Source organism: Embleya sp. NBC_00888, assembly GCF_045207655.1.
In the GTDB taxonomy this organism is placed as follows: Bacteria; Actinomycetota; Actinomycetes; order Streptomycetales; family Streptomycetaceae; genus Embleya.
This window is the reverse complement of record NZ_CP108785.1, coordinates 1-57,671: the sequence shown is the minus strand read 5'-3', so window position 1 is coordinate 57,671 and position 57,671 is coordinate 1. Positions and strand designations below refer to the sequence as shown.

Here is a 57,671-nt window from a genome sequence, read left to right as displayed (position 1 = left end):
TTCGGTTCGCTGTTGGGCAGCCTCTTGTCGTAGACGGTTTTGCCCGCGGTGGTGAGGCCGTGGCCGTGGTGGTCGGTCTTGCCCACGTCCAGGCCGAGGAAGACCTTGATGTCGCCGGTGTCGAGCACCGCACCCCTCCCAGGGTGTCGTTTTGGTCCCGGCCTCATGCCTTCGCACCGCACGCGCGCATCCACGTTACGCAGACCAACCACCCTTCGTTGGCCGGGCGTTGCGCTCGGCCGGGTGGCGGTCAGGCCTCTCATCAGCGGTCAAACGGTGCTCCGGGCCCGGTGACGCCACCCCCCAGGTCATGCGTTCCAATGCCGTTGCTTTAAGGGCTCGGAGCAGTTGATCCGGTGTGTTGATATCGCGTCTGGAGCGACTGGGTCTGGGTGTCCTGACCCAGTCGTGTCCGCCCGAGTTGGTCGACCGCGTGGTCGGCGAAGCTGGCCGCCAGGAAAAACGCCGCCGCTTGCTGTCGGCCCGGTTCACGGTGTACTTCGTCCTGGCGATGTGCCTGTTCCCGCAGGCCGACTACCTCGAAGTCCTGCGTCTGGTGAAGTCCGGCGACCGCGGACTGCGGTCGTGGCCCGGCGTGAACAAGTCGTCGCTGACCCGGGCGCGCAAACGGCTCGGCTGGAGGGTGATGCAGGAGTTGTTCCGGACCGTGGCCCGGCCGCTGGGCGGCGATGCCGAACTGTTCCACGGGATGCGGGTGTTGGCGTTGGACGGAACCTTGCTGGCGGTGCCCGACTCGGTGTCGAACAACGAGACCTTCGGCAAGTCGGGTTCCCAGCGCAGTCCGATGGGCTACCCCCAGGCCCGGGTGGTGGCCATCGCCGAATGCTCCTCCCACGCCGTACTCGATGCCGTGATCGGCGGGTTCAAGGACTCCGAACGCATCGTCTCCGACGCCCTCGACGCCCACACCGGAACGGGAACGCTGCTGTTGGCCGACCGCGGTCTGTGGGGCCTGGTCCGCTGGCACCGGCTCCGCGAACAGGGAACCCACCTGTTATGGCGCATCGAGCGGCGCAAGGCCCGCCGGGTCCAGGACGTCCTGCCCGACGGCAGCTACCTGGCCCGGATCGAGGCGAACAAGCACAGCAAGGCATCCGGGACCGTCAAGGCACCGCCGGCCCTGGTCCGGGTGATCGAATACCGGGTCGACGGGCAGCCGGACATCGTCCGGCTGATCACCAGCCTCACCGATCATGAGAGGTATCCGGCTGCCGAACTGGCCGTCCTCCATGCCCGGCGCTGGGAGATCGAGTTGGTCTTCGACGAGATCAAGACCCATCAACGTGGCAGGCCCGTGCTGAGATCCCAGACCCCGGACGGGGTACGGCAGGAGATCTACGCGCATCTGGTCGTCCACCACGCCACCCGACATCTGCTGGACGAAGCCGCCCGACTGAACAGCACTACGGCGGAACGGACTTCGTTCACACGCGCCCTGCACCTCGTCCGCCGCACGGTGATCTCACCGGGCGGCTTTTCCCCCCTCGGCCCGCAGACGGGACCGAAGCCTCGGACTTACCGAAATCGGCCGCGGCCTGCTTCCCGGGCGGCGGTCACGGGACTGTCCCCGCAAGATCCGTTCCTGCGTCACCGGCTACGGCAGCAAAGCCCCTGGGGAAGCAGCCAGCCATCCCCGCCAGCCCATCGTAGTCGCGCTGAGCCACCGCTGGCATGACCCTTAAAGCAACGGCATTGGAACGCATGACCTGGGGGGTGGCGTCACCGGGCCCGGAGCACCGTTTGACCGCTGATGAGAGGCCTGACCGCCACCCGGCCGAGCGCAACGCCCGGCCAACGAAGGGTGGTTGGTCTGCGTAACGTGGATGCGCGCGTGCGGTGCGAAGGCATGAGGCCGGGACCAAAACGACACCCTGGGAGGGGTGCGGTGCTCGACACCGGCGACATCAAGGTCTTCCTCGGCCTGGACGTGGGCAAGACCGACCACCACGGCCACGGCCTCACCACCGCGGGCAAAACCGTCTACGACAAGAGGCTGCCCAACAGCGAACCGAAGCTGCGGGCCGTCTTCGACAAGCTCCGGGTGAAGTTCGGCACCGTACTGGTGATCGTCGACCAGCCCGCCTCGATCGGCGCCCTGCCACTGACGGTGGCCCGCGACGCGGGCTGCGAGGTCGCCTACCTGCCGGGCCTGGCGATACGACGGATCGCGGACCTCTACCCGGGCGAGGCGAAGACCGACGCCCGGGACGCCCACGTGATCGCCGACGCCGCCCGCACCATGCCCCACACCCTGCGCGCCCTCGAGGTCGCCGACGAGACCATCGCCCAACTCACGGTACTGACAGGCTTCGACCAGGACCTCGCCGGCGAGGCCACCCGCACCAGCAACCGCATCCGCGGCCTCCTCACCCAGTTCCGCCCCTCCCTCGAACGCGTCCTCGGACCCCGCCTGGACCACCCCGCCGTCACCCACCTCCTGGAGCGACACGGCTCGCCCGCCGCCCTGCGCAAGGCCGGACGCCGCAGACTCGTGGCCCTGATACGCCCGAAGGCCCCGCGCATGGCCGAACGCCTCGTGAACGACATCTTCGACGCACTCGACGAACAGACCGTCGTCGTCCCCGGCACCACCACCCTCGACACGGTCGTGCCCTCCCTGGCCCGCTCGCTCGCCGCCGTCCACGAACAACGACGCGCCGTCGAGACGCAGATCGGCGAGCTCCTGGAGGCCCACCCTCTTTCCCGGGTCCTGATCTCGATGCCCGGAGTCGGCGTCAGGACCGCAGCCACCCTCCTGGTCACCATCGGCGACGGGTCGTCCTTCCCCACCGCCGCCCACCTGGCCTCCTACGCGGGCCTGGCCCCCACGACGAAGTCCTCCGGATCCTCCATCCACGGCGAACACGCCCCCAGGACAGGCAATCGGCTGCTGAAACGGGCGATGTTCCTCTCCGCGTTCGCGGCCCTGCACGACCCCGCCTCCCGCACCTACTACGACCGCTGCAGAACCCGCGGCAAGACCCACACCCAAGCCCTCCTCCGCCTCGCCCGACAACGCATCAGCGTCCTGTTCGCCATGCTCAGAGACGGCACGTTCTACGAATCCCGCCCGACCCAACCGGTCGCAGCATGACCCGCTCACACTTGACGAAAGACATAGAGGCACCCCCGCCGCAACGCGGTCGAGGCCCGCCGTCGGCGCCCGCCCGTACAGTCGCCTGCATGACCATCCAAACACGGACCTTCGTCGGAGCCCCGAACGACGCGCCCCGCCCGCGACGCGTCGCGTCTCCCGTCGTGGACGAGGGCGACGACGACGTGCTGATGGCGAAGTTGACCGCTCGCGCCTGGGATCCGGGGCGGCGTTTCGACACCGTCCGCGTCCCGACCGCCTGGATCCTCGAACACTACGGCCACGACCGCCTCACCCGCTCCGGCGATCGCGTCGTGTCCTGCGCCATGAACGGGACCGACCTCGAACTCCCCTCGCACACCGAGGAGGTGACCGCCTACTACGCCGACGCCCCCCCGAGGACCCCTGTTCCCACCCGCCATCGCGCACCAGGTCGACGAGGCGCAGTCCCTCGTCGGGTGACCCCTGCCCGCACTCCTGCGCCGCCTCTACACCGAGATCGGCGACGGAGGCTTCGGACCCGACTCCGGACTCTCCTCCCTGCGCCGCGGAAACCGCGCCCCGGGACACGTGCACGACTGGCCCCGCGCGATCCGCGACGACGCGGAACACCACCGCCACTGGTCACCACCCCCCTACGCCGACCTCCAACCCCCGGGGCAGCGTTCCGCGGACCTGAGCCGCTACGGGCACCGAAGCCGGGGGAGCGCCGGCTGAGCCCTCGGGGACGTCTCGCGCTGTCGGTCGGGACGTCGGGGTGTTCCGTCGTGCCGGGGCGGCCGGCGCCCCGAGGGGAAGAGGCGGCCGGCCGGTTCGTCGACGAGGGTGTTCGGGCCCACACACGAACGTGTCGCGACACCCGCCACGATGCCGGGGCGGGACGTCGACGCCGGGGATGCCACGCCGCCGCGTGGACGGCATTCGCCCCATGGGCGCATCACCTCCGGGGACGCGGGCCGAGGGGTCTCGCCGTCCGGGTGGCCCCGTCGGCGGGCGGGTCGGGAGTCCGGGGGTGGCGACCGCGAAGCCCTGTGCGTCGGCGAACGCCGGTGTCGGAGGCCCTGGTTACGCTGTCGCCGTTCGCATCCACGGGGGAGTCATGCGTCGGTACCGGAAGCACGTCGTGGTCTACGTCTTCGTCGTCGTGGCGGCGTGGTCGGCGACGCGTGTGCTCGACGAGGGGTCGTCCGCCGCCCCCGCGGAGCGGCCGGCGGTCGCGGACTCCCCGACGTCGCCGCCCCCGAGCGCATCCGACGTCGCGGCGATGTGTGCCCGGCCGAACGTGGTCTGTCTGGTGGCGACCGCCACGTCGGGGAAGTAGGACGGGTCCGACGCCTCGCGCCGAGTCGGTGCGTGGCCGCAAGGTTCGGGGCGGACGGCCGTGCCGGGCGTCGTCGGTGGCATCGACCATGATGGGCCCGTTCCGGATGGACGACGCGAGGAGTACACGATGGCCGTGCCGACGATCAGTCCCGAGGAGCGCAGCGCCGCGCTCGCCAAGGCCGCCGCCGTCCGCAGGGAACGAGCCGCGGTGAAGGCGGCGCTCAAGAGCGGCCGGCTGTCACTGGGCGAGGTGTTGGCCACCGACACCCTCGCCGTGGGCAAGATGCCGGTCCGGGCCCTGCTCGAATCCCTCCCGGCCATCGGGAAGGCACGCGCCGCCGAACTTCTCGTCGAGTTGGGGATCTCCGAGAACCGCCGAGTCCGCGGCCTGGGCGCCCAACAACGCGAGCGCCTCCTGGAACGCTTCGCTCCGCAGGGGTGACGGAGACGGGAGCAGCACCCGCTTCCGCCACCCCGAGGGAAATCGTGACGAGCGTGACGAGGTTGCGTATTCGGGCCTTCCTGTCGATGGTCGGACGTGATGGTCTGACGGCTCCCGGCCGAGTCCAGCGGAACAGATGGGGCGGCCTGTGATCGTCGAGGTCGGTGCTCGGCCGCGCCCGCGGCTGCGTCCGGGACCGAGCACGCCGAAGACTCGCCGACCGACATTGTGCTCACCCGAGGCGATCGGCGCGGCGATGTTGCGCCGCTGCGCGTACTTCGCGTGCGAGGTGGCGGTACGCGATTGCGAACGGGTCGTCGGGCAGGTTCAGGACGCGGTCGCCGACGCGTCGCTCCGGGCGTGCGCGCCAGGTGTGGGGGAGTTCCGCCAGGACCGGGACTCCGCTCGCGGCGATGTCACGGTAGACGGCGTCGTGGAAACCGCGGTTCGTGTCGGGGTCGGCGCCGTCTTCGACGGTCGTCACCAAGCCGACGCAGGGCTGCATGACGATTCGGTTCGCGAACATCTGCCGGAACAGCACGGAGCTCTGCGCGGGGGTCAGGTCCAGACGGTGTCGGCGCGATGTGGGGTCCAGACGGCCGAGTTCGTCGATGGGGATGTCCAGACGCCACCCGTGGATGGGGATGTCTTCGCGGGGGATCGTCATGATCACCGTGTCGTGGGTCGTCGTCGGGACACAGTGGGCGTCGTCGCCGATGCGCACGATGTGGTCGTAGTCGCGTAGGGCGGCTTCGATGGTCCGGGTGAGAGCGGAACCGGGAGCGGAATCCGGGTCCGACGTCGTGCCGAGCCCGGTCGGGGGAAGCGTCGCCGCCAGCACGTCCAGGATGCCGGACCCGGGTACCGCGATCGTTCGCGTCGACCACGTGTCGGCGGGCGTACACACGTCCGCGCGCCGATCCGACGTCGAGGTCACCGCCAGCACACGGTGCCCCTCCAATGCCCAGGCCGACGCGAGGCCCCATGCGATCGCGGGTGCCTCCCTGGGCAACAGTTCCCACGACTGCGTGGCGTGGACCCGGTGGACGAACGCGTGCGCGGCGTCGTCGGATCGCTGGGTACGCAGCCGCCGCGACGCTTCCTGGTATCGGATGCCCTCCCGCGCGGCGAGGCGGCGGGTCTGGTTCTTGCGGGCCTGGTTCGACGACACGATCGTTCTTTCCAGGCGTGCGGTCCCGTGACCCGCACGCCATGGGACCGGAGGGCAGGAGACCGGGAATCCGATGGGTGCGTGACGACGCGGTGCGTCTTCGGCTCCTTCGACACCCACCCGGCCACGGGGCCGGGCGAGCTGGGACCGAGGCGTCGATCGTGCTGCCGAATTCCCCAACGACTCAACGCCCTTCAGGACACGGCCTGCCGTGAACTCGTTGGCCGGCAGCCGCGGTGTCGGCCGGCCCGGACGCGACCGTTCGCTCCATGGTGAACCCGACCGCGGTCGGCATCGGCGCCCGGCCCCTCCTCGATCGAACATGCCGGTGGCTGAAACCGTGGCCTGAAGAAGTTTCGTGTCGGGAGGGGTCAGGGCCACCCGGCTGCACTGCCTGCGTCCGGCGCGGCACGGTGATGGGGGCCGGCCGGCGTCGAAGGAGGGATTCCCCGACCTGGTCAAACCGTGCCCGACGCGGCGATTTTCACCCGGATCTTGCCTCTTGGACGCGGACTCGGACCGCATTCGGCACCGTTCCCGACTCGGGGCTCGCCCCTGGCTGCGCCGGTCCCTCCTTCGGACGACGGAGGGTTGTGCTCGGTGTCGGGGTCGTCGGTGATGATCGTTCCCGTGACCGACATTCCGGTGCCCGACGCCGTTCTCGCCGATCTCGACGCCTACACCCGGGCCGTCGCCGCCGTCTCCGCGGCGGATGACGCCCGCCGTAGGGGGTGGGAGCCTCGGTTGGACGACGACGCGTACGAGGCGTTGGCGTACGCGATCGAGTGTTACGAGCACGAGCACCTCGAGGAGGTCCTCGCCGACCGGCCCCCGCGCCCGCCGATCCCGATGCCGGACGACGCCCCGATCACGAGGCGACGGCAGGTCTGGGGAGCGACCACGGTGCCCGGAACCGGGGCTGCCGAATGGGACGAGTGGTTCTACACGCCGGCCGTCGGCGTCGGACCGCTGCGGTTCGGTATGACGGTCGACGAGGTGGTCGAGGCGGCGGCCGGGATGCTCGGCCGGACGAGGGTCGGTGATTGCGTGTGGCGCCACGCGACGTTCTCGCCGACGTGGTGGATCGAGGTCCGCCGTCGCGAGCCGGCTCCTTCACCGCCCGCGGTCACGGCCTATGTGAGCCGGGACGCGGGGCTGTTCTGCGTGGCCGTCGACGCCGTGCACGGTCCCCGGGTCGCCCACGACGGACTCGCCCTGGCCGGCAGGGACCGAGAGGAACTGGAGAGCGACGCGATCGCGTACGCCGAGGCGAGAGGCGTGTACCTTCGCTACTCGCCCGAGGGTTTCGTGGGACCGGACGATTCCGGGGTCGTGTTGTGCGGGCAAATGGTCGGGCAAGTCCTGCGATCGCGCCCGTTGTTCATGGTGACGCGCGACGGCGCGAACACCGAGTGGGACTCGATACCCTCCGAGGAGTACCCGGGCAGCGGGCATTCCACGGCCCGAACCCTGGGCTGAGACGACCAAGAACCGGCTGGAACACGCCCGCGCCCTCCCAGGCCCGGCCGACCCCGACCGGCGACGGAAACGGCTTCCGATCGCTGCGCCCGCATGCGGGTGTTCAACGCGCTGTGCCTGTGGGATGTCGGTTGTGTATCGCCAGGGCGAGCGGGTGGTCGCGGTCGCGGTACCACGCCTGGTGCCCGACGGCGGTCCTGTCACCGGTCGCGGTGATGGTGGCGGTGAGGCCGAAGTCGTGGACGGTGGGGCGCCCTTGCCCGTCCCACCAGCGCCACGCCATCTCCACCTCGTCCCACAGACGCCGCGGCCCGCTCTGCAGCACGCTCGGGGTGTGCACGACAGCGAACCCGACCGCGGCGACGGAATGCCCCGAGCCGGTGTCGGCGGCGTGCAGCCACAGCGTTCCGCCGCCGTGGTCGTCCGGGACGGGTTGGGCGAGGCAATCGGGCACAGTCCCAGGACGAAGCCGACGGGATCGAACGGCTCGGCGACCACGTCGTCCCAGCCGAGCGAGGTCGTGGACGCAGCAGCCATCTCGGCCCAGTCGTCGGAAAGCGCCGCGGTGCGGCGCCTCTCGGGTTCCTGTCTGCTTTTCCTTACGACTTTCGGGACGGGTTGTCGGTTGGGCGCCCGGGCCTGTCGATGGCGTTGTGTGGTGCTGCCCGGCCCTGGTGGCAGGCATGTGGCGGATCGGGCCGTGAGGGCCACAGGAGGGCGTCCGGGTCGCTTGTGGAGTGGCTGCTGGTGGTCCCTCGTGCGGATTGCGGTTCCTCGAAGCGCGGGTCCGGTGGGCTGTGCCGGTTACGCTCCGGACACGGTGCGCTCGCCCGAGCGTCGTGAGCGAGCGGGGAGTGCGCCATGGCGGTGGGGACTTCGGTGGGCGAGGACGACCTGCGCACGATGTTGGCCCGGCGCAGCGGCCTGGACGAGGCCTCGCTCTGGTATCCCGTGCACGAGGTGCCGCGCGCGTTCGGGGTGTCGTGGCCGTTGACCGGCGACCGGGCCGAGGACGTCCTGTCCGACCTGCTCGACGGTCTGCGACGCACTCTCCCGCCGCCGGACGAGCCGTCGGGTGCCCGCGGCCCCAACGTCTTTCCGCCGCCGGTGTTCAGCTTGACGACCAGATCGCGCTCGTCGCGCCGCTCGAACCAGGCCCCGAGGACCTGCCCCTGCGGATCGCGCAGGAACTCGTAGCTCCCCCCGCAGCAGAGAGCGGAACAGCTCCCGCGGCTCGACCGGTGCCGGAGCCGCACCGGAGCCGAACGTCGAGAAATCGATGACCATGTGTTCCCCCGCGTAGTCCGGCGCGCGTGGCGCCTGACGGGCCCACGAACGATGAGCCTAACCGACCGAAATGACGGACAGGCGATCATTTGTGCGATACGTGGACCCGACCCGGGCGACGACCCGAGCACACAAAAAGCAGGAGCCCGGCCACCGGCCGGACTCCTCAACACTGGTAGCGGGGGCAGGATTCGAACCATGCGACCTCTGGGTTATGAGCCCAGTGAGCTACCGAGCTGCTCCACCCCGCGTCGGTACGACCAGTCTACGGATTCCGAGCGGTGAGCGCGTCCCTTTTTCTCCGTGCCGGGCCGTCGCCCCCGGGCGGGCTCGCCATTCGTGTCCAATCCCCGAACGTGCAGATCGCCTTTCCGTATGAACCGCCGCTGTTGCGGATCTCGGGGATTCGGACTCGTCGAGGCGAGCGAACGCATACCCACCCAACTCCTTCCTGGGCCACGGGGCATCGGATCATGCCGTCTCGGGGAAACCGCGCGACCGTGGTGCCTCATGGCCGTAGGGTGCCCGCGTGGCGGTCATCTTCTTTGATTCGAACATCCTCTACGCGGACATCGACAGCGATCGGTACGACGTGATCCGCGCGATCGCACGAACCGAGCACCGCGTGTGCATCCCCGCAGTGGTACGGGACGAACTGGTCGCCAGGAAGGTGATCGCGTACCGGGCCGCGCACACCACACTCTCGGCCGACGCAGCGAAGTTCGCCAAGAGCGCCCCGTGGATCCAGGCGCCACCGTTGCCGCCGGCCCTCGACGAGTCCGCCGCGCGCAAGTACTGGAAGGGCGTGTACGCCGACGTCTTCGAGATCGTTCCCACGCCCGAGGGAGCCGCGGACGCGGCGCTCGAACGCGAGGCCTACTGTGACAAGCCGGCCAAGCCGGACGAGAACGCCAAGGGCGGCGCGCGGGACGTGGCGATCTGGCTGACGGTGGTCGACTTCCTGCACCAGAACCCGCGCGACGAGGTGTACTTCGTGAGCGCGAACAGGAAGGACTTCGGCGACGGCACGTCGTTCGCACCGGTGCTGGAACAGGATCTGTCCCACCACCGCCACCGCCTCATGCTGTTGACCTCGTTGGAGTCGGCCATCGCGGCGGTGACGAAGGCGACCGAGGCCCCGGACGCGGACACCGCGTTCATGGACCCGCTGGTGTCCGACGAGACCGCGATGAAGGTCGCCGGTGCCGCCCTGCACGACCGCCGCTTCCGCAACGGCTGGCCCGCAGTTGACCTCGACAACCCCGGCGGCACCCGCTACCCCCCGATGCTCGCGCGCGAATGGGTCGGCACGCCCGTGGCGAGACTCATCGACGTGACCAACGGGACCGCGTACCGGATCGGAGAGGACACCTGGTACATCGCGACGGCACGGTGGGCACTGGCCGGCCTCGCCGCACACAACCCGGTCCGCAGCACCGGAGTGCCGTCCGTGACCATGACCGGCGCGGTGTGGCGCACCCGCATGCTCATCGGCACCGTCTCCGGTGAGATCCCCGGCGTCCTCAAGAGCATGGCAATCGAGGACCCGGGCCACGGCGACGGCCCATGCAACAACACCCTCAAGCAGGCCGCCACTCTGTGGCGCGAGTCCCACTCCAGCGGTGAAGTCCTTCTCCGAGACCGGGTGGAGCAGCAACTGCGCTGGCGGCAACTGCGCGCGTTCATCGACACGTTGCCAGGCCAAGCGGCCACGCCCAACGGAGACATCCCGCCGTTCACCACGGACACCGCCCTGGACGCCGCCACGACGGTGGTCAGGTGGCTGTCTCCCCAGATCAACGCGCAGCTGAACGCCGCCCTGACCGCGGACGAGGATTCCTAATGGAGTCGTCAAGCGGCCGGAGTGACGGGCGGTATGGGGTCGTAGTACCGTCCGTCACGCAGGGGGGCCACAGGACGTTGACCCTTCGGCCGGGCGAGTGCGAGTACGGCTTAGACGTGCCGTTTGCCCTCGGTGCGCTTGTGGTCGTAGAAGCGGCGGGACTCGTCGCAGCAGCGGATGCTGATCAACGCCGAGGTGTAGAAGACACGTTGGAGGCGTCGGCTCTAGCGCTTGGGCCGGTGCAGGTTGCCGCCGATCCTTCCGAAGTCGCGGGCGGCGGGAGCGACGCCGGCGAATCCGGCGAGCCGGACGACATGCTCCCGTCGCGGGTGGTGCCCCCGGCCGTCGACCCGGGGGCGGGGTCCGGAAGGGCGATGGCGCGCTGGGGACAAGGTCCTCGTCGATGCGGTCGTTGCTTCGTTCCGGTGGCGGGGTTCAGTCGGAGTTGGACCAGACCAGGATGCCGGGGCCGAACTCCGTGGTCACCGGGACGTGTGCCTCGGTCATCTCCTCCAGGCGCGTCTCGTCGACGACGATCGGGCTCAGGTCGTGGTCGAGCGTGCGCGAGGACCGGCTGCTCGCCGGAATCCGGATCATGGCGACGGCCGCGCGCAAGGCGGGCAGATGTTCGGGAATGGACGCCATCGCCACCGGCGCGCTGTGCAGTCGGTTCACGAACAGGTCGATCAGCGCGGCGTACCCGTCCGGCGACTCGACCGGCACCAGGTAGCCCTCGATCGCGCCCTGGCAACAGGAATGACCTCCGTGCTGGATCTCGTAGACGACCCCCGAGGGCCCCTCGAGAACCACGTGGAGCCAGTCGTGATCGAGATCCTCGACCTGGTCCAGGTCCACATACATGCGACGGTTCACCATGACTGCATCCTGCACGGTCACCCCGTGCGCCACCTCTCCGTTTTCGATGGCGACCGCGGATCACGAAGAAGTGTGCGTCCTCGATGCCCCGTGACGACCTCCGTACCGGCCCGGGTCGAGGGCGGGTGGTGGGTGCCCGGGGGCCGGCGTCGCGGCGGTCCGCGGTTTCGCGGGCTACGGGTGGTTCGGCGACCAACGGTCACGGATCTTCACACACAGGCCCACGGACGGCAGAGGCCGGCCGCGACGGGCTGACCCCCGGGCCGGCCGCGCCGCACCTTGCCACGCCGGCCGACGGCAACGACCATGACGCGGTGGGGTACTTCGCGGTGGTCGAGCGGGATCGGATCCGCATGCCGAATCCGGATCCGCTGGTCGCCGGACTGGTCGAGGACGGGCTGCTCCCCGTGGCCGCCATCCGGGACGCCGACCCGCTACGGCGCCTCCGGAGTTCCGCACCGTGTCCGGGCCCACGGTGCCGGCGGGCGGACGCCGCTTCGACCGCGAGGACTATCGCCGACGCAACGAGGCGGAACCCCTCGCGCACGCTGGTCATCCTCGGGCGGGAGCGGAACGTCAACCACGCCGCGTCCCGGCCCGTTCACCCCGCGCATCACGCAGCGCGGCGGCGACGGCGCCGGTCTTTCCGACCTCCGGCACCCCGGTGACGCACAGCACGGCCGGTGTCGCGACCGCCTCCCGCACCGCTTCCCCGACCTCGAGCAGCCCGACGGTGGCCGCAGTGCCCCACCCGGACACCACATCGACACCGGCCTCGGATTCCACCCACACGTGACGCACCCTCCCGATCGACACCACCCCCGAACCCGACCCAGTCTGACCGCCCGCCCCGGCCCATGACCCGAGAACCGGCGCAGTACCGGCTCCGGGGCACGCCTCGACGCCCCGCGTCACCCCCTGCGCACCGGCGACGACCGGGCATGCCCATCCTCGAGGAGCCCGCTCTGGGGCCGGGAAAGGTGCGCCATGTCGGGTGAATTCGCTTTCGTGCCGGGCCCGACGCGGCCGGTGCCTGCCGCAGGAGTTTCGTGTGTGCTCAGGAGAAGCTGCGCCATTCCTCGTCGGGGATGTGGCTCTCGGATGCGTCCGAGCATCGGGGTGCCCATTCCCGGGCGACGAGGACCGGGCGGGTCAGGACGCGGCCCCCGGCGCGTTGGACGCGCATCACGACACCGAGTTCGGGCGCGCACAGGTTCGCCTCGAGGGAGAACACCGCTTCGAGGCCGTGTGCGGTGAGGTGGTCGAACAACGCGTCCTCCAGGAGGGACGGCACCCGGCCCACCAGCGGGATCCCGTCCAGGTCCACCTGCGGACCGCTCCTGGCGTCGATCGAGATCGCGGCCAGGCCGATGGCCCGGTCGTAGTACAGGCGCACGCCCGCCCCCGTGCCGTGGTGGACGGGCCACATGTCGGCCTGCGCGACCCGCCCGGTGGTGCCGTCCCCCCGCCATCCGATGGTCTTCAGGACCCCCTCGACAGCGGCCGCCGCCCGGTCGTGGGTCATGCCGAACCTCAACGGGCCCACGTGCTCGAACGGTGTGAACGACCACACCGCGCGCTGCGACTCCTCGACCACGTCCCACACACCCGCCATACCGAACCTCCGCCGCTCGTCCGTCGATCCCCCGACGCGCGGCCGACGCGCGTCCGACGTCGGGGAGGCTACGGGCACGGGGCGACAACCGGACGCGGCACGCGAGTTCGACCACTCCACCGCGCGCCCGAACGGGCCGCCGCGGTCCGCAGGCGTCGCGCGGCGCCCGGCCCGGGAATCGCCCACCGCCGTGGCTCGAGGGGCCCGGCCGCGGGTGTTCAGTCGGAGTTTCGGGCGGTGACACGGATGCTCCGGCGCACGTCGTGCTTCGGCGTTTCGCGGACGGCGCGGATCCCCGGGTGTGTCGAAGCCGGTGGGAGGGTGTTGGCGAGGGACGCGCGGACCCGGCGGGCTCGGTCCGTCGCGAGTCGTTGTCCGAGGTCGGGGTCACTGTCGGGGTCGGCTGCCCGCAGGGCGGCGGTCAGGGCTCGCACCCAGTCCTCGGGGTGGGCGGCCAACACGGCCAGGTGCGGCCTTGAGAGTTCGGTGGGCAACCGGACCAGGGCGTGGACCGCCCAGGACAGCTGTAGCGGGTTGGCCATGGCGTTGACCGCGAGCCGGTGGACTTCCGATTGTCGCGCACGGTCACCGCGCGTCAGCGCTGCGGCGGTACACAGGGCCGCGGCGCGCATGGCGTCGGGCGGGTCGAACAGGCCCACGATCCCCGGAATGGTTCGATTGGCAGGGCCGTCCAGTTCGCCGCGGGCGACGCGCAGGGCGAGGTGTTCGATGCGGTCGGCGAGGTCGGGCGTCTCGGTGATGATGCCGTTCGCCAGCGCCGTCAACGCGTCGAGGGTCGACTCGCGGTTCTCGGGAAGATCGTCGATGTCTTCGACGAGGCGGATCAGGTGCTCGACGAACGCCGCGCGAGCGCCGGCGGTGGCGTGGGGAGCGAGTTGCAATTCCTTCGCCCAGGAGGCGGGCCCGCTGAAGTGCCCGGGGAGCCGGGGCGGCGATGCCGCGATCTCCAGGAGATGTTCGGTGCAGGGCGACTCGGCGCCCTGATCACCGATCAGGGCGAGCGCCAGATGCGCGTCCAGCCGTGCGGCGGCGGCCGGAGCCGCACAGTACTCACGGACGAGGTCGGGATGGTCCTCGAGGGCCCGCCGGCCGTAGGCCATCACGGCCGTGGTGAGGACGTAGTCGTCGGCGAGGAGCATGCGCACGAGCAACTCCGCTGCCTCGACCAGGTCGTGCCGCTCGGCGATCGCGGCGACGGCGCGGACGGCTTCCGGATCGCTGTGCAGGCGGCCGGTGTCGAAGCGACGTTTCACATGGTTCAGGACACCTTCCGCATGCCGCCTCGAACGGGTTCCGTCGGCGGCGAGCGCCACGATGGCGGCGGGGACCGCGCTCGGATCTCCGGCGACGGGGTGGCCGGCGGCGTCGACGCCGCCGGAGTCCAGGAGGAAGTCGAGCCAGGAGTCCGCGTTGGCGTCGTCGATCAGGTCGGCCGCGCGCGCCACCAGTCGCAGCAGCGCCGTTACCTGCCCGGGAAGACCCGCGGTCGGGGCCGGCGGCGTGAACGTGCGTTCGGGAAGGGCCGCCACGAGGGCGCGGATCTCGGTGTCCGGGGCGCCGGCGCGGACGAGGTGACCGGCCGCACGGGTGGCGTCTCCCGACGCGAGGAGGACGCGTCCGAGCAGGGCCTCGGCGGCCAGTTCCTCCCGCAGCCGCCCCGCCGCCACCGCCCAGCGTCGATGGCGCACGGCCGCGGCGAACGCGGTCGGCCACTTGTTCCGGCTCAGATGCTCCAAGGCCAGCTCGTAAGCCTCGACGGGCTCCGCAAGCAGCGGGCTCCCGCCGGCCTCGCGCAGGACAGCGGCGTGTTCGTGCAACTGTCGTTCGAACATCCGCCGGTCACGATACTGGGACAACGTGGTGGCCTGACTCGAACACCAGCCGGCGGCGTCGACGAACGCCGTCGCCGTGCACGCCCGTTCCACCGCGTCGTCCCACGCGCTCACCGCCTGCCCACCGCAGCCGGTGAGCGCGAGATGGCGCGCGTGGCGCGCGGCGACGAAGGCGGCAACGTGCGGACCGAAGCCGTACCGCGCCCCTGCGGCCAAGGACGCCCAGTCCTCGATCCCGGCATCCGCCAGACACGCACGGAGCCGAGCGGCCGGCCGTTCCGGGGCGGGCGCAGTCGGACCACCCAGGAGTGCCCTTGCGGCGACCGCGACGCCTTGGAGCAGGTCCGATCGTCGCCCGGCCACGAAATGCTCCGCCGCCAGCACCATCAGGACAAGCCCGTGCGGATGCGCCGGAGTCAGCCGTGCGGTGTGCTCGGCCACGACCTCCAGGCCGACTTCTTCCTCTCGCTCGAACGCGGCGATGGCCTGCGCCGCGTGGATGGCCTCGGCGAGTTCGACCGAGACACCCGCCGTGGTCGCCGCGTGCAGGCGACGTCGGGCCGGTGCGCCTGCCGGCCGGGACTCCAGGGCGCCCACGAAAGCGTCCAGATCCAGGCGGGCGCCGGCCTCCGCGTCCCCGGCAGCGGACAAGGACTCGGCTCGTGCGTTGTCCAGCATGGCGCTGTGCGGCATGAAGCCCGCCGTCCGCAGGCGCGTCGAGAGCTGCCCCAACAGCCGGGCACGTTCGTTCGGGTCGACGGTGGCTCGGGCGGTGTCGTAGTCGTCCTCCAAGCCCAACGCGACGATCGGGCCGCGCATCACCGCGTCCGCCATCGACGGGAGCGACGACGCGACATCGCCGGTCACAGCCGCGGCGGACACACAGAACAGGTCCGCCGTCTGATGCCCGAAAAACCTTCGTACGAGATCATCGTGGGGGCGCAGCGCGTCGGACAACCAGCGCCGGCCCCGCAGCTCCATCTCCTAGTCCGGGAACTCCCGCTTCAGCTCGGCGAACGCGTTCTGAAGCTTGGTGTTCTCGTCGTTGCACGCCAGCACCATGTAGAAGATGGAGGGACTGTGCGGCCGCGGTCCCTTCGCGAATTTCCGCACCGCGGTCTTGAGTTGCCCCACCGTGTACGAGGAGTACCGCTTGGCCTGGTACCCCAGGATCGTGCCATCCGGCAGCCACGCCACGACATCCAGGCCGTGCTGGGACTGTCCTCGCACGCCGTACCCCGTGGCCGAGACGGCTCCGTCGACACGCAACGCCACGGCGCGCACCAACAGCTCGAACGACTCCCAGGACAGGTCTTCGGTGTTGAGGGTCTGCGGCGCGGTCACCGTCAACGGGCGGGGCAGATCAGGAGGCGGGATCACCTCCCCCGTCGCCCACCCGTCGTCGCCCGCCACGCCCGACACCTCGATCACCACCCCAGGATGCTCCGGCACAAACCCTATGTCCGCGAGGGCTGTTCTAGGCTTCGGCGCGTCCAACGAACACCGGGGCAGTCTCCTGGTGATCCCCCGATCCGAGTGGTTTGGAGCGCCGTGCACCTGTCGAGGGGTTGCCGGACGACATTCACGAGCGCGGCCGTACGGCGGGCGTCGGGAACGGGTCGATCTCCAGCGACGCGAAGTTGCGGAAGTTCTCCACTGCGCCTGGTCCTGGACCCGGACCTGCCCGATCGGCGGCGCGCCGGCATCGCATACGACACCTCGATCGCACGACGTATCCCCAGAGGGCCGCTCGCCGACTTCGTCGCCGCGTGTGCCGCCCGCCGCGTCCGAGGACCCCTACCCGATTCTGACCACACCCTCAAGAAGCCCGGAGCGCTCCACACCCTCGGGGAACTCGCGCGCGAATGGAACCGCAAACGCGTCAGAGCCGGCCACATTCTGTCCGAGGAGAACCCACGCGCGACGGCCCGCCTGCTCCTGGAAGTCCTCGACGCCCCGGACCGGGAGGAACCCGACGCCGACGCCGCGCCGTTCTTCGCCTCGCTCGCCGCCGCGATCGGCCTCGAAACCATGGCGAACGACAGTCCCCACGAACTCGACCGTCGGACTCACCATGGCCGAACTGGCCGGTGGACGCATCCCCGGACGCGTCACGTTCACGACCTACCACAGTGCCAAGGGCCGAGAATTCTCCATTGTCATCCTTCCATGCCTCATGGGCGGTGTCGTCCCCAACTACCCCGACACCCAGAGTCCGCGAGCCCTTCAGGCCGCACGCCACATGTTCTACGTCGCGGTCACCCGCGCCCAACACGAGATCGTCCTGCTGACAGGCGGACACCACTTCAACCGCTACGGGCGCAGATTCACCAACGGTCGGACACGCTTCCTCGACGACATGCTCCAGGAACCACCCTCGGGTCCGATCTGAGCGCCGCTCGGGGCGGGCGGGTGTGGCCATTCCGATTCCCGAGCCTGTCGACGACACAGCCGTGGAGCGGGACGCCTGGACCCGCCCGGCCCCGCCTCGAAGCCACCGCCCACTGCCTCGAGGCCCGCCGGTCCCCGCGACCGACCCACCGCAACGGCCGGTCCGCCGACGTGGACGGGACCGCGGGGGCCGCGCCGTTCACATCGGGTGGTGCGACATCGATTCCTTTCCTCGAACCTCGACCTCTGCGCGCAAGGCGGCCAGGGCGACGCGCATCGCGGCGGAGCAGCGCCGGACCGACTCGGGCATCACCTCGGCGAGTTCCTCGTACAGGGCGTCGCTCGTGAAGGCCAGGAGGACGGCCTCCGCCGCCTGGGACCGCGCGTCGGTCTCCGGACGCGTCATGTCGTTCATGTCGTGGCCGGCCATCAGGAATCCGGCGTGCGCCTCGTCGGTGTCGATCGGTGGTCCGCCGTCCCCGCACAGGCCGGCCACATATCCCCAGGCGATGTTGTCGTCCAGGGATTCCTGGATCCGGTACTCGTGCTGGAGGCACTTGGACAGCTGGTCCCGATCGATGCCGTGCCAGTGCAGGTAGACGGTGAGCGGTCCGAACGAGGCAGTCGAGGGAATTGAGCGCGTCGCCCAGGAGGTACGGGGTGGATCGGGCCCACTCGCCCCAATCGTGGGCGGTCTCGCGATTGCTCGTCAGGACGGAGAACAGGGTGTCCATGCACTGTGCGACGCGCATGCGGATGAGATCGGTCAGAACGTCTGGTGCGGGAGGTGTCACGGGCCGACATTAGGGCGGCGGAGCGGAGAGCGGGAAAGGCCCGCCGCCGGATTCACCCCTGCGGGTTGCCTCCGGCGGCGCGGGGGTTCGGGTGCGCCGCGGGCGAGTCGGTGATGGTGCGGCCTCCCGGGCGGGAATCTCCGCGCGCGGCAGGGCCGAGGGTGCCGATGATTCGGGGCGGCGTTCGGTGTCGTCTACTTCGCGGTGCCGAGTCCGTGGAGGGTTCGGGATCGGTCGTCGGTGGTGGGATGGGGTGTCCAGTCGAGCGGAACCTGACGTGGGGTTCGTGTCGGCGTCCGGGTCCACTCACTCGGGGGGTGCCCATCCTTGCTCGGCGAGCCGGGCGCGGATCAGTGCCGCGATGTTCCGTTCCTCGTTCGCCATGACCGCGTGTTCGGGAATACCGAGGCTGTCGCCGACGTCCGCCCACCGGTCCAGGCCGGATACGACCAGTGCCCACTGGGCCGCGTTCAGGACCAGGGTGGAGGTCTGGCCGGGCGCCGGCCAGGTCGCGAAGCCGGCCGCGTCCCGCGGCCAGTCGGGGACTTGGTCCCAGCCCGCCCGGCGAACGCTGTGTGCGAGTTCGGCGCCGTGGTGGTCACCGCGTTCCTGCCTGCTCTGGCTCTCGTTGTCCAGCATCCCGTCGATCGTCAGCCAATGGCGGGTGTCCACCCGCACACGGTGGTTCGCCGTTGCATCGAAGGTATGGCCGCCCATGCCGGTCGATCCTGGCGAGTCCCGGCGCGCCGGGTCAACACGAGCCCGGACTTTGACTACGACATCCGCATGTCCAAGGCGCGCCGCAGGACGCAGACCACGCGGCACGGGTCGCCCACGAATTGATCCGCGTCATGGCCGGCTCGTACACCGAGATTCGTCGTCGGCTGCTCCCGTTCGACGAACAGCGAGCTTCGTCATGCGCGTTGGTCGTTGATCCACGCGCCGAGTCGGACTCGGCCGGGTGTCGGGGTCGGGGCTGGGCGAATCCCCGTTTGCAGAACCAGTCGTCGGCGGCGATGGCCGTGTACGTCGCAGTGCGCCGGCTGTTGCGCTGGTCGTGTTGTCTGCTCTCCGCTTCGGCGGCGAGGTGTTCGCGCACGAGGGCGGCCCCGCCGACGGCGAAGAGTTCCGAGAGCCGGTGGGCGATGCCGCTCAGTTCCGTGCCGGCAAGGGAGGTGTATCGCTTCGCAAGGCCGAGTTCGGTGAAGTGCCCGAACACCTCGCGGGTAAGCACCCCGACGTTCTCCCCGAACGTCTCGATCTCGGGTCGCTCAACGGCGACCTCCAAGCCTTCCCGGCGGAGTTTGGACACGCAACTGCGCGGTACCTCCTGCAGCACGACCGGGGAGTGGGTGGCGATGAGGGCGACCGCGTTGCGGTCGACCAGGGGACTCGGACGTGACCGACTGTGCGACGCATGCCTCCGCCGAGGACGCCGCGCCCACCACAGCGTTGGTGCCGCGCCCGACCGGCGCGCTGTCGACCGCGTTCGTCGACCCGCGCGTGCTGTTGCCGGAGGTGGGCAGCACCGCGATGTCCGTCGTCGTCGAGGACCCCCTGCCGTGCACGGCCGTAGCGGTCAACCTCCAACAACTGCGCACCACCCGCTTCGACGACGCGAAACTCGTCGGCGTCGTCGACCCTGCGGTGATGGAACGCGTCGACCAGGCCCTGCGCGCGGTCTTGGACCTGTAGGACGACACCCGACGTACGCACCTATTCCGTCGTTCGTTGGATCCGCATGGCGCGGGTGTCCTCGTGTTGGGCGAGCGCGTCGAGGATGCGTTCGGGGCGCGCCGCCGCGGTCGTGTCGATGTGAGGTGATGTGCGCATTCGTTCGAGCCAGTCGGGGAGTTCGTGGACCTGGTTCGCGAGTCGTCGGTGGTGGCCGTCGACGAGAGTGTGGATCCATGTCAGGCCGGTTGTGGCCTGCCATGCCGAGGGTGTGGTCTCGATGAACGCGAGGAGCGCCCGGACCGTTGCCGTTTTCCCCCGGGCGAGTGGCAGCCACCGCTCGATGAGGGTGGCGAGCGCGTCGGGGGTGATCCAGTCGGCCCGCGCCGCGGCCAGGGGATCGGGCACGTCGGTGGCGGCGGTCGTCCACATCGTCGGTCGGGGGATGAGGGCGGCGAGCACGTCCGCGCCTTGTCGGTCTCGGTGGGGTGTCGCTCCAGCGGCGATCGCGTCGAGGACGGTGCCCATGACCGGGGGCCACACGCGCGGAAGGTGACGGCGCAGGTGCGGTTCGCGGCTGAACAGGCACATCAGGGTGTGTGCGAGGTGCACCAGGGCCGGGGGTTGCTCGAGGTAGGCCCGTACGTGCTCGAGCAGCGGCCGCAGGTCGCCTTCGGTCGCGGTGGTCAGCAGCACTCGTTCGACGCCTCGGCGTTCCTGGTCCCAGCCTCCCCGGGAGCTGTCGCCGTGATGGGCGACGGCCCGGCGGTGGGCGTCGAGGAGTTCGGGTAGCAGCGCGCGGGCGCGGGCCGCGACGCAGGTCGTTCCTCGCGCCGCGTCGGAGGCGGCGACGATCGGGGCGTTCAGCCGGTGGGGCAGGAGCAACTCGGCGGAGACGGTCGGGAGGATCCCGGTGACGGGGCCGATCAGCGGGTCGGTGTCCCGGCTTTGCGTGTGCCGGTTCCATGCGCCGAGTCTGCAGTCGCGAAGGCCCGCGTCGACCGCGTGCCACGCGATCTCGTGACCGCACGCAGCGCCTTCGCCCCGGCTGCTGCCGCCGTCACAGGCGGTGGACCACACCGGTCCCATCCCTACCGCCAGGACGCGTCGGACCTCTTCGAACGTGCTGGTTGCGCAGGTGACGAGAGCGTCGCGGAGTCTCGCGGTGTCGATCGGCACGGCGGTGAACGCGGGGAGCAGGAGCAGGGGGAGGGCGGCGGCCGCCGAGCGTTCGGGTCCTCGCGAGTCCACGCTCCACTCGCCGACGTACGCGCGCCCGGTCTGTGGCGTGGCCGCGTCGACGAGGATGTCCATCGCCCAGACCAGGTCGTCTTCTCGGACGTGGTGGCCTCTGCTGTGCGCGACGATCGCGGCCGCAGCGACGGCCGCCGGGGCGTCGTTCGCGTTCAGGGTTCCGTGCGAGGGCGGGTCCTGGGCGATGTCGCGTGCGATCACCAGATCTTCCGCGAGTGTGTTCGTCGGCGCCGAGCGGTCCTGTTCCCGACCGTAGGTCAGATGCAGTCGCAACGCCTGCCCGCCGCGGTGGAGGGCCTTGTGGACATCGACGACCTTCGCGGCTTCATCGGCGGGCGGTTGGTAGAGGAACGCGGGGCGGCCGTTCGCTTCGACGACGCTGTAGTTCTTCCGTCGCAGGGTGGCCGCCCACAGTGTTTCGGCCACGAGTTCCTGATCGTCGTGGGGTTCGGCGGACGACGATTGGGCTGCGTGGCGGAGCAGTTCGTCGGCAACCGTGTTCAACGCCGCCAGACGTGGCCCGTCGTCGTTCTCGATGGCCGTGATCACGAGGGCGTGGGCGACGTCGTGGAAGGAGCACCCGCGCAAGTGCCCGCGGGCATCCCGATCGTCTCCCTGGACCTGCCACGTGCCCTGGGTGATCCGGGCCATCTCCAGACGCCACACATGCGGGTTGGAGAGCCAGTGGTCGAGTTCGGTGGTGACCTGATCGATGTGGCGCACCAGCAGGCCGACGACGAGTCCGGGCATGGCCAGGTTGCGGCTGTCCCGGAGCAGAATTTGGACGACGAGAGCAAGCGGCACGCCCAACTCCAAGAGTCGGTCGGCGAACCGTTCGACGGCCAGGAGCGCGCTGATGCACGGCCACGGCCCGGCGGCGGCACCGCGATACCAGGACCACACCGTCGCGTCCCCGCTGTACCGACGCTCCTCGAGGCCGGGAACGCTCAGTGTCAGTCCCGGTGGGGACACCGGCCCGGGCGGGGTAGTACGTGACGCGGACGAGGTGATGCGCTGGGTGACCGCGTGGTCCAGCAGGCGATTGATCATGGTGAGCGTTTGGAGCGGGGCGACGTCCAGGAGGCAGTGGAAGGGCCCCAGTGACCAGTGTGCTCCCAGGCCGCCGAATCGATGGGACCGCACGCCTTGGTCGTGCCATCGTGTGCCGAACGGGGCGGGGATGTTGTCGATGTAGTACGCCTCGGCCAACGCGAGCAGCAGGTCGGGCCGGTGCGCGGCCATCGACTGCGGGACCAGGGGCGCCTCCACCGCGGGGGCCAGGTCGTCCGGGCGATCGCCGGCCAGACGGCGCAACATCGCCTCCACGTGGTCGTCCAGGTCGGCACCGGTCAGCGCGAGGGCCTCGACACGGAACGCGTCTTGAACCTGGGAGCGGTCGTCGTCGAGGAGCGTGTCGCGCGCGAGCACGCGGAGCGCCACCGACGCGGTCCCCTCGACGACCAGGCCGCGCAGCCACGCCAGCACCAGCTTTCGCTCGGCCACCCCCAGCCGCCCTGCGGGAGCTGGGTCGACTCCGCCGAGTCCCCAGGCGAGTTCGACCACCGGCGCCAGGATCACCGCGTCTCCCACACCGTCACGGCCGTGTCCGTGCAACGCCAATCGCACCACCGTTGCGCGTTCTGCCGCCGTCCACGCGGGCCACGCCGCCGCCAGCGCGGAGCGCGCTGTTCCCAAGGTCAGCATCGCCTCGACCGGAACCTCCGCCCACCGCGCGCCATGAGCCACTCCGAGGGAATCGAAGGTCCGTTGCAGCCGGACGCGTTCCGCTTCGACATCCTCGCCGGCTCGCGCGAGCACGGCCTGGCAGGCGACCCGGGCGGCTCGCAACGCCCACCTGGGGTTGTCGGCCTGCTCCAGTACTCCGAAGCCGGTTTCGACGAGGAGCCGCGCCGTCGCCAGATCCCGAACGAGTTCGCTGGCGAACTCCTCACCCCGCCAAGCGTTCACCGCCAACAGGAAGCCGTCCGACCGCAGCGAGGCCAACGCCCGCGCGGGGACCGTTCCCGCCGAGGTGTCGGACAGCAGCGATCGCCGTGCCAACGCGACCAAGGCATCGGCCCGCTCGTCGGGCGAGACGCCGTTCGCGGTGACCTCGTTGCGGCGCACCCCCCGTGACCAGACCGCGTCGAACACGTCCGCCTCGGACAACGCCCCATCGGGCATCGCCTGGGTGGCGTCCGCGCTCACGAGCAGATCGACCAGACCCAGCCGACCGAGCAGCCAACGAGCCCGCGGTTGCTCGATGATCCGACCCAGCGCGGGATAAGCGCCCACCACCTCCTCGACCTCGGATGCGTCGAGCCGCGACACCTCGTGCTCCACGACCTTGGACGGCATCTCCACCCTGCCCAGCGCATTCTTCAACGTGTTCGACACCTCGGGCGCGGCATCCGTGCGGGTCACCACGCACACCCCGAACCCGACCCGCAGCGCGGCAGCGGCGAATTGGGCCAGCATGTCCGAACGGCCATGCAGCACGGCCTCGCCGCCGTCCACCACCAACAGCCTGGGCCGGCCGCTGTCACCGCAGGCGAGGACCTCCGCCAGAGAGCCACCCAATCGTGACTCGAACCCGGACACCGTCTCGGCCAGATCCCCCAAGCCCACGACCGTGACGGCAACGCCCTCGGCCACCAGGTCGTCCACGGCCCGCATCGCAAGCGCGGACTTCCCCACATCCGGCTCGCCGCAGATCACCATCGCGGAAGACACCCGAGCCACATCGGACAACTTCGTGATCAAATCCGCCCGCGCCCCCGCACGAGCCAACTCCAGAGGGCCGCCGCCCACATCAGGAAGGTCGACACCCGTGCGCGCCCGCACCGACGCGCCAAGTCCGTCCAGAACACCCCACGCCGTCACCCACCTGGACGACCTGCCCAAGGGGATATCGGCAAGGTCACCACGAAGCGTCTGCTCCGTTCGTGTGGATCCCGAGGGCGCGTAGGTACCCGAGAGCACCACCAGGCGGTCGTACAGGGCACTCGCCGCCTCGAGCGTTCCGTCACGAGCGATCGAGCGCAGCCGATTCATGATCGCGGCTCGATCACTCTCGTCCCCACCCTCCAACCGCAACTCCCGCACCCGCAGAGCACGCAGAAACCGCCACGCGAGCTCGTCCTCGCAGACGACGGACGTGTCGATGCCCACGTTCTCGACCGCGGCCTCAACGATCGCGTCCACGTGCGTCAGCCTGCCCCGCACTGCCGATGTGGTCCGACCCGGGGCGTGTACCGTGGCGCGAAATTCCGATGCGCTGACGGCGGAGCGGGCAAAGGTCGTCAACTCGGACAGTTGCCGCGCCGGGTTGCTCGGGCCCGCCACCGCCAAGGCGAACCGCCGATGACCGGCTTCCACCACCGACCGGTGCCGCTCGAGATCCAGCAGGTAGGTGCCGATCAGCTTGATCGACTTCTCGTCCCCTTTTGTAAGCAACGGATCACGACGCACCCCGACGGCCAAGGTCCGCTCCTCACCATCCGGCGACAGACCTCGGACGACGATGTCGTCGACCTCGCTGTCCGCGCTCTGGAAGGTGACGTGCGTGAGCCGCACTCGATCGCCCAGTTCGGAGATGGCATCGCCCAAAAGCAGATGAGCCAGGATCCAAGCGCCGTAGCGGTGCTCCAGGACGGTACCGCCCCCACCTGTCGAATAGGAGTTGGTCGCCCCGCGCCCTGCACCGCTCGGCCGTGTCGTCACACGACGCAGTATGGCCACGTACCCGCCTGCACGGAGGCGATACCCCGCACGGAACGCCCATCACGATGGCGGCGAATCCAAGTCTTCGGCTCCGAACGTATGGGCGCCGCTCTTGCCGGAGTTCGACATCGCCGGCGCCACCCGGCAAACAATCGAAAGCCGAGGCCGCGAATCGTTTGCTCGGCCAGATCAAGCTTGACCAAAGCCGTGTCCGACATCCCGCCTCGAGTGGTTCGTCAGCGTACTACCGGGCCGACCTTGCGACGGGGGCGGCTGTGGCCGCCTCCAGGCGGGCCACGCCCGAGGATTCCGACGGTCCCCGGCCGGTTCCGACCACCCGCTTGGCCAAGGCCCTTCTACGCCATGCTCTGGCTCTCCGAGATCCGTATCCGTACAGTAATTCAAGTGGCACCCAGGGTTGTCTCGGATGGGGGAGGGCACATGCGTCTCGCACCGATCGTCGCGAACGGTGACCAGGGCTCGGACAACGGCGGGGACGGACACCCCGGTCAGCCGTGGACGCCACCGCAGGACCCGCCGAAGCCCGACGGCAGCACCCCCGACGGCCCCGGCAAACACAAGAAGTGACGCTCACCGGACAGGAGTTGCGGCCCAGCCGGGCACGCCTTCATCACGCGCTCCGCGACAGCGGCGTCATGCCCGCGGCCTGGTCGCCCGCGTTCGAGGCGATCGATCGAGCCTGGTTCCTCCCCACCGTGATGTGGCCGTTCGACATGACCGACGCAACCAGCGTCACGTGCGATCGTGACACCGACCCCCGGGCGTGGTTCGCGGCCGCGGACGCGAACGTGCCCATCACCACCCAGTGGGACGACGGCCGCCACGCCGGCCCCGCACCCGGCCGGGTGTCGACGTCGTCGGCGTCGATGCCCAGTGTCGTGATGGCCATGCTCGACGACCTCGACGTCCACCCCGGCCACAACATCCTGGAGATCGGCACCGGGACGGGATGGAACGCCGCCCTGCTCACCCACCGCCTGGGCCCCGACCACGTCACCACGATCGAAGTGGACCCGACCGTCGCCGCCACCGCCGAGAACGCCCTGCACGCCCACGGTCTGCACCCCACCCTGATCACCGGCGACGGCCTTCTCGGACATCCCGCGGCCGCGCCGTACGACCGGATCATCGCCACCGCCGGACTCCGAAAGATCCCCCACGCGTGGGTGGAACAGACCGTCCCGGGCGGGGTGATCGTCGCCCCGTGGGGGACACGGCTGACCAACGCCGACCACGTCGTGCGCCTAGTCGTGGCCGACGACGGCCACAGCGCGTCCGGGCGCTTCACGACACCGGTCGAGTTCATGAAGATCCGCTCCCAACGCCCCGAACGCCTGGACCAAACCGCCTACCTGCCCGACGGGTTCCCCGGCGACGCCACCACGACCACGACGACGCTGACGTCCCACGACGCGGGCCTCGAGGACCCCATCCGCCACCCGTTCACCACCGTCGCAGGCGTACTGGTCGGCGATTGCGCGTTGTTGAGCGACCGCAGGGGCGCCGCCGTCAGCGCCTGGCTGTACGGACTCACCGACCGCTCCTGGGCCGCGGCGGTCCTGGACGACGCGAAGCCGGAGAGCACGGTGTACCAGAGCGGCCCCAGACGCCTGTGGGACGAACTCGAGAAAGCTCATCGCTGGTGGACACACGCGGGAAGCCCGACCTCCGATCGATTCGGCCTCACGATCGACCCACGAGGCGAGTATGTGTGGCTCGACTCTCCTACGCGGCCGATCGCCGTATAGGCCGGCGTCCGAGTTCGCATCCAGGCGCCCCAGCGCGATCGTGCCCGTCCGTGAACATCCTGGCGGTCACGCATGCGGTAACCGACATCCTGCTCGTTGCTCACCGATCCGCAGACGGGGAAGACCTGAATCCCGGCTGATCCGAACACCTCGGCGTACCCGACGCCGCTGTCGGAGCGCGGCCGTGACCGGCAATCTCCCAGCCGCGTTTGCCCGCCCCGGACCAGCGATGCTCGATGACCTCTGCGCGACGACCTGTCCACGCCGCTCCCGGAAGAGCGATCCGGCTGGCCCCGGCTCCGAACTCGGGCCGCCCATTCGACGGGGCGCGTGGTCTTCCTCCGACCGGGATCACGTCGCGTTGGGCCGAACGTGACCCCAGACCCCCGGACCGTATCCGTAGTCATGTCCATCGCATGGTGAGTGCGGAGAGCGCCTCAAGTCGGTCCTGCAGGGAACTCCCTTTGTTTCGGTCGATGTCGGACTCGATGCCTCGGCAGAGACCTGGGTGCGCCACGCTGATTGGGTCGAAAGCGCGCCGCCAAAGAACGAGCGATCAACACCGGTGGACCATGCACAGCTGCGGCTCACACAGGAGGGCTGATGTTGCCTCGAGGACTTCGTAGAAAAACCATTGTCGTCGGGATGGCAACGGCGCTCCTTGCGGTGTTGCTCTCGCCGCTCCTGCTGATCGCCCTGTCGGGAACTACCCGGGGCGGACTGGGGTAGCGCTCGCGAGGTGGGGCAGGCGTATGGCGCAACTTCAACAGTCGTGTCCGCTTTCGCTCTTGCCGGGGTTGCCGTATCCGTAGTCCTACAGGTGCGCCAATCTCGCTCCAACGCCCACGAGGCGACTAACAGGTTTCGGCTGGAACTGGTCAAGATTGCGCTTGACCAGCCCGAGATCTATCTGCCCTGCCTGGGCATGCCCGAGCCCGGGCAGACGGTCGAACAGGGCAAGCAGCAACTCTTCATACTCATGTGGATGCAGCATCAGTTCTTGGGGTTTCAATCGGGCTCAGTGAGCGAGGAAAGCCTCCGAACTGATGTCTTGGCGTACCTGTTTCAGGGGGAGGCCGCGCGCACTTACTGGAAGCAGACACGACACCACTGGGTTGTCAGCGGCCGGACAAATCTGACTCTGATGAAGTTCGTGGAGGCGGTCGACGAGGAGTACGGAAAGGCCGTCTCGGCTGGGCGAGCAGTTATTGCCAAGTCCCTGGTTGTGGACCCACCCGAGCAGCTTCCGCCGGCCCGTGACCGACGACGATCGCTGGGCATTGTTGCGGCCGTCTGCGGTGGCGGTCTGGTTTGGTTGGCTGCTCGCAAGCGCGCCCAACCACCGAAGCTGGGGAGCGGTGTTGCAACGACCCATTGAACCCAAGGCTGCCCGGCAACCCCACCCGCCGGCACCGCACAAACGAGGGCCTCGGTCGGGACGATTTCCACATCGACTTCGACCATCGGCCGGCACCCGCCGCACCCGCCCCCAGGGCGAGGTGAGCAAAGGCTGGCGCGGCCCGTGCCCGACCTCCTCACCCACCGCGATACCGCTGATCGTGGCACGGCTCACCGGGAGCCTGTGCCGTCCCTGCCCGGTCCGCACCCCGCCGCAGACAGCGCACGCACCGTGGGCTTCCATCGCGAGAACTCCGCGACCTGCGTCATGAGGTCAAATGAGGACATGCCGAGGAGTGATTCGAAATGACAGAATTCTATACAATCTACTATCTGGTCCTGCTCGTGATCTACATGTTGCTTCCGGTGCTGTTCCGGTTTTCTTCTCTTCTTGCGAAGAAGACCGATGACAGCCTCGAAGGGCGCATCCTCCACCATAAGAACGAGCTGCGCGGACACGCCATCGTGTCAATCATCCTCTCGGGGGTCGTGCTGAGTTTCATTCCGTTCGCCATTACGGGTATGGAGGACTCCAAAGGGGTCGATATCTGGCTGAACGGAATCTTCGTCCTTGCGTGTGTCGGTTTCGCTGGCTTCTTCGTGTGGGGTGGGGTCCAGGGGATCGAGACGAATCGACGGTCCTTGCGGAAGGCTCAGGTTGAGTTGGGGAACGCACGGGACGAGAAATAGAAGCTCGTCTTTGTCTCCTCCTGCACGCCACCGGCCGCCTCGACGCCACCCACGAACTGTTGTTGCGCCACGGCCGGGCCGCACGTCGCGAGGACTGGCCGACGCTGCGGCTGTCCGTGGAAAGCCCGGTCGCCGATGCCCGGTGGACGAGGTTGCCCAGCGGCTGGACGGCAAGGTCCTTTCGGCGGTCCTGGCGATGGTCAAGGCCCTGGTGGTGATGCAGGCCGGCGGGTTCGGCGGCGTAACGAAGGCGGTGGAGGGCTTGGGCGGGTTCGCCAGGGAATCCGAGCGGACGGAGAAGGTCTTCGCGCACTACGGCAAGCACCTTTGGGGAGGTGCTGTCGTACGGGCAGACCGCGCGGTGATGTTCGACTGCGCGGAGGAGTTGGAGTGCACCGCCAAGTCGGAGGATCGGCGGATGCTCAGGGTGCTCGTGCACGTCCAGCGGCACCAGCAGGCGGTCGCATGGTCGAGTACTCCGACCTCGTCTGCGCTGCTCCCTCATCCACTGCGCCCGCCGATTCCGTAGCTGCTCGGCCTGCTTGCGGGCCACTTCGGCCAGCTTGGACATTTCAAGTCGACGCCGGACTATGTGGAAATGTAGTTTCCTTTCGCCAGGATATTGTCGATGGCGTAACCTTCAACCTGGGTTACTCGGCCAGTTGGGAGAAAAATACCCAGAGCGGTAGCAACCGAGACGATTTTCACGTCGACCAGCGCCTCGACTGCCGTACAGAATTCTTCTGCGCTGCGTCTCCCCTGATCCCACGCGAAGAGGAGAATGGCGACGCCAGCGATAGCCGCCGGCCACCAGTAGAGGCCAACTATCATGTAGGCGAGAGCCCATGTCGCCCAGACGACCGATGCTGCGTAGCTGTGCCAGGCGGTTTGGGTAATGCGTTGGTCGTCGTGGCTACACAACTGCCAAAGAGGTGGCCAGAGACGTACCAGCGGAAGGCCGTACTGCGCTTGGATTCGCCTGTCGACCAACTGGAATCGGTCGCCTATCCAGGTAGCACGCGAGGCCAGGTATGTGGCAGGTACAGTGCTGCCGGGTGGGGCTCCTGCCTCCTGCCGCCTCTTTCTGCGTTCGGTCAGGCGTCGGGTGAATACCCGGGACCAGTGGCCGCGTCCCAGCCATAAACGTTCCATAAGCCGACTTGCCTTGTTGATGCTGATGCTAACTACCAAAGCGACCAGCAGGGCTGCGATCACAATTAATGTGCGCCTCGCCAAATTTCCGGAACTCCAATGACCGGCCTCTCCAAGTAGCTGGACGATCAGGTTCACGTCCAGTGCATGGCCAGCACCCTTAGGGCCGATTTTCCAGGCGAGGATGCACACCGCCACATATGCCACCCCCGGGAGTGCGAGCAGGGTGAACCACCGGGTGGTGATCTGCTTCCCCAAAGCCGCGATCACAGATTCCACTAGTGCCCGCCCTGCGGCGGTGCGAGCGGCATCGCCGCGTTCTCAAGATGGCATCGCGGTTCGGAGGCATCGGGCTCACGACCGCGTCCTGCGCAGCTACCTGCGGGGCAGAGAAACCACTGCACTCGCGGGGCGTTCTCCCAGGTTCCGACCATAGCTGGCTCTCCAGGGCCGCGGACCGGCTCGCCTGGACCGAGATCGAGATTGTGTAACGCGTCCGCTACGGGGCGGCCGCGTCGAACGGCGTCAACCTCACGTTCAAGTTCATCACGCCACTCGAACGCGTCAGCCTTTCGCCGACGCTCCGCAAGATCGGCACAGAATCTCGCTCGGGCTAGAGCCTCCTCGTTGGGTGGCACGACAGGTGCCGTTTCAGTTTGACGGCCGACGCTGTTGCGCGAGCGGAACGGGCCACGCCACCACGGAGTTGTTGAAGCCATGGGGCAATTGTGTCACCTACTTGCCCCAGAGGTCATGTGAAAAGATAATATGCCAGTCCGGAATTTACGCATCATGGTCCGATATGTATAAATAGTCCCCATTGTCGCAAGTCGTCGGGATCTCTCTGGCGCAACTCACGGACAGCGTCTCGAACAGCGAAGGCTGCTCCCGAACTGTCAAGTCCCCCATGCCCAATCAAACTGCCGTACACCAGCGTCGTGAAGCGGGATGCGGATTTGGAAGGGATCTCAGCTAGCGATCCGATCACATGACGGTAGCCTCCGAGGTGCATATAGTTGGCAACGTTTAGCATCTCGTCGGAAACGTAGAAGTCAGGGGTCGCGTTGTAACAGGTGGCAACGAAAGCGAGTTCTGCCTTGACGAGACGCAGTGAGGCGATTTCCGGGGGCCCGAGTATGCCATCGTGAAGGACGATTCCCGCCTTGTCTCCATGACAGGCGAAATGAGCCCAGGCGTGGGTCGGCAACGCGAGGAGTGTCCCATCGACGGTGCCCTGGTCTTCCGCCAGATGCGATGAGGATCCTTGAGGGAAGTAGCCGAGCACTACCTTGGCGTCTGCCTCTGCCTCGACCAGCGGGGGGTATGGGCTGCCGTCCAGGGCCGCCGGTGTATTGCGCAAGGTGACGATGAGACATCCGGGCGGACTATCGGGGACGTTTGTCGAGCGCCGTGCCATGGTGAGCGCTTGCAACGATGGTGTGTAGGACGAGACCACCTGGGTCAGGAGATCAGTGTTCGGATTGGGGCCGGGTAACCCGGCAGCATGCAACGGTAGCCCGGAGAGTGGGCCCGTCGGAAGCCACCAGATCCGCCGGCGAGCGCCCAAATATGGTTTAACCGCTTTGAAAACAGGATCAGCCAACCGATTCCACAGACGACGGCTGATGGCCTTCCCTGCTTTGCGCAACCCCTCCTGATCGATTTGGTTTGCCCACGTGATGATGTCGTCGATGGCGAGATCGGGTAGTGGGACATGCACGGGTGAACGGTCGTGCAGCACGATGATTGCGTCGCATCGATAGGAACTCACGTTGACGACGACTACGGGCCCTTGCGCTGCGGCGCGCTTCAACTCAGCGTATTCAGGACGCTGGTCGAGGCCGTACCGATGGACCAGTGTCTCCCGCTCCTGGCCCAGTTCAAGCCGTCGGACCAAGTCACGAATAGCTTCGGGACTATTCGCTGGGTGTCTAAGTGGGAGCAGGGACACCTCTGCTTCACCGGCGCGTCCGCCCCCAAGCTCGGATTCAATCGCCAGCAGTCGATCTCGGGCATCTTGGGGAATCGAATGTCCGGTGGGCAAAAGATCGCGCAGCCCGGCTATCTGTGACCAAATGATCATGCGTCCTTGTTCAAGGAGCTCTACTCCAAGCTCGAGTTGGCCGTCCGCGATAGCCGCAGCCGCGCCGGCGGTCGCACATAGGGAGCCTTCGGCGGAGAGAATGTTCCTCTTGTCGTCTTGATCCAAACCGATCCAGACCATCTGAGGCCGGATTTTCACCGCTGCACTATATCCAGCTACGGCTTCATGCCACATACTGTATTCCGCCGCAATGTGACCCCACATGAATGCCGCGCGGAATTTATTGCCCGCTGATTCACCAGGAGACGCGACGGCGTCACGCAAGTCAGCGAAAATCCGGGGATCGGGAAATGGTACTTCAGCCAGGCGGCCTTGCCGCCAAATAGCCTCCGCTCGATAAAGTAACGAGATTCCGTGATTTTCCCCGCCGGCAGGCACTGAGGCGCGAAATCGCTCTGCGACCTCTACGGCTTGTCGGGCAGCCGACATCATTTCGCTGCTATCGGATCCGTCCGCTAGAAGCCTCATTCGCTTCAACATGGCTAGGACTAGATCCGCGCGTATTTCCTCATCAGCCATCAAGGAAATAGCCGACTCTAAAGCCGAAAGCTTCAGTTCCGATTCCTTTTCATAATCCGAGCGCAGAATCTCTAGATGAATCAGAGTGCTTTTTGCGAACTCTGGTGCTCTGCGGTAAACGGCATGCCCGATCTCAAGTGCCCGAGGAAGATCACCTCTGTATTCCGAGGAGCGGCTACTATATCGAGAACCAAGAAGAGTTGCCAAAAGTATCTCCATCGAGTTTCGCCCCTCCTGGAGCGCGGTGCGAGAGAGAATTGGGCGCCTAAGGAACCCGTCCAACAGTTCGATAGCAGCATCCTCCAATTTTCGCGACCTGCTGTCGGAAAATCTCGTGACTAGCATGCTTGCAATAGCCGTATGAAGCTTTTCGGATTCGGTCAGGTTGTCAAGTGACCTAAATCCCTCTTTTTTCTGTTCGTTGGAAAGAGAAACGTATTCTTCAAGAAGAGAACTTAATATCTCACCGCCTTCTTTGTGATCCATCTGTGAGGCTGCAATCATGAGTATTGCCGCACCCTCTCCGGAGTATTCCGAGTAAGGTGACGCTTGCAGTGATCTTCCAATTTGCAACAGCTTTTCCGTGATTTTCTTTTGTTGAGGCCCAGGGGCTGCATCAAGGCGCATCACAAGGAGGTGTGCCCGCATCGTCGCTCTAAAGTCAGTAAGGAGCCAGTCCGCCATCCAAGGTGTCATCGAAAGCCATGCCAGGAAAGCCCATCCGGCCATGGCCCAAAGAACGACTACAAGTTCAGGATCGGATAAAATCATATAGCGCCAACATCCGACGGTATCATTCTTTGTCATTTCCTCTATGGCGAGTTTGCCGCCGGCCAGAATTAGGACTTCCGGTAGGGCCAGAAGTGAAATGGCCGCGATGTTCCTGATTGGCCTGCGCAGTAGCGCCGTCCAGCCAGATATTTCTCTGCGACGATACGCTACGAGGAACTCAACCATACGCACTGCCAAGAGTCCCAAAATTAGCCCGAGCACACCCACGCCGACGATTGCCCGAGCCGATGGAGTGGAGGGGTCAAAAGTGCAGGAGGCGCCGGTCCGCAGGAACACCAATGTATGTCGAGCGGGAAGGTAGAGCACCCCGTTTTCCGTGTCGAGTCTCTGCCTATTGAGCAGATGGGAGCCCGAAACCTGGCGGTCCAGCAGCCGCCATAATTCCCATGCCAGTGCGGTCGGTACGATCAACCACACGGCAACTCTCACGCCGCCCCAGCGGTAGTACCGCAGCCAGGCTGGGCGAGGACGGGCATGTCGTGCCTCTGCGTCCATCAGTTGCCATCCCGTCGCTGTAATTATCGAACTGGGGGTTTCACGTTAGAACGATGGCAATGCGAGCGGTAGCCCAGGAACGATCTGGATATCCGTAGCGGCGAACGCGTCCTGGACATTGGCACCGGGACCGGCTATACGGCCGCCTTCCTGGCCGCCTGCGGTAGTGCGGTGACCACCGTCGGGGTCGCGAGCACCTCGCCGACCGGGCCCGGAAGAACCTCGCCCGCAGCGGATACCCGGACGTCACCGTGGTCACCGGCGACGGCACCCTCGGCCACCCCGCGGGGGCTCCCTAAGATCGGATCCATGTGACCGCCGGGGTGCGCCGGCTCCCGGCGGCGTGGCTGGAGCAGGCCGCGCTGGGCGCGATCCTCCTCCTGCCGTGGGGCACCGACTACAGCCCCCACGGCGCGGCCCTGCGCCTGGTGGTGGAGGGGCCCGGTCGGGCGTGTGGGTCGTTCACGATGGCGTTGTCGTTCATGAAGTTGCGCGCGCAGCGGGCCGCGCCGGTCGCGATCGATGTTCCCTAGGGGTGGCCGGACGTGGCGCGTGCCAGCGGCACCGAGCTGTCGTTGGCGGATGTGGTCGGTGGTCCCTACGGTCCGGTCGCCTTCGTGATCGGTTTGCGGGTTCCGGGGTGCGTGCCCGTGCTCGTTCCGGGCGAGCGGGCCGGTGACGGCACGCTGTGGTTGACGGCCGGCGGCGCGGATCCGTCGGTGGCCGCGGCGGGCTTTGCCCGGGGTCGTCGTCCGAACGTCCTCCAGGCGGGGCCACGTTCGCTGTGGACCGAGGTCGAGGACGCGTGGCGCTGGTGGGACCGGGTGGGTCGCCCGGAGGTGTTCGACTTCGGCCTGACCGTGACCGTCAGCGACACGGGGGTCCGGCAAGTCCCCTGGTACGGCGGCGCCGGACACGACATCCCCGCTGTGTGAGGAACCTCTGGATGAGCTGCTGTACGGGGCGGCGGCGCTTGGCAAGGCACCGACTGCAGGCGAACTCGGCGTGGTTCGTGCCGGTCGGCAAACGCTGCGCCGCGAGGTTGCCCGACCGGCGCTCACGCGCCAATGAACCTCAGCCGGGGTGCACGTTATGTCTCTACGGCGTGGACTGTCGTTCGCTCGACGCTGGCGGGCCCTACGGCTGCGTCGGTTTCGATGCCTGCGTCTCGCAACGCGGTCGCCGCGTTGCGGACATCGGCCGCGAGACGCGCAGCGGCGGTGGCGGCGTTGGCGATTGCCTGCGCCTGGGCGTACTCGAGGGAGCCGGCGCGGCTGACAGCGCCCGCATGTACTCGCAGCTCGTGCCCGGCGTCCGCCAGTGCCGTACGCACTTGCTCGAATGCCTTTTGGTCGTGCTCCTTTCGGGACACCGAGCCCGCGCGGCGGCCGGCGGTTCCGGGCCTTGCCAGCCCGGAGGCCAGGACGGTGGCGGGCCGCTCGGCATGCTGCAGCGCTTCCCTGAGGAGGGGGATTAGCCGCGCCACCTCGGGCGCGGTTCGTGCCAGCGAGAGGTGGGAGGCCAGGCGCAGGCTCTTTTCGAGCGACCGGTGCAGGTTGGCGATGACGAGCCGAGCGGAAGCGGGCCTGGGCTGAGGCGCTGGCTGAAGGAGTGCCTCGATGGGGCTGGCGATCGGGCCGAGCCGTTCGACGGGGCGGTCACCAGCCCCGAGCCGTTCGACAAGGCGACTACCGGCTGCGAGCGGCACGGCGTGCGGGGGCTGCGTGCCGAGGATCGGCGCGCCCCTCGGTGAGTCCGGGGATTCGCCCCAGAACGTGGTCAGGACTGAGTCGGGTCGGGCGCAGATCGCGTACGGCAGCACCGCACGCCGCACGGCTGCCTCCGGACCGGGGGTCAAGTCGAGACTGTCGCTGAGTAGCTGCAGACCCCGGGTGATGACAGGAAGCCCGCATGCGAGGGCGGTCTCCAAGCACTCGGCGATCTCGTGTCCGTGGTCCCCGCGACGCCGGAGCAGCATGTGAGCCGCGATCAAATGGGCGTCGGCGGACCAGTCGTAGCCGTCGGTGAGTTGGGCGGCCCAATTCGCGAGCCGGTCGTCCTCGGCGTCGAGCAGGTAGTAACCGAGCGCGAGATCGAGCAGGATGCGGGACGACGACTCGATCGAGTCTCGGATGCGAAGCGCTTCGGCCGCCACTGCGCCGGCCGCCGACATGTCGGCCCGGTGCATGCAGCCGAGCAGCGTCAAAGCCAGGCCGGGTTCGGGTTCGACATGGTCCCCGACGACCCACAGGGGTGTCTCGGCCGGCCGTAGGACGAATCGGGCCGGGCCGCCCGAAGGGCTGACCTGGGCCAGGTTGGTGGACTTCAACACGCCGCTTGTCAGGATGGTTCCGGCGGCATGGCCGAGCGGGGTGAGCCATCGGCTCGACACGAAGCGGCGAGCGAGCATGTCCCAGGTCCATTCTGCCGCCCATGGAGCGTCGGGGAACCGCGTCGCTGCCACGGCCACGCACCGGCTATCCGACGATGTGTGCAGCTTCAGCGGCACCCAGGGCTCTCGCCCGTCCACTGCGGCGTAGCCGGAGAGCCGCTCCCCTCTGGTCAGCCTGCCGCGGACGGTGTAGCCGAGCGTGGCCGGCATCCGTACCCGCACCGGGACCCCGCTCGCCACCAGGGCGATCGTACGTCTGTCGGGCCGGTCGGCGATTACCTCGACTGTGCCGATCACCGTGCCGGGCGCGACGTCCGGCAACTCGAATCGCAGCTCGGCGCCGATCGCTTCGGTGCTCACCTTCCCAGCTCACCTGCCCTTCGGCTGGATGGGGTGAGGAGGTCGATTTCGACCGTTTCGTCATGGCTCGGTGGGTAGATGATCTTGCCCGGTTGGGTCAGCGTCTCGTGGACTCCGTCATCAAATCGCACGGTGAGTTCGTACGCGGAGGCCCTGGTCTCGGAATCCCACTTGTCGGTACGCCCCGGACCGTGCGAGTACGTCGAACTCGTTTGGTGGCATTGCAGTTCCCATTTTGCATGGGAACGGGCCGATCCTGGATGGCAGTCGAGCCGGAACGGCACCTTCGGAGCCTTCGAGAGCCGCCGCAGAACCGTGTCGCGACCGCTGTCGGGCAGTTCGCCGGAGAGAGCGTCCCCGGAGGGGGGCGTGGGCCAATACCAGCGAAGTACGTCGGCGAACCTACCGCGCAATTCGGTCGTTCGGACTACCCAGGAAGCACCCGCAGTGTCAGCCCCGAGTCCGTCCAGTGTTCTCACCAAGGCGTCGGCGAACGGGGTCACATTGCCCGGGTCCACATTGCTGGGAAACCCACGGGGAGTCGGTGTGAAGACCGGATTATGGACGCGTGTGTCCAACCTTTCCTGGGTTCGCCGGGCTGCCTGCGGAGCGTCGGCAATCAGATCGGGCGCGCTGAGGTCGCATGCCCAGTCACCCAGCTCGTCGGGCTGATCCGAGCAAGTGTCGAGGAAGAAGCACTGGGTCAGTGCCTTGCAGGCCCGCATCGACCTCCGGGTGCGAGTGAAGTCGATCAGACGGGTCTTCCAGTCGACGATGTCCTCCGCGAGATCCTCCACCAGCAGGTATCTCTGCGCGTCGCCGCCCCAGCCGTGGCCGCAGAAGTACAACAGCGCGATGTTGTCCTCGGCCTGGTCGCAGCTTGCCACCCAACGTCTCCAGGCGGCCCGGACGTTGTCGTAGACGGCCTGCTCCGGCACCGGATGCGGCAGATCCTTCGGCCAATGGACGGCGAACTTTGACGACAGAAGGACGTCGACCGTGCCGAGCTTCACATCGCTCTTGGACCAGTCTGCCTCGATCAACCAACGGGCCACATGTGTCGCGGAGAGCGGCGCACAGGTCAACACCTCGTCCACGGAGTGCAACAGGGACCACGGTGACGCTTCCTCGGACACTGCGCTGCCACAGTGCGGATACGCCCCTACGCCGACCACCAGCGCGTGAATCCGGGAGCCCCGGCCGCCGTCGATCGTGTACACGGTCACTTCATCGCCACCTGCACACTCTTTGCGATCCAGGAGTAGAAGTTCGGCTGCTCGAAGTAGCCGGCGTGTGCCCAGAGGGTTCCCGATGCGTACAGGTGGTCCTGGACTCCCTCGAAGACCGGTTCCGCGCAGTAGCAGAGGATGTCGCTGCGGTCGACCACGTTGATCCAGGACCGGATGTTGGTACACGCCGGAACCTTGCGACGGTCGGGATTGGGCAGGTCGCACGGCACTCCCTGGAAGGCGGAGAACTCGGCGAAGAGACCGACCTGCGAGCCCACGGTCACCAGCACGTCAATTACCAGCTCCGGATCGAAGTGGCTCGCAATATCGTAGACAATGTTGCCTCCCATGCTGTGCGCCACCACTACCAGCGGCTCCCTGCCCGGGGCACCCGCGACTGCCGCCCGAAGATCGTCCAACACGATCTCGATGATCTTGCCCGGGTGCTCGGGGGTACCCCGCAGCGCGAGGTACTTGAAGACGTCACCCAAGAATGGCTGAACCCGTTTGTCGGTGAGCCGCCGCAGTCCGCCGGCGGACAGCCGGACCGGGGTCCCGACCAGGGCGATCCTCAGCCTTCGAGCGGTGGGGCCGAACAACCTGCTAACCCGGTCGCGCGCCGCGCGAGTGCCGAGCTGCTCTTTGTGTGGTGCTGGCTCTCGGCCGGCATCCACGAGGGCCTCGATCAAACTGGCGTCGTCACGCACGTTGTCCCAGAAGTGATCGGTTGGATCAAACTGGGGGTGCTGCTCACAGTACGAAGCCAGCGGGACGGCCAGGTCAGCTAGCGCGGCCAACTCGTCGCTAGAGCAGTTCTCGATGTCGAGAGCGCTGTATAGCAGGTCCACGGCGTCCGCAAGACTGTCGCGCGCGGTGTCCAAGACGACGTTGTGTGTGCGGCCGCTCTCGGGTGGTTCTGCGGCGGCCAGCAGTTGAACCACGGAGGCGTCGCTCGCCGTTCCCAGTGACTCTTTGATGCCTGGGCGGCATGCGTTCCCCCACCGCCGCTGGGCACCCTCCTTGCCCCACCACGGAAGCAGCACCGCGTCATCGCGGGGGACGACATTGATCACGGGCAACAGGAACCGGCTGAACAGGTCACGCCGGAACGCTTGGACCTTTTTGGTCTCGGTTTCTTCGTGGTTGCCCACCCCATGCACGAAGACCACTGCCATCGGAACCACCACCCGGGTTCTGCCCCGTTCCCTCCGTCAATCGTCCCTCTGCTGGTCCTCTCGTGCATGAGCAGGCAGGTGTGTGGGTCGAGTTCAGGCGGTAGCCGAGCGACCCGCTTCCGGTTCCTGCTCGGTTTTCCTGTCGGGATTTCCGTACAACTTTCGGGCTCGGTTGTCGGTTGCTCCGGTCCCGGCTGCTTTGAAAGTTCTTGTCGATTGATCATGTGTTTGACGGTTGGGTTGCAAGATCTGGGTTTTTGGATCTTTGGCTGCGTGGCCTGGGTCTTGCTGCCTTGCTCGGCTTTGTCTGGCCTGTGGCCTGTGGATTTGCAGGATCTGGGACGGATGGTCGGTTCCGTTGAGAAAACCCGTGGACGGAGGACGAGGTCGCCTCTCGGTGGCCGTTCGTGTCGTTCCTGATCGGTGTCCTTTCCGAGGGCTGCCTCAGCGGGTGAGGTCTGGAACGCCCGGTCGGCGGGGCCGAACCGGTGTCGCCGGCGCGGCGGGTCCTGCTGCGCTTCCTCGGTTTCCCTGTCGAGTTTTGCTGTCCGGTTTTCCTCACGACTTTCGGGTCGGGTTGTCGATCTGACGCCCGGGCCTGTCGATGGCGCTGTGTGGTGTTGCCAGGGCCCCTGGAGGCGTGTGGCGGATCGGGTGCTCCGTCCCGGCTGCTTTGAAGGATCTTGTCGGTTGATCATGTGTTGACCAGTGGGTTGGCAGGATCTGGGATTTTGGATCTTGACCGTGTGTCCTGGGGTTTTTGTTCTGTTGCTCGGCCTTGTCTGGCGTGTGGCCTGTGGTTTTGCAGGATCTGGGACGGATGTTCAGTTTTGTTGGGAAGACCTTGTGGGCCGCGGCCGGCTTCGCCGGTTGCGGAGGAAACGGCGCTGCCGTCGACGGCTGCGGCCGCTGGGCGGCCCGTGGTTTGGCCGGGTGGTCGCCGACCGGCCGGGCGGTTGCCCCTGCGTTCCGGTGTGTTGTGTTTTGCTTGCGAGAGGTGGCTGTGATGGCTGGTGAGCACGGGGGAGATCCGGCTCCGATCGTCGAGTTGCCCGTCTCGGGGGCGGGCAGACGGGCACACGGGCGGCCGGGAGCAGCGCGGCATCCGTGCCGGCCCGGGCCGGGCCGGGACGAGGCGCTGCGCCCGGGCCGCGTCAACCCCGGACCGGTGGCATGTCTGCCTGCCGGTCTCGGCGATACGCTGACCGCCGGCCCACCCGCGTATCGGATTCCGGAGGGGGAGCCATGACCCACGTGAGTGACATGACGGTGGCCGGCGGCGGTCCCGACGACGTTGAGGACTTCCTCGCGATGCTCCACGACCACAGCTCCTGGCTGGTCCCGGTGCAGTACGTCGACCTGCACGCAACGTTGGAGTGGGAGGAACCACCGCCGATCGTCAAGCAGGTACGACGCCATGCCCGAGCCGGGCAGACTCGGATCTGTCGGGACCTGATCACCCGCACCACGGGCGCATCCGCGCTGACCGACCGGGCCCCGGAGTTCGTTCCGCCCGCCCCGGAACCCGAGCTCTACGTGCACCTCCTGGTCACCCGCGTGCGGTTCCGGCAACTCAGCATCGCGGCGCTGATTACCGACGCCCGGGCCGAAGCCGCCCGGCGCGGCGCACGGCTGCTCCGGACGCACTGCTGGGCCGGCGACGACGGCCGCCTGGTGCGTGATTACGAGGAGTTGGGCTTCACCGCGACTCTGGAGTTCGAGGTTCTGCGGTCGGACGGGTCGTTCTGGCCGGGCCGGGTGCTGCAGACCCGGGTCGAGCCGTCGGCAACCCCGAACTGAACCTGTTCGGTGTCGTTTCCGTGGGTTGCCTCGGCGGGTGGGGTCTGGGGCGCCAGGTCGGCGGGGTTCCGTCCGCGGTTGGGCCGAACCGGTGTCGTCGGCGTGGGGTTCCTGTGGTGTCTCTCGGTTTCCTGTCCGGTTTTCCTTACGACTTTCGGGTCGGGTTGTCGATCTGGCGCGCGGGCTCGTCGATGGCGTTGTGCGGTGTTGCCCGGACCTGTTGGGGGTATGTGGCGGATCGGGGCATGAGGGCGCCAGGAGGGCGCTCAGGGCGCTTGTGGAATGGTTGCTGGTGGTTGCCGGGCCGTGCTTGTGGTGGCTGTGGAGGGCTGGTTCGATGTGCCTGCGGTCGGGGCCGGGTCGGCTCGTTGGGTGCGGTGGTGGGGCCGCGGAGCGGGCCGTGTCGCCGCTCGGTTTTCGTGGGTGGTGTCGGGGTGTGGTGGCCTACGGGTTCGCATGTTGATTGGTGCGGTCGTGGGGTTTCGTGGTCGGTTTGTGTGCGTGCCGGACCGGGTGGTCTGCGCCCGGGGCGTCGTGTCGTCCTTCGGTTTCTCCCGGGGCGTGTTGCGTTCCAGGTGGGTTGCTCTGTTTCATCGGGTGGTGTTCGGATCCGGTGATCCGCCCGGGCGGCGACCCTTCCATGGGGGCGTTCGCGGGCATCGATGTCGTGGTGGTGGTTGGTTGTCGGCGTCGGGAGTGGCACGGAGTGCCTGGGCCGGTGGTTCGGGTCCGCGTATCGCCGGCCGGCGGGTGGCGGCCGGTCGGCTGCGGCTGGGTGATGAACGAGGCGTGGGCCCGGTGTCGGCGGGCCGACTGTTCACTACCCTCGGTTGCCGCGTGCGAGCATGTCGGTGTGCTGGATGAGATCGACGCGGTGGATTGGGCTGCCGTACCGGGCCCCCGGTGGTACGAGCCGGATCGCGTTGCTTCGGGTTTGCGTGCCTTGGCCCGGGCGGTGAACCGGGTGGACGCCGCGGAGGCCGGTACGCGGCTCGAGGGCGGCGGGATCGTTCACGGCCACAGCGCGACGGTGTTCCCGGCGGCGGTGGTGGCGACACCGCTGCTTGTGGGCATTGCCCGGCGGGGTCATCCGGCGGCACGGGACGCCGCGTTGGAGCTGATCGCCGATGCCTTCTCGTGCTACCCGCACCCCGGGTACACGCGGGTGGTGGATCCGGGCGGCATCGCGGTTCCGCTCTGTTGTGGCATCGCCGGCCATCTGCGGGCCTGTACCGGTTTCCTCGCCCGGCAGGGCGGGACGGGCCGATGGCTGCGGGCCGCCGCGGACGCGCACTGGCGTTTCGACGTTGGCGAGTGCGTCGCCGACGGCGGCGACACGGCGGCCTTCGGTACGCTGTCCGGCCGACTCGGCGACGGCGTGCACGCGGCGGAGATGCATGCCGCTGATTTCGTCACCGTGCCGGTCGAAGTCACCCTCGAATACCCGCCCGCGCAGGGTTGCCCCGAGGCATGCCTGCGGGTGATCGCCCGGCAGCCGGGCGAACTGCCCCCTGTGATGATCTGCGGTGGTGTGTCGGTGGAGATTCGGCGGGGTTTTGTCAGTGGGGTGGAGTCGGCGTTCCGGCTTGTGGTGTGGGGTGCGGGGCTGGGCGGTCCGTTGACGGTGGGTGCCGATCTTCTGCTGACGCTTTTGACGAATCATCGGGTCGGTTGAACGCAGATCGGTATGACGGGTGGTGTTGGTCCAGGTCACAGGCCGGTTCGTGTCAGTGGACCGGGGGCCTGCACCGCCGTGGCTGTCGCTTACATGCGTCAGGGCACCGGATCGGTCACTGCGAGGACCTCGGGTTCGCCGATCACCAGGGCGACAAGGGCGAGGCGACACGAGTGGGCGACGGCGCCCCAAGACGACGGACCGCGCCCTGGTGTGTGTTCCCTGGCCGGTGGTTGTCCTAATCCGTTGTCGTGTTTTCCGGCGTGGCGGAAAGGTTGTCCCACGAGCGCGGGTCGGTCCTCAACGTCTCGGTCAGTTCGTTGGCGTCCCTCAGCCGTGACAACACGCTTTCGAAACGGGTGCGTTCCTGCTCCCAATCCCGTTCGAGATGGGGCATGGCATCGCCAGACAGTGCGCGTGCGAGAGCGAAGAGTTCTTGCCTCCATTCCGGTGGGATCACGCGTTCGTCGACCACGGCGTTCCTGAGGGCGAAACACGCGAAGACGGTCGTCCAGGTGATGGCGGAGACGACCTTCCGGCTCGTGTCGGCGTCGAAGATGATCGTGGTTTGGACGTTGATCACGTCGTCCTCCACGTGGAGAAGCCCCAGACACGACACCGCCTTGGGATGGGCCCAAGCGCTCGCCTCGCGGTAGAAGTTGGCGTAGGGCCTCACCCCGTCTTCCGACTCGTGCTGTGCCTCGCCGAGCCATTCGCGGACCTTCTTGTCGGGAGTCCACTGTCCCTTCTCGATCCACTTCTGGGCCGTGCCTTCTTCTTTGGCGAGCATGCGGCCGAGCCCCGTCGACTCGTAGACCGAGCGGAGAAGGTTGAACGCCTCGGCGTTGAACCCCTGTGCGGCGAGCTCGTACGCGGCCCGAAGTTGCGTGTACCCACGTCCGAAGAGAGCGGCGGCAGCGATAGCGTTCGGGAAGGCGCCCTCGACAGGAGTTCCGGTGAGGGCGTGCACGAAGCCCCCGTACAGCGTGAATGCCCGCCCGAGGTGGTCACTCTCGGGCCAGGTCGGCAGCGCGGTGCCGAACCGGTGGTGGTGCGCCCAGTTGTCGGGCAGATCGCTTGGTGAGTCCTCGTTGTTCATGCCTTGAGGATCGATCCTCGACCGGCTCTCTGCCAGGCGTACACGCCTCGCCTGTGATGGGCCCGAGCCTCAGTGGGGCCGACGGGTCGTGACTGCATGGGAGCCGAGGATCCTCCGCGCCCGGGTTCGGGTGTGGGGCCGGGCCGCCGACGTCTTCCGTTCAGGAAGCGTGCGTCCCGTCCGTCGGTCCGGCTTCGCGTCCCCGCTGCCGCGTGGGGTGTCGCCCAGTGCGCGTACAACACGTCCTGCGCCGGCGCGGCCACACCACCCGCCGCCGGTGTCGGATGGACGGTGACCCGGCCCGCCGCCCCGTCGTGCGCCCCCGAGCACGGTCGCCGTCCAGGCGGGATCGTCACGGCGATCGACGATGACGTGGAGCGGATCCGGTGCCGACACCGAGAACGCCGTCGGCCCCGCCGACGGCGCGGCGAGGTGCGTCACATGCCGCCGATCTTGCTGTACACCCAGCGCACCAAGTCCCCGTCGACCCGGACGAGTTCCATCTTCCGCATCCCGGCCAGGACGTGGGTGGTGATGTTGGCCCAGTTGCGGAAGCTGCCGTGGGCGGCCTGTTTGTCGATCGCGTCGATCAACGCGATGTCCACGTCCGCCCAGACGGGGTGGAAGGCGGGGATCGTAGCCCTTACCTCTTCCTTGGACATGCGGGTGAACTCCTGCCATATGAAGATCCTCGACGCGAGCATCGGCTCCCGGCGCAAAACCTTGTAGCAGCCGTCGCCCCCGGCGAAGATCACCGCGATGTCGGTGCGCTTGTCGTCCCACAGGTGACGCCAGAACTCGAACCCGGTCTTCTTCATCCACTGCGCCTCGTCACAGACCAGGACCCGAAACTCCTCGGCGAGGGCGTCCTTGAGGAGGGTGTCGAACTCGATGGGACGCGCGGGAGGCTCACCCGGCAGCCCCAACGCCCGGAAGAGCCCGTGACGGATGTCCCTGGGCGTGGGGCCGGCACGCAGTTCCAGACGATGGGTGATGTCGGGGGCCAGGTGACGCAGGGCGGAGTTCACCGACATCGTCTTGCCGGACCCGGCCGGCCCGTAGACGCACATCATCGCCTTCGCCTCGATCACGGCCTCGATGTTGTCCCGGGTGGTCAGCAGTGTTTCGGTACCCACCAACCGCGCCTGCTCAAGGCCCAGGAAGTGGTCCTCGCTCTCGTCGGGCAGGAGTCCGTAGTCCGGGTCAGTGATCATCCGTGTCCTTGTCCGGGGGAGGAGCGGCCGCGACCGGGCGGACCCAGCCGGCGGGCGCGGGGCCGTGCGGGACGAAGTCCGGGCGCGCCAGCGCACGTCGGTCCACCCGCGCCGCCGTGCCCAACTCGTCCTCGGCCTGCGAAGAGGTGGGCGAGGCGAGGAGACGGGGCGGGGCCGCGACGGTGGAGGCCTCGAAGCGTCGGCGGCGCAGTTTCTCCGCGGCCTTGAGATCGGCCTTGAGCCGGCGGGCGGCCGCGGTGCGTGCGGCCTGGACCGAGCGGATCTGCTCACGACTCGCGGCGGCGGCCAAAAACGCCGGCCCGAGGTAGCGGCCGGTGACGACGTCGAAGACTTCGATGGTGTCGTCATGGTGAGGCAGGTGCCGTACCGAGACCTTGGTGCCGGTACGGCCGTTCATCCAGGGGGCGAGGTAGTCGCGGCGCCGGCGGCGCACGCCGTTGGTGGTGATCGTGTAGGTGCGCCCGTCGTCTTCCAGGGCGAAGGTCGCCATCTGCCCGGCGGGCACATCCGCCAGCGGTGTCGGATCGGCCTGCCACGCCTGGACGGGGGTTTTGCCGTTCAGGGCGGCCGGCCGGTGTTCGGTGTTCCACCAGGTCACCCAGTCCAACAGCAGGCCCACGAACGCCTCGTAGGTCAGCGGTGGGGCGTCCGGGTCGGCGAGCCGGCCGCCCGTGAGCCTCTGGCGGCCGGTGTAGCGGGGGAGCGAGACGAGGAACATCTCCTCCACCGCGTCATTCAACGCCTCGATGGTGCCTTTCAGATGCGGGCTGTAGGCGGGGAGGTCGGTGACGGGGACGGCGAACGCGCCCATCGCCGCGGTGACCGTCGCGCACAGGAACTCCTTGCCGCGGTCCACCCGGATCCGACCGGGCAGTCCCCCCATCGGCCCGAAGGGTCCTCCGCGGGTGATCGCGATCCGCAAGGACGCCAGTACCGCGTCCCGGCTCGGCGCGTGCGCGGTGACCGCGACCCCGGTGACGACCTTGGTGGCGCAGTCGATGAACCAGGTCACCCACGGGGTGGCCAACTCTCCCTCCACGTCGACCTCGACGGGAACGTGCTTGTGGTCGCCTTCCCACGCCGCGTTGCGGTGCGTCGGCGGCCGTTGCCCGAACACGTCGTGGGCGCGCCGGGCGGCCTCCCCGCTCTTGAGGCCGGCCCGCTCGCCGCGGGTCAGGTCCCGGCGGACCGCCCGATGCAGCGTGGACAGCGACGGCACAGCCGGCGCGTCCGGATCCTCGGCCGCCTGCCGTACCAGCTCGGCGTGGACCCGTGAGGCGTTGCCGCCCCACAGCGCCAGCAACTGCCGGATCTCCGTGGTGACGGTGAAGCGCGACGCCTCCACCCGCGCGAGACGCCGGTCCCGGCGCGCGACCGCCAGCCACCGCCACACCGTGCGCTCCGACTTCCCCAACGCCTGTGCGACCAAGCGCACATGCACGGCCGTCAGTTCCCCGCGGCCATCGAGGTCCAGGAGCCTGGGCATCGCCGCGGCCCGCCCCAGGCGTGACGGAAAGACGGCCTGCACCCCACCTCGGTAGTCCTCACCGCCCCCATCCGTCATGCATCCCCCTTCTCGCCGAGCCGTCAGGCAGCCCGAACGGCCGCTCCGACATCAGGTGTCCCAGAGATTCGTCACCCGGTTGACCGGTATCGGCATACCGCTGACAGCACAGCCCCTGTCGAGTACGTCAGGTGGCCGCGTGGCCGTTGACAGTCAGGGAACCCGTGTCTCCTACGCCGGTGGCGCGGGTTGATGTTCCGGGGTCCGGGTCCGCTTGGCAGGCACAGCCGGTGAGTGCGAGGGGAATCGATATGGGTTCATCCATTCGGGTGAGTAGTGTGAATTCGTGGCGGTGAGGGCCGGGGCCGTTCCTACTGTCGTGGTCCATGCAGGACGCGGACACGACCCCGAGGCCGTCGTCCGGGTCGAGGTCGTGCGCAGCACGCGGTTGAAGGGTGAGGCGGAGTGCCTGAACCGGACTGCGGTGAACCGGTTCTTCGCGGATCCACCCCGCCGGCCTCCAGGATCTACACCCGCACCGAGGTCCTCGCCATGTCGGAGGAGGAGACCATGAGCGTCGTCCCCGCCACCCACCCGGCCCGGGAGACCGCAGACGCCGGACTCCTGCAGCACATCGACCGGGTGCACGCCGACGGCTCCATACGCGAGTGGGCCAAGGTCACCCACCACGTCCTCAAAGGCCTCAAGCACTTCAGGACCGGCGACGTCGACCAGCAGGTGATCGAGTGGGCACTGAAACAGTGCTGACAACCTCCGACCCCCGGCGGCCGTCCCACTTGTTCGCTCCGGTACCCCACCCCCTCGAGGCGGGGATGCACTTCCTGGACCTGCCGGGTGCTCGGGCCCTGCGCACCCCCGGCCTGCTCGACACGACACACGCCCTCACGGCCTGCCTCGCCCAACGGGCGATGCTGTGCCTGTATGGAGCCTCCGGCGTGGGCAAGACGTTCGCCGTCCGCCTCGCACTCGCCGGCCACCCGCCCGACCGGCACTGCCGGCTCGACCTGCGCGCCCACCCCGAGCCGACCGACCTGCGCGCGGCCCTCCACCACGCCCTCCACCTCCCCGGCGATCCCCCCTCAGACCCGGGAGTCTGCGACGCGAGCATCCTCGACACCCTGACCCGACCGCCGCGAATCGTGGTCGTCGACGACGCACACCAACTCTCGCCCGCCGCGTTCGAGTACCTGCGCTACCTGTACGACACCCTCCCCGGCGGCCTGTGCATCGTGCTGATCGCAGGCGAGGACAGCGGGCAACTGCTGCGCAGACAACGGATGCTGGCCTCCCGCACCGCCGCCTGGGTGGAGATCACCCCGCTGCTCCCGGACCACGTGCCGCAGGCCATCTCCCGCCTCCACCCGATCTGGCGGCACACCGACCACACGGTGCTGCGCCACATGGACGCCCGCTTCGCCCACGGCCGGCTGCGCCGCTGGGCAGCGCTGACCCATCACACCCGCCGCGCCCAGACTTTCGCCCACACCGGCGCCGTCACACCGGAGTTACTCGAGCGGATCGCGGACCGTATCGACCCTCCGCCTCGCCGATGAAACCCCTGACCCTCTTCTCCCGGCCGGCACCGCCGGTCACGCTGATCACCGACGACGGCGACGACGCGGCACTGGCCCGCGCGGCTCGGCAATGCTCCGATCCCCGGCACGGGCGAATCACCGTCGACCCGACCCCCGCCACCGTCACCTCGACGTTCCTGGCCCGCGACATCCTCTCCGCACTGGGCCGCACCGCCTACGTCCCGACCCACGGCCGGGCCATCACCGCCGCACCCGCGTGGAGAGCGGTCGCCTGCTGGTTCACCGTCGACGACATCCGGCAACTGATACTCCTGCGCGCCCACTTGCTGACTCCGGACCGAACCGAGCGCCTGGCCGCCCTACGCGCGACGACCGGCATCCACCTGGTCCTGATCGCCAACCCGCCCGGCCGCCCGGACACGGCCCGCCTCGATCTCCACCTTGCCGAAGCCGGTCTCGCCGGAGAACTGCAGCGCCTCGACGGCGTCCACGCCGCGCTGGGCCTGTTCGTCCCGCCCACCACGCCCAACCGCTTCCGCCCACCGTTCGCGGCGCCGCAGACCCAGGACACCGGTCTCCCGGCCGAGAGGCCGCGCACGTCGAACCCGGCGGATACTCCGAGTTCGCGCGCCCAGCACCGCGCGGGGCAAAACGCCGCCAAGACCTGGCTGGCCCGGCACCGCATCACCCCCTCGACGCCCCCCGACCAAGCCGACCTCGAACTGTTCCTGTCCCGCCTGACCACCCTCAGCCCCAACCCCGGCCACACCACGGCCCGCGTCCAGGGCGCCCAGGCCGGCTTCGCCGCACACGGGCTGCGCCTGACCGTGCCCACCGACCTCGAAGCCGCCGGGGGACCGGGCATCTGCACAGTCCCTTTCACCGCCCACGTCGCGCACCGCGTCAGCCGCGCCGTTCCGCATCCCGTACAACTCTCCGCGCTCGCCACGCTGCTGTTCACCGGAGCCCACCCGGACCAGGTGGCGGCAACCACGGTGGACGGCATCGACGAAAACGGTACCCGCCTGGCACTACCGGAACAGTGGAGCCGTGACCACGACCCAGACAGTCCGCCGCCCTTGGTCTGGTACACCGTTCCGCCCCGCGCGCGGCCCATCCTCGAGGCGGCGCGGATGTTCCGCGTACTCGAGGAAGCCCCCGGCCACTACGGGCTGTTCAGCACATCCTTCGGCCATCGACTTCAAGCCCTGCGGCAGGACGCAGATCATCCGATCCCCACATTCGACCACCCACATACCGGGCACGACTGGCACCACCAAGCGCGACTGACACGGAACTGAGCACCCGCGCCCAACGGACCAAAACATCAACGCAAGCCAAGGCAACAGCCCCTAACCGCCGACCGATTCGACCCGGCCGCCACCGAGCCCGAGAGCCCGACGCGAGCCCTTCCACGACCGGCCGCGGCGACACCCTCACGGACGCGTCGCCCCAGCGCGGTCGGCGGTTCAGGCGACCGCGCCGCTACGCCCATCGCATGCCCAGAGCGGAGAGTGCGTCGAGCCTGTCTTGCGGGTAGGACCCCGCCGCTGCCGCGCGTTCGCCAACGCCACCCCCAACTTCACCTCGTGGTCCACACCGCCTGCCCGGACGATCTCGAGATGCCTGCGGGGTACGGTCAGGTGCACCTCGCGCGCCCGGAACGCACCCGCGGCGGCGAGAGTGAGCGTCCACCGGTTGACAACGACACCCGCCGGGGCCGCCCTCTCCTCGCACTCCCCATTACCTTTTTGGTGGCCCCGCAACGGGGCTCCCGGCCTTCGGGACCGGCATGACTGTCTCCCCCTGTTGAACGCATGGCCAGGGGGGTGGTGTCACCGATCCCGAAGGCATCGACAGACCGCTGATTAGGGGCATGACCACCGGCTTGTCCGCAGGTCGGGAGGCTCTTCGTAATGTGGATGTGGCGATCGGTGCCGTGGGACGGCCGGGCAGGAAACGATTGGAGGAAGCACGTGATCGACATCGGCGACATCGACGTCTTCCTCGGCCTGGACGTCGGCAAGGGCGAACACCACGCCACCGCGCTGACCCCGGCCGGGAAGAAGGTCCTCGACAAGCGAATGCCCAACAGCGAGCCCAAGCTGCGCGAGGTGTTCGCCAAACTCGCCACGAAACACGGAACCGTGCTCGTGGTCGTCGACCAGCCCGCCTCCATCGGCGCCCTACCGCTCGCGGTGGCCCGGGACATGGGCTGCGAAGTCGCCTACCTGCCCGGATTGACCATGCGGCGGATCGCCGATCTCTACCCCGGCGAGGCCAAAACCGACGCCCGCGACGCCTTCGTCATCGCCGACGCCGCCCGCTCGATGCCCCACACCCTGCGGGCAATCGAGGCCGCAGACGAGGCGATCGCCGAGCTGGAGATGATCGTCGGCTTCGACGACGACCTCGCCGGCGAGGCCACGCGAGTCTCCAACCGGATGCGCGGCCTGCTCACCCAGATCCACCCCCACCTGGAACGCGTCCTGGGCCCACGCATCCAACACCCCGGTATCCTCACGCTGTTGCAGCGATTCGGGTCCCCTGCCCTGATCCGCAAGGCCGGACGCAGACGCCTCGTGAACCTCATACGACCCAAGGCCCCACGCATGGCCGAACGCCTGGTCGACGACATCTTCGCCGCGCTCGACGAACAGACCGCGGTCGTCCCCGGCACCGATGCGACCGCGCTCATCGTCCCCAGCCTCGCCGGCTCGCTCACCGCCGTCCTGGACCAGCGCAAAGTCCTCGCCGCCAGGATCGAGGAGCTCCTGGAGGCCCACCCTCTTTCGAAGGTCCCGACCTCGATGCCCGGCATCGGCGTCAGGACCGGAGCCCGGATCCTCATCGACGTCGGCGACGGCAGCCGCTTCCCCTCCGCCGCCCACCTCGCCGCCTACGCGGGCCTGGCCCCGGCGACCAGGAGCTCGGGATCGTCGATCCGCGGCGAACAGCCCTCCCGGAGAGGCAACAAGCAGCTCAAACGCGCGTTCTTCCTCTCCGCGTTCGCTGCCCTGAACGACCCCGCCTCCCGGGCCTACTACGACAAGAAGACAGCCCAGGGGAAGCACCACACGCAAGCCCTCCTCTGCCTCGCCCGCCGAAGAGCCGACGTCCTCTTCGCCATGCTCAGAGACGGCACCTTCTACGAACCCCGGCCGGCGGAGGTCACCTGAGCGGCGGCTCGGTCAGGAGGACGACCCGGTCGGCCCCGACCTCGAATCCGAGCACCGGATGGCCGTGGTCGCCCTCCGGGTCCATGAGCACGGGCTTGCCCAAACCCCGCCCGATCTCCCGCAGAAATCCGCAGAACGCATCGAGTCGCTCCTGGCCCTGCAACTCCCCCAGGTCGACGTCGAAGTCGATTTCGTCGTGGTCGTGGAAACGGAAGATCGCCAACACACCACCCGTCGGCCAGACCCGCAGGTTCGGACACTCGGCGTCACGCGGGCGGGACAGCACGGCCCTCGCCCGGGGCACCGGCAGCACCATCTCGCCCTCGGAGTACCGGCACTTCCAGCCTCTCGCCTCGACAAGATCAAGGACCGTCTGCCAGTCCTCCACCGAGGCGTCAGGGACACGCATGTCCGGCAGGGATCCCATCAGGTCGGGATCGAAGAAACACTTCACGTCATCCCACAGCAGATCGGGCACACCACCATGTTGCCCGGCTCCCCACCCCGAATGCAGCCCGATTTCCCTTGACGAAACCCATAGGGGCACCCCCCGCACCCGTCGAACGCCGAGCCCGGTCAACGCCCTCCGCTGCGCCGGGGTCAGTTCCGCCCAGCTCGTCTTCTGTCGCTGAAGCCATCGTCCGACGGGTTCGCCGCCGATGGTGTGACCCGGCGTCAACTCGGCCGGGCGCCCACCGCCTTCCACGTGCAGCCGGACCAGGGCGAGTATCCGCTGCCAGTCCACCGACCATCGCCGTGCCGGGTCGGTGCGGCCCATGGGGTTCCAGTCGGGGTCGACGGCGGCGAGCCGTTCCCATCGCTGCGCCCGGCGGGCGGGGTTGGTGCGGGTTTCCAGGGGTCGGCGGCAGTTGGCGAGTACGTCGTCTCACTTGGGTTGTGCGGGTGTGGTGCGCTGACCTGCGGTGCGGCACGGATTGAGAATGTGGTTTGTGTTTTGTGACCTGGGATTTCGGTGTGTGGATGGGGCGCGCTCGTTCGCGAGGGGTCGGTTGACCTGCGGTGTCGCAGAGTTTGAGAGGGATGTGCAACGCGATTGAGAATTCCCTTTGGGAAGCGGTGTGTTCGCTGGCCGGGATGGTGGTGGGCGGTGTGTCGGAGGGTCCGGGTTGGGGAGCCGGCGGTACGGAGTTGTCGTTGGTGGATGTGGTCGGTGGTTCCTGTGATCCGGTGGCGTTCGTCGTCGGTTTGCGGGTTCCGGGGTGTGTGCCCGTGGTGGCTCCGGGTGAGCGTGCGGGTGAGGGCACGTTGTGGTTGACGGCCGGCTGCGGGGTTCCGTCGGTGGCCGCGGCGGGTTTTGCCGGGGGCCGGTGTCCGAATGTCCTTCAGGCGGGGCCGCGTTCGCTCTGGAGCGAGGTGGAGGAGGTTTCGCTGGTGGGTCGGCCTGAGGTGTTCGACTTCGGTCTGACCGTGACGGTGAGGTCCGCCAGCTCCCGTGGTTCGGCGGTCCCGATCACGAGTGTGAAGTTGCGGTTGGGTGTCGTGGTGGCCGCGTGAGTATGTCGTCGATCGTGTGACAGATCTGCCTGGTCACAGCCATGTAGGGCCCTGGTCGCGTCTTTCCGGTGCGGTTTTGTGGCGTCATGGAAACGACGTCCCGCAGGTCGGCGTCCTGCAACTTCCCCTTGGGCCGCCCGCTGTCCGGCTTTTACCAGAACGTCCCGCCCGCGTCATCGGAATGCCGTTTTCGGCGTCACGGTGACGCGGTTTCCGTGTTCCTGGAGGAAGCGGTGTTCCGACGGCCGGGTCGTCCGGCTCCCGGGGCCGGGCAGGAAAAAGGGGAAGGGGGGAGTGGTGGTGACCGACGCACCCGAGGACGACCTGTGGGCAACCGGTGTGGTGCCGGCGGCTGCGGCCCGGGAGCAAGTGATCGCCCGCCTCACGGGGTTGGAAGCCCGGGGCGCGTTGACGCCCGAGCACCTCCGACTGGCTGCAGCCGCAGCGGGGAAGTCACCACGCACCCTGCAGCGCTGGCTGCAAACGGCCCGTGAGGAAGGCCGTACCACCCCTCGCCCACGGCCACGGTTCACGATCACCGCCGACCTGCACGCCCGGCTGGCGCTGTGGGGCGGGAACGCGGCAGCCGTGCACCGCGAGTTGATCGCCGAGGCCCACGCGGCCGCCACACACCGCACCACAGGAACAGGGGACACGAGCACGGCCCCGCCGGACGTTCCGTCACTGGCCACACTGCAACGCGCGATACGCCGAGACGTCAACACCGGCCAACGCGCCGCGTTCAAAGGCGGAGAACGCGCCCGCCGCCTCCACGACGTCCACCTGGCCCGCCCACGCCAATGGCGCAACGCCTGCTGGGAAGCCGACCACAAACACCTACCCGTCCAGGTCGAGTTGGAAGGGGAACTGGTCACACCGTGGGTCACCTGGTTCATCGACTGCGCCACCGGAGCCGTCCCCGGCGCGGCCGTCACCCCCCACACCCCCTCCCGCGACGCGATCCTGGCCGCGCTGCGCATCGCCATGTCACGAGACGAACCCGACGGCCCCTACGGCCCGATCGGTGGTCTACCCGAACTCGTCCGCGTGGACCGCGGCAAGGACTTCCTCTCCCGCACCGTCACCACCGCGCTCGGCGCGTTCGCCGTACCCGTGCACGACCTGCCGCCATACCGCCCGGACCTCAAAGGCACGGTGGAAAACCTCAACGCCTGCGTGGCGAGTACGTTCTGCATCGCCCTGCCCGGCCACCTCCACACCCCCACCACCTCACTCCGCGCACGACCCCCAAAAACCGCCCCCACCCACGTACTGCCCTTCGTCGAATTCACCTCCCGACTCCTGGACTGGATCGCGTGGTGGAACACCGAACACCACAGCCAGGCCCACGCCGGCACCCCGCTGCAGGCGTGGAACGCCGACCCGACCCCGATCGAGGACGTCCCCCCCGACCTGCTCTGGGCCTTCACCCTCGAAGACGACGGCCGAACCAGGACACTGACCACCAAAGGAATCCGCTGGCGCGGCCGCGACTACGTCGGCCCATGGATGCACGGCAAGGACGGCATCCGCGTACGCCTGCGCTACATCCCACACCACGACCACGAGATCGAGGTGTTCGACGCCACCACCCACGCCCACCTGGGCCGCGCCCACCTCGCCGACCAGGCCACAGCCACACAACGCGCCGCACTGCGCCGAGCCAAGGACGCCGAACGCCGCACCCTGGCACACGCCCTGGCCGAGGCCGACCGACAACGCCGACGGCGTTACGCGGCGGTCACCACCGCGACCGCCCCCCGACAACTGGGCGCACTCACCGCCGCGCAGGCCGAGGCCGAGCTGACTCGCTCCCGACAGGCGGACCTGGCCTCGCGCGCGCTGCCGGACCTGATCCCGCCCCGCGAACCACCGACGACCTGGGCACGCCCCCGCACCAGGCAACCGGCGGCCTCCGACACGAACACCGCACCGACAACCGGCGACGACACCGGCGAACGGAACTGCGACACCGCACCGCGCCGACCGCCGAGTCCGTCCGAGGAAGGCGACCGACATGAGCACCGCGACACGCAAGGGCCGCCTGCCCGGTGAACGCGAGGACCACTACATGCGCCTCAAGGGCGCCCAGATCGTGGGCACCAGAACCCTGCTCGCCGTCAGGGAGGACATCCGCGCCGCGATCGACGCGCGCGCGATGATCTGCGTCCACGGCACCGCCGGCCACGGCAAATCCCTCGCGGTGAACGCCTCGCTGCGCGAACTCGCCCCGACCACCACCCACCGCGTGGTCTTCCGCGCCCGCCCCAGCACCCGCGACCTGCGCCACGAACTCTTCCACGCCCTCGGCCTGCCCGGCCGCCCACCCTCCCACGCGATCGAGTTCGACCGCATGCTCCGCGGCGCCCTGGAGGAACGCCGGGTGTTGGTCTGCGACGAGGCCCAATGGCTGTCGAAACTCTGTTTCGAATACCTGCGCTACCTCTGGGACGACACCGACACCGACCTGACCATCGTCTTCACCGGAGGCAACGGCTGCTTCGAGATGCTCCAGAGCGAACCCATGCTCGAATCCCGCGTATACGCCTGGCAGGAGATCGGCCCGATGCCCCTGGACGAAGTCCTCGCCGTCATCCCCGCCTTCCACCCGATCTGGGCCGAGGCCGACCCGGACCTGATCGCCACCTGCGACCGCGAAGCCGCCCACGGCAACTTCCGCGCCTGGGCGAAGATCACCCACCACCTCACCACCGGCCTGGACGCCACCGACCGCACCCGCGTCGACGAGGAACTCCTGCGCTGGGCCTACAGCAAACTCACCCGCCGAGCACCCGCCCGATGACGAACACCCCGTTCCTCCCACCGGTGACGGTGGTCCTCGACCCCTTCGACGACGTGACCCACACCCGCGCCGCGCTCCACGCCCACCACCCCGCCCAAGGGCGACTGACCGTCCACCCCACGCCCGCCGCCACCTCACCACTCACGCTCGCCTACGACGTCCTCGCCGCCCTGGGCAAGCCCGTCCCCTTCGCCCACCCCAGCGGTCCCCGCAACCAGCAGATCCGGAACCGGATCGCATGGGCCACCGCCGCGGCATGGATTCTCACCACCGACATCACCCACCTGACACTGCTGCGCGCACACCTACTGCCCCCATCGTGCTGGCAACACCTGCTGACCCTGCGCGCGCACACCGGGATCCGCCTCCAGGCGGTGTGCCACCGCCCCACGGTCCCCACCGCCCTGACCCGCGCGCTCGCCACCGTCCCGCACCACCTCGCCGACGCCGCCGCACTGCTCCCACCCACCGACCCCAAGCCCGACATCGCGGCCTCCGCAGTGCCGCGGCGGCCCACGAACCGGTGGATCACCCTGCCCGCCCTGGCCCGCCTGGGCGAGCGCAGCCGGCACGAACCACCGCGCCCCGGATGCGGCTGCACCCCGCGCAGTCGCCGTTTCCCCGCCCGCACCTTCGCCCGACTGCGTCCACCCGTCGTGCCGCGCCTGCGGCAGGCCACCGCGGCGGAGATCCTCCGCAGGCTCGACGCCGCCACCGCCCACCCCCGCCCCGCAGCAGCGGTGGTGGCCACGGTGCTCACGGCCGCCTCCACCGCCCAGCTCGTGTGGACCCGCGCCACCGACCTCTCCCCGGATGCCGACGCCCTGCTCCTGCACGATCCGTCCGGTTACCACTACGGCTGCGTGGAGTATCCCGTGCCGCCCTGGGCTCGCCGTTCGTTGATCGCCGCCCGTCACCTGACGTGGATCACCTCCGGCGTGAGCGCCTTCCTGTTCGTCGACCCGAGCGATCCCCACGGGATCGCCCCCGAACTCCCCGCGCTCGCCGATCGATGCCGGCTCCGCGCGCGTGCCCCCCAACCTCCACCATCCCGGCGGCGCGGGACCCGATGACCACACCGACCCGGCCCGCCCCCACCGCACAGGCTTCGTGTAAGGAATCAACATTTCGGTAAGTGGTAAGGAATTGTTCGAAAGTTCCTCATGCGAAGCCCCGCCGACGCCTCTCCCACTCGCCCGACGACCCGACGAATCCCCGGAGCGTGAGGGGCTGCCGATCACCCGCCCCCGATGGGTGCCTGCTCGGTGACGGGGCGGTTGGCCTGTGGTGCCGCAGGGTTTGAGAAGGCCGCGCAACACGATTGAGGATTGCCTGTCGGACACGGCGTGGGGGTGGGATCACACGATGCCGAGCATGCCGAGTTGCGGACGCGGCCTCGTCGAGTCGTCCGTGGGCACAACCCGTACCTCGGTCCGGTTCCTGCGTCCCGGTTCCGGGAGTTGCTCGTGTCCGGTCTGCTGCGTGGGGGTCGCCGGCCGCTGCGCCGGGTGGAGGGTTGTCGACCTGCAGGTTCCGGGGTTTTCGGGCTGATTTTCCCGCCGGGTTTTCCTTACGACTTTCGGGCGTGGTTTCCGGGGGTATGGGGCGTCGGCGGGTGGGTTGTGGCGGGCTCGGGTGTGAGGGCCGCAGGAGGGTGTCCAGGCCGCTTGTCGGGGGTTCCTGGTGTGGGTGTCGGGGTGGGCTTGCGATGGCTGTGGAGGGCCGGTTCGATGCGCTGGGGTCGGTGCCGGTTCGGCCCGTCGGGTGCGGCGGTGGGGCCGCGGAGCGGGCTCGTGGGGTCCTGTGTGGTTGTCCGGTGGATTCTCATCGGACTGTCCATGGGGTGCGTGGGTGCGAAATCGGGATCCGTCTTTGTCCGTGGGGGAGTTGGTGATCTCGTCGCGGTCGGGTGAGTGGGACGACGCCCTGGGATCGGCCGGCCGCACGGTGAGAATGCCCTGCCCGGCGTGACGGGACGCACCAGGCCGGGGTTGGGGTCCGGTGGGGCCTGTGGATTTCCCCGAATCGTACCCGGCAAGAAGTTCTGATGCATGGTCTTGTTGCGTGATGCGACACCCACCTATATTGGAAGTCTTCGACTGGTCATGAAGTCGCCTGTTTCCAATGATGGTTGGCGCATGACGATCTCAAGTCCTCTGGCATCGTGCGATGTTGGTTTGCCCCACCGGTCGTTGTCTCGAATCGCCGGTCCCGCAGTGGAGACGGAACCACACACCAACCCGCCGTGCTGCCAGCACAGTTCCGGAGCCCATCGATCGGGGGGACCGGTGCGTTCGGTTCGGCGGGCAATCGCGTAGCGATTGCGTGTTGGTTGGAAGTGACGGAGTCACTTCCAACCAACACCTCTTGCGACCCGTAGGGTCGCGCGT

48 protein-coding genes, 1 tRNA gene and 1 pseudogene (1 of these 50 running past the window's edge) are annotated in these 57,671 nt (G+C 68.5%); 27 read left to right on the top strand and 23 right to left on the bottom strand.

All coding sequences use genetic code 11. The features are described 5' to 3' along the window. Positions 1-167, bottom strand: partial view of an IS110 family transposase gene (locus tag OG948_RS34365; protein WP_406300418.1) — the beginning only. It extends 1,081 nt beyond the left edge of the window; only the first 167 of its 1,248 coding nucleotides appear in the window; its start codon is at positions 165-167; the stop codon falls past the left edge of the window. 191 nt (positions 168-358) lie between these two features. Here OG948_RS34365 and OG948_RS34360 point away from each other — a divergent pair, with 191 nt between their 5' ends. From OG948_RS34360 to mihF, 4 genes are all read left to right on the top strand, one after another. Then, positions 359-1,696, top strand: coding sequence for an IS4 family transposase (locus tag OG948_RS34360; RefSeq protein WP_331768946.1), 1,338 nt, complete (start codon positions 359-361; stop codon positions 1,694-1,696). A gap of 171 nt (positions 1,697-1,867) precedes the next feature. Then, entirely contained in the window at positions 1,868-3,115 is a 1,248-nt protein-coding gene (locus OG948_RS34355) for an IS110 family transposase (protein WP_406300418.1), read from the top strand. Positions 3,116-4,214: 1,099 nt separating this feature from the next. Next, the gene (locus tag OG948_RS34350; protein WP_331768944.1) at positions 4,215-4,436 is read left to right on the top strand and encodes a hypothetical protein; all 222 of its coding nucleotides are present in this window, start codon (positions 4,215-4,217) and stop codon (positions 4,434-4,436) included. Between the two features lie 129 nt (positions 4,437-4,565). Next, on the top strand, positions 4,566-4,880 hold the full coding sequence (gene mihF, locus OG948_RS34345; RefSeq protein ID WP_331768943.1) for an integration host factor, actinobacterial type: 315 nt from the start codon (positions 4,566-4,568) through the stop codon (positions 4,878-4,880). 232 nt (positions 4,881-5,112) lie between these two features. Here the strand turns inward: mihF and OG948_RS34340 are convergent, their stop codons facing one another. Beyond that, entirely contained in the window at positions 5,113-6,051 is a 939-nt protein-coding gene (locus OG948_RS34340; RefSeq protein ID WP_331768942.1) for a hypothetical protein, read from the bottom strand. A 630-nt stretch (positions 6,052-6,681) separates the two neighbouring features. On the opposite strand from OG948_RS34340, the gene OG948_RS34335 reads away from it, so the two are divergent. Next, positions 6,682-7,530, top strand: a complete 849-nt coding sequence (locus OG948_RS34335; RefSeq protein WP_331768941.1) for a hypothetical protein — start codon at positions 6,682-6,684, stop codon at positions 7,528-7,530. Positions 7,531-7,633: 103 nt separating this feature from the next. Here OG948_RS34335 and OG948_RS34330 read toward each other — a convergent pair whose 3' ends face one another. Continuing rightward, the gene (locus OG948_RS34330) at positions 7,634-7,984 is read right to left on the bottom strand and encodes a hypothetical protein (protein ID WP_406300417.1); all 351 of its coding nucleotides are present in this window, start codon (positions 7,982-7,984) and stop codon (positions 7,634-7,636) included. A gap of 407 nt (positions 7,985-8,391) precedes the next feature. On the opposite strand from OG948_RS34330, the gene OG948_RS34325 reads away from it, so the two are divergent. Continuing rightward, positions 8,392-8,727 (top strand): hypothetical protein, encoded by a 336-nt coding sequence (locus OG948_RS34325; RefSeq protein ID WP_331768940.1) that lies wholly within the window; start codon positions 8,392-8,394, stop codon positions 8,725-8,727. A gap of 263 nt (positions 8,728-8,990) precedes the next feature. Here OG948_RS34325 and OG948_RS34320 read toward each other — a convergent pair. Further along, a tRNA-Met gene (locus OG948_RS34320) sits at positions 8,991-9,068 on the bottom strand. Positions 9,069-9,346: 278 nt separating this feature from the next. On the opposite strand from OG948_RS34320, the gene OG948_RS34315 reads away from it, so the two are divergent. Then, positions 9,347-10,660, top strand: a complete 1,314-nt coding sequence (locus tag OG948_RS34315) for a PIN domain-containing protein (protein ID WP_331768939.1) — start codon at positions 9,347-9,349, stop codon at positions 10,658-10,660. Positions 10,661-10,668: 8 nt separating this feature from the next. Here OG948_RS34315 and OG948_RS34310 read toward each other — a convergent pair. From OG948_RS34310 to OG948_RS34280, 7 genes and pseudogenes are all read right to left on the bottom strand, one after another. Next, a pseudogene (locus tag OG948_RS34310) lies at positions 10,669-10,968 on the bottom strand (transposase); the annotation flags it as partial. Between the two features lie 127 nt (positions 10,969-11,095). Beyond that, positions 11,096-11,536 carry a DUF6210 family protein gene (locus tag OG948_RS34305; RefSeq protein WP_331768938.1) on the bottom strand — a complete coding sequence of 147 codons (441 nt, stop codon included), beginning with the start codon at positions 11,534-11,536 and terminating at the stop codon, positions 11,096-11,098. Between the two features lie 576 nt (positions 11,537-12,112). Then, entirely contained in the window at positions 12,113-12,328 is a 216-nt protein-coding gene (locus tag OG948_RS34300) for a hypothetical protein (RefSeq protein ID WP_331768937.1), read from the bottom strand. Positions 12,329-12,593: 265 nt separating this feature from the next. Then, the gene (locus tag OG948_RS34295) at positions 12,594-13,151 is read right to left on the bottom strand and encodes a hypothetical protein (RefSeq protein WP_331768936.1); all 558 of its coding nucleotides are present in this window, start codon (positions 13,149-13,151) and stop codon (positions 12,594-12,596) included. Positions 13,152-13,369: 218 nt separating this feature from the next. After that, positions 13,370-15,985 (bottom strand): hypothetical protein, encoded by a 2,616-nt coding sequence (locus OG948_RS34290; RefSeq protein ID WP_331768935.1) that lies wholly within the window; start codon positions 15,983-15,985, stop codon positions 13,370-13,372. Between the two features lie 3 nt (positions 15,986-15,988). After that, a complete protein-coding gene (locus OG948_RS34285; protein ID WP_406300416.1) occupies positions 15,989-16,435 on the bottom strand; it encodes a hypothetical protein in 447 nt (148 codons plus the stop codon). Between the two features lie 366 nt (positions 16,436-16,801). Continuing rightward, complete coding sequence (locus OG948_RS34280; protein ID WP_406300944.1) at positions 16,802-17,125, bottom strand: hypothetical protein; 324 nt, start codon at positions 17,123-17,125, stop codon at positions 16,802-16,804. Here OG948_RS34280 and OG948_RS34275 point away from each other — a divergent pair. After that, positions 17,079-17,396: a 3'-5' exonuclease gene (locus OG948_RS34275; RefSeq protein ID WP_331768933.1), complete on the top strand. Its 318-nt coding sequence runs from the start codon at positions 17,079-17,081 to the stop codon at positions 17,394-17,396. The genes OG948_RS34280 and OG948_RS34275 overlap by 47 nt on opposite strands. Before the next feature lie 198 nt (positions 17,397-17,594). On the opposite strand, the gene OG948_RS34270 is transcribed toward OG948_RS34275, so the two are convergent. Continuing rightward, complete coding sequence (locus OG948_RS34270; RefSeq protein ID WP_331768932.1) at positions 17,595-17,891, bottom strand: hypothetical protein; 297 nt, start codon at positions 17,889-17,891, stop codon at positions 17,595-17,597. A gap of 604 nt (positions 17,892-18,495) precedes the next feature. Beyond that, complete coding sequence (locus tag OG948_RS34265; RefSeq protein WP_406300415.1) at positions 18,496-18,861, bottom strand: hypothetical protein; 366 nt, start codon at positions 18,859-18,861, stop codon at positions 18,496-18,498. 388 nt (positions 18,862-19,249) lie between these two features. Between OG948_RS34265 and OG948_RS34260 the strand changes: the two genes are divergently transcribed. Together OG948_RS34260 and OG948_RS34255 are read left to right on the top strand one after the other, a co-directional pair. Next, entirely contained in the window at positions 19,250-19,591 is a 342-nt protein-coding gene (locus OG948_RS34260) for a hypothetical protein (protein WP_406300414.1), read from the top strand. Next, positions 19,588-19,884, top strand: a complete 297-nt coding sequence (locus tag OG948_RS34255; protein WP_331768929.1) for a hypothetical protein — start codon at positions 19,588-19,590, stop codon at positions 19,882-19,884. Before OG948_RS34260 ends, OG948_RS34255 begins: the two co-directional genes overlap by 4 nt. A gap of 21 nt (positions 19,885-19,905) precedes the next feature. Here OG948_RS34255 and OG948_RS34250 read toward each other — a convergent pair whose 3' ends face one another. Then, complete coding sequence (locus OG948_RS34250; protein ID WP_406300413.1) at positions 19,906-24,840, bottom strand: hypothetical protein; 4,935 nt, start codon at positions 24,838-24,840, stop codon at positions 19,906-19,908. Positions 24,841-25,281: 441 nt separating this feature from the next. Here OG948_RS34250 and OG948_RS34245 point away from each other — a divergent pair, with 441 nt between their 5' ends. The 5 genes from OG948_RS34245 (at position 25,282) to OG948_RS34225 (ending at position 29,226) form a co-directional block, all read left to right on the top strand. Continuing rightward, entirely contained in the window at positions 25,282-25,428 is a 147-nt protein-coding gene (locus tag OG948_RS34245) for a hypothetical protein (protein WP_331768927.1), read from the top strand. Beyond that, complete coding sequence (locus OG948_RS34240) at positions 25,425-26,609, top strand: methyltransferase domain-containing protein (protein ID WP_331768926.1); 1,185 nt, start codon at positions 25,425-25,427, stop codon at positions 26,607-26,609. The genes OG948_RS34245 and OG948_RS34240 overlap by 4 nt, the downstream gene beginning before the upstream one ends. Positions 26,610-27,348: 739 nt before the next feature. Then, entirely contained in the window at positions 27,349-27,987 is a 639-nt protein-coding gene (locus tag OG948_RS34235; protein WP_331768925.1) for a DUF6082 family protein, read from the top strand. 326 nt (positions 27,988-28,313) lie between these two features. Further along, entirely contained in the window at positions 28,314-28,697 is a 384-nt protein-coding gene (locus tag OG948_RS34230) for a hypothetical protein (RefSeq protein ID WP_331768924.1), read from the top strand. A 142-nt stretch (positions 28,698-28,839) separates the two neighbouring features. Next, positions 28,840-29,226, top strand: coding sequence for a hypothetical protein (locus tag OG948_RS34225; protein ID WP_331768923.1), 387 nt, complete (start codon positions 28,840-28,842; stop codon positions 29,224-29,226). 59 nt (positions 29,227-29,285) lie between these two features. On the opposite strand, the gene OG948_RS34220 is transcribed toward OG948_RS34225, so the two are convergent. Continuing rightward, on the bottom strand, positions 29,286-30,128 hold the full coding sequence (locus tag OG948_RS34220; RefSeq protein ID WP_331768922.1) for a hypothetical protein: 843 nt from the start codon (positions 30,126-30,128) through the stop codon (positions 29,286-29,288). A 511-nt stretch (positions 30,129-30,639) separates the two neighbouring features. Then, complete coding sequence (locus OG948_RS34215; RefSeq protein WP_331768921.1) at positions 30,640-33,681, bottom strand: CHAT domain-containing protein; 3,042 nt, start codon at positions 33,679-33,681, stop codon at positions 30,640-30,642. 162 nt (positions 33,682-33,843) lie between these two features. Here OG948_RS34215 and OG948_RS34210 point away from each other — a divergent pair, with 162 nt between their 5' ends. Genes OG948_RS34210 through OG948_RS34200 form a run of 3 tightly spaced genes read left to right on the top strand, consistent with a single transcriptional unit; the run spans position 33,844 to position 34,694 of the window. Beyond that, the gene (locus OG948_RS34210) at positions 33,844-34,074 is read left to right on the top strand and encodes a hypothetical protein (protein WP_406300864.1); all 231 of its coding nucleotides are present in this window, start codon (positions 33,844-33,846) and stop codon (positions 34,072-34,074) included. Further along, the gene (locus OG948_RS34205) at positions 34,071-34,292 is read left to right on the top strand and encodes a hypothetical protein (protein ID WP_331768919.1); all 222 of its coding nucleotides are present in this window, start codon (positions 34,071-34,073) and stop codon (positions 34,290-34,292) included. The genes OG948_RS34210 and OG948_RS34205 overlap by 4 nt, the downstream gene beginning before the upstream one ends. Before the next feature lie 12 nt (positions 34,293-34,304). Then, complete coding sequence (locus OG948_RS34200) at positions 34,305-34,694, top strand: hypothetical protein (protein ID WP_331768918.1); 390 nt, start codon at positions 34,305-34,307, stop codon at positions 34,692-34,694. A 155-nt stretch (positions 34,695-34,849) separates the two neighbouring features. Here OG948_RS34200 and OG948_RS34195 read toward each other — a convergent pair whose 3' ends face one another. From OG948_RS34195 to OG948_RS34185, 3 genes are read right to left on the bottom strand one after another with little or no spacing between them, the layout of a single operon-like run. After that, a complete protein-coding gene (locus OG948_RS34195; protein ID WP_331768917.1) occupies positions 34,850-36,511 on the bottom strand; it encodes a hypothetical protein in 1,662 nt (553 codons plus the stop codon). Further along, positions 36,508-37,731: a hypothetical protein gene (locus OG948_RS34190; protein WP_331768916.1), complete on the bottom strand. Its 1,224-nt coding sequence runs from the start codon at positions 37,729-37,731 to the stop codon at positions 36,508-36,510. The genes OG948_RS34195 and OG948_RS34190 overlap by 4 nt, the downstream gene beginning before the upstream one ends. A 2-nt stretch (positions 37,732-37,733) precedes the next feature. After that, a complete protein-coding gene (locus OG948_RS34185; RefSeq protein WP_331768915.1) occupies positions 37,734-38,915 on the bottom strand; it encodes a hypothetical protein in 1,182 nt (393 codons plus the stop codon). A 1,245-nt stretch (positions 38,916-40,160) separates the two neighbouring features. On the opposite strand from OG948_RS34185, the gene OG948_RS34180 reads away from it, so the two are divergent. Then, positions 40,161-40,715: a GNAT family N-acetyltransferase gene (locus OG948_RS34180; protein WP_331768914.1), complete on the top strand. Its 555-nt coding sequence runs from the start codon at positions 40,161-40,163 to the stop codon at positions 40,713-40,715. 853 nt (positions 40,716-41,568) lie between these two features. Then, positions 41,569-42,390 (top strand): hypothetical protein, encoded by an 822-nt coding sequence (locus OG948_RS34175; RefSeq protein WP_406300412.1) that lies wholly within the window; start codon positions 41,569-41,571, stop codon positions 42,388-42,390. A gap of 238 nt (positions 42,391-42,628) precedes the next feature. On the opposite strand, the gene OG948_RS34170 is transcribed toward OG948_RS34175, so the two are convergent. The 3 genes from OG948_RS34170 to OG948_RS34160 all read right to left on the bottom strand — a co-directional run bounded on the left by OG948_RS34170 (position 42,629) and on the right by OG948_RS34160 (position 46,210). After that, complete coding sequence (locus OG948_RS34170) at positions 42,629-43,489, bottom strand: hypothetical protein (RefSeq protein ID WP_331768912.1); 861 nt, start codon at positions 43,487-43,489, stop codon at positions 42,629-42,631. Positions 43,490-43,926: 437 nt separating this feature from the next. Next, positions 43,927-44,703 (bottom strand): ATP-binding protein, encoded by a 777-nt coding sequence (locus OG948_RS34165; protein WP_331768911.1) that lies wholly within the window; start codon positions 44,701-44,703, stop codon positions 43,927-43,929. Then, positions 44,693-46,210 carry a Mu transposase C-terminal domain-containing protein gene (locus OG948_RS34160; RefSeq protein WP_406300152.1) on the bottom strand — a complete coding sequence of 506 codons (1,518 nt, stop codon included), beginning with the start codon at positions 46,208-46,210 and terminating at the stop codon, positions 44,693-44,695. The genes OG948_RS34165 and OG948_RS34160 overlap by 11 nt, the downstream gene beginning before the upstream one ends. A gap of 588 nt (positions 46,211-46,798) precedes the next feature. Here OG948_RS34160 and OG948_RS34155 point away from each other — a divergent pair. The 4 genes from OG948_RS34155 (at position 46,799) to OG948_RS34140 (ending at position 50,963) form a co-directional block, all read left to right on the top strand. Next, positions 46,799-46,996 carry a hypothetical protein gene (locus tag OG948_RS34155; RefSeq protein ID WP_406292720.1) on the top strand — a complete coding sequence of 66 codons (198 nt, stop codon included), beginning with the start codon at positions 46,799-46,801 and terminating at the stop codon, positions 46,994-46,996. A gap of 65 nt (positions 46,997-47,061) precedes the next feature. Further along, the gene (locus OG948_RS34150; protein ID WP_331768908.1) at positions 47,062-47,802 is read left to right on the top strand and encodes an ATP-binding protein; all 741 of its coding nucleotides are present in this window, start codon (positions 47,062-47,064) and stop codon (positions 47,800-47,802) included. After that, complete coding sequence (locus OG948_RS34145; protein WP_331768907.1) at positions 47,799-49,085, top strand: hypothetical protein; 1,287 nt, start codon at positions 47,799-47,801, stop codon at positions 49,083-49,085. The genes OG948_RS34150 and OG948_RS34145 overlap by 4 nt, the downstream gene beginning before the upstream one ends. Positions 49,086-49,706: 621 nt before the next feature. Continuing rightward, the gene (locus OG948_RS34140; protein WP_406292718.1) at positions 49,707-50,963 is read left to right on the top strand and encodes an IS110 family transposase; all 1,257 of its coding nucleotides are present in this window, start codon (positions 49,707-49,709) and stop codon (positions 50,961-50,963) included. Here the strand turns inward: OG948_RS34140 and OG948_RS34135 are convergent. Continuing rightward, complete coding sequence (locus OG948_RS34135; protein WP_331768905.1) at positions 50,956-51,441, bottom strand: hypothetical protein; 486 nt, start codon at positions 51,439-51,441, stop codon at positions 50,956-50,958. The two genes, OG948_RS34140 and OG948_RS34135, sit on opposite strands and share 8 nt — an antisense overlap. Before the next feature lie 1,409 nt (positions 51,442-52,850). Here OG948_RS34135 and OG948_RS34130 point away from each other — a divergent pair. Genes OG948_RS34130 through OG948_RS34120 form a run of 3 tightly spaced genes read left to right on the top strand, consistent with a single transcriptional unit; the run spans position 52,851 to position 56,354 of the window. Continuing rightward, positions 52,851-54,533 carry a Mu transposase C-terminal domain-containing protein gene (locus OG948_RS34130; RefSeq protein ID WP_406300151.1) on the top strand — a complete coding sequence of 561 codons (1,683 nt, stop codon included), beginning with the start codon at positions 52,851-52,853 and terminating at the stop codon, positions 54,531-54,533. Next, positions 54,496-55,281, top strand: coding sequence for an ATP-binding protein (locus OG948_RS34125; protein ID WP_331768903.1), 786 nt, complete (start codon positions 54,496-54,498; stop codon positions 55,279-55,281). Before OG948_RS34130 ends, OG948_RS34125 begins: the two co-directional genes overlap by 38 nt. Continuing rightward, positions 55,278-56,354 (top strand): hypothetical protein, encoded by a 1,077-nt coding sequence (locus tag OG948_RS34120; RefSeq protein WP_331768902.1) that lies wholly within the window; start codon positions 55,278-55,280, stop codon positions 56,352-56,354. Before OG948_RS34125 ends, OG948_RS34120 begins: the two co-directional genes overlap by 4 nt. The last annotated feature ends 1,317 nt before the right edge of the window (positions 56,355-57,671 follow it).

Coding starts and splice junctions, on each gene's coding strand:
- OG948_RS34325 (WP_331768940.1), top strand. CDS start 8,392: ATGGCGGTGGGGACTTCGGTGGGCGAGGACGACCTGCGCACGATGTTG.
- OG948_RS34275 (WP_331768933.1), top strand. CDS start 17,079: ATGGCCGAACTGGCCGGTGGACGCATCCCCGGACGCGTCACGTTCACG.
- OG948_RS34185 (WP_331768915.1), bottom strand. CDS start 38,915: ATGGCAGTGGTCTTCGTGCATGGGGTGGGCAACCACGAAGAAACCGAG.
- OG948_RS34170 (WP_331768912.1), bottom strand. CDS start 43,489: ATGAACAACGAGGACTCACCAAGCGATCTGCCCGACAACTGGGCGCAC.
- OG948_RS34160 (WP_406300152.1), bottom strand. CDS start 46,210: ATGCCCAGGCTCCTGGACCTCGATGGCCGCGGGGAACTGACGGCCGTG.
- OG948_RS34120 (WP_331768902.1), top strand. CDS start 55,278: ATGACGAACACCCCGTTCCTCCCACCGGTGACGGTGGTCCTCGACCCC.
- OG948_RS34155 (WP_406292720.1), top strand. CDS start 46,799: ATGAGCGTCGTCCCCGCCACCCACCCGGCCCGGGAGACCGCAGACGCC.
- OG948_RS34290 (WP_331768935.1), bottom strand. CDS start 15,985: ATGGAGCTGCGGGGCCGGCGCTGGTTGTCCGACGCGCTGCGCCCCCAC.
- OG948_RS34355 (WP_406300418.1), top strand. CDS start 1,868: ATGAGGCCGGGACCAAAACGACACCCTGGGAGGGGTGCGGTGCTCGAC.
- OG948_RS34230 (WP_331768924.1), top strand. CDS start 28,314: ATGACAGAATTCTATACAATCTACTATCTGGTCCTGCTCGTGATCTAC.
- OG948_RS34140 (WP_406292718.1), top strand. CDS start 49,707: ATGTGGCGATCGGTGCCGTGGGACGGCCGGGCAGGAAACGATTGGAGG.
- OG948_RS34165 (WP_331768911.1), bottom strand. CDS start 44,703: ATGATCACTGACCCGGACTACGGACTCCTGCCCGACGAGAGCGAGGAC.
- OG948_RS34180 (WP_331768914.1), top strand. CDS start 40,161: ATGACCCACGTGAGTGACATGACGGTGGCCGGCGGCGGTCCCGACGAC.
- OG948_RS34125 (WP_331768903.1), top strand. CDS start 54,496: ATGAGCACCGCGACACGCAAGGGCCGCCTGCCCGGTGAACGCGAGGAC.
- OG948_RS34245 (WP_331768927.1), top strand. CDS start 25,282: ATGCGTCTCGCACCGATCGTCGCGAACGGTGACCAGGGCTCGGACAAC.
- OG948_RS34145 (WP_331768907.1), top strand. CDS start 47,799: ATGAAACCCCTGACCCTCTTCTCCCGGCCGGCACCGCCGGTCACGCTG.
- OG948_RS34350 (WP_331768944.1), top strand. CDS start 4,215: ATGCGTCGGTACCGGAAGCACGTCGTGGTCTACGTCTTCGTCGTCGTG.
- OG948_RS34150 (WP_331768908.1), top strand. CDS start 47,062: ATGCACTTCCTGGACCTGCCGGGTGCTCGGGCCCTGCGCACCCCCGGC.
- OG948_RS34295 (WP_331768936.1), bottom strand. CDS start 13,151: ATGGCGGGTGTGTGGGACGTGGTCGAGGAGTCGCAGCGCGCGGTGTGG.
- mihF (WP_331768943.1), top strand. CDS start 4,566: ATGGCCGTGCCGACGATCAGTCCCGAGGAGCGCAGCGCCGCGCTCGCC.
- OG948_RS34305 (WP_331768938.1), bottom strand. CDS start 11,536: ATGGTGAACCGTCGCATGTATGTGGACCTGGACCAGGTCGAGGATCTC.